The sequence below is a fragment of the Sedimenticola hydrogenitrophicus genome (genome assembly GCF_029017505.1).
In the GTDB taxonomy this organism is placed as follows: domain Bacteria; phylum Pseudomonadota; class Gammaproteobacteria; order Chromatiales; family Chromatiaceae; genus Sedimenticola; species Sedimenticola hydrogenitrophicus_A.
This window is the reverse complement of record NZ_JAQGEI010000023.1, coordinates 1-57,348: the sequence shown is the minus strand read 5'-3', so window position 1 is coordinate 57,348 and position 57,348 is coordinate 1. Positions and strand designations below refer to the sequence as shown.

The window sequence follows — 57,348 nt, the reverse complement described above, 5'->3', positions numbered from 1 at the left end:
CAGGGCCGCGTTGGGGTTATCCGCGAAGATCAGCGCCCCCAGCATCATGGTGGCGATGGTGGTCACCGCGTAGGTCTCGAACAGGTCGGCCGCCATGCCGGCGCAGTCGCCGACATTGTCGCCCACGTTGTCGGCGATTACCGCCGGATTTCGTGGATCATCCTCGGGGATCCCGGCTTCCACCTTGCCCACCAGGTCGGCGCCCACGTCGGCGCCCTTGGTGAAGATACCGCCGCCGAGCCGGGCGAAGATGGAGATCAGCGAACCACCGAAGGCCAGACCGATCAACGGGGCAAGATTCACCGCCTCACCGGCCGGGGTCATGCCGAGCAGCCAGGCGTAGAATCCGGCCACCGCCAGCAGGCCCAGGCCCACCACCAGCATGCCGGTGATGGCGCCGCCGCGGAAGGCCACGGCCAGGGCCGCATTGAGGCCGGTCTTGGCCGCCTCGGTGGTGCGCGAATTGGCCCGTACCGAGATGTTCATGCCGATATACCCGGCCAACCCGGAGAAGATGGCGCCGAGGGCAAAGCCGAACGCGGTGGTGGCATTGAGTAAGCCGTAGATCACCCCGAACAGGACCACCCCGACGATGCTGATCGCCATGTACTGCCGATTGAGGTAGGCCGACGCCCCCTCCCGGATCGCCAGACTGATATTGCGCATCTCCTCGGATCCCTCCGGTTTGGCCAATAGCCAGCGGATGGAGTAGCCGCCGTAGGCGATTGCCCCCACAGCGCATAACAGTGCAAAAACAAGGCCCGATGTCATTGTATACCTCCAAAAATCATTTTGATTTAAGGCCGGGCCATTTTAGTTATGGTGATGTCGATATAACCCGGCAACTGCTTGCCAGGCAGAGGTTCCTGCAGCGTCTGATTATCGGGCCTGTCAAGAAATAACTGCGTAGCCGTTTTTTCTTTCCAGGCCCTTATGGTCACAGCAAGCAATGGTTCGTTTTTTTGGGAGAGCGGAACCGGACACTGGCAAACGGATTCATCCTAGTCCTGGAAGCGAGCAGGCGATAATCAGAATTCGCTTTGCAACAATCAAAAAAAGCTATGTTGCAATTGCAGCATGTTAGTAGATAAGGATGTGTTAAATTCAGTAACGGCGGCGCCTACAGGGAATATTGCAACGCACCATAACGGGCATTTATCCACTGCCGGAAAGCCCCCCGGAGCCGATAACATTATTATGGATCTAAAAAAATGCTGTACAAATATCCTCGCGAACGGGTGAATACCGGTCTGTTTTGCGACCGTGGGCACATTCTGCATTCCCCTGCCAGGCAGCGGACGTAAAGCTGGTACTCTTTAACCTTGCGACAACAAATCGGGAGTCATTATGAAGCAGCTGCTGGATCAGGTGGTGATGGAAGCCGGTAAAATCATCGTCGGCAAGGAGCATACACTGCGGCTGGCCCTGACCTGTCTGCTGGCCAATGGCCACTTGTTGATCGAGGATCTCCCCGGGGTCGGCAAGACCACCCTGGCCCACACCCTGGCCCGGCTGCTGGGGCTGCAGTACCAGCGTATCCAGTTCACCAGCGACCTGCTGCCGGCGGACATCATCGGCGTCTCGGTCTACCATCGCGGCGAGGAGTCGTTCCAGTTTCATCCCGGCCCGGTGTTCACCCAACTGCTGCTGGCGGATGAGATCAACCGGGCCACCCCCAAGGCACAGAGTGCCTTGCTGGAGGCGATGGAGGAGCGGCAGGTGACCATCGACGGCAGCACCCGCAGCCTGCCACTGCCGTTCTTCGTAATCGCCACCCAGAATCCGGCTCACCAGATCGGTACCTTCCCGCTGCCGGAGTCGCAGCTCGACCGTTTCCTGATGCGACTCCATATCGGCTACCCGGACGCCCGGGCCGAGCGGGTGCTGCTGAACGGCGAGGATCGGCGCAGCCTGCTGGAACAGCTCGATCCCTGCCTCAACCTGGAACAGCTGCGCGCCCTGCAGCAGCAGGTGGCCCGGGTCCATGTATCGGACGCGCTGCTGGATTACATCCAGGCCCTGCTCAAATTCAGCCGCCACAGTCCCCGCTTCAATCACGGCCTCTCGCCCCGCGCCGGACTGGCCCTGATCAACAGCGCCCGCGCCTGGGCCCTGCAGGCTGGTCACTCGCAGGTGCTGCCGGAGGATGTGCAGACGGTGCTGAGTGCCACGGTGGCCCACCGGCTGCACTCCGACAGTGATACCGGGGTGCGCGAGGGGGCGGGGCTGGCGCAGTTCCTGCTCGAATCCGTGCCGCTGCCATGAGGTGGCGGGTCCCTGAGCGTTTTATCCGGCGCTGCCGCGGTGATGCGCGGGACGGGGCCACGGTGGGTCCGCAACAGATCTACATCATCCCCACCCGCTATGGCCTCGGATTCGCCCTGCTGCTGTTGCTGATCTGGATCGGCTCGGTCAACTACGCCAACAATCTCGGTTTTCTGCTCACCTTCCTGCTGGCCGGTCTCGGCCTGGTGGCGATGCTGCATACCTGGCGTAATCTGCTGGGGCTGACGCTGCGCCCAGGACGCAGTGATCCGGTATTCAAGGGTCAGCAGGCCCGGTTCGAGATCCAGGTCGGCAACCCGCGGGGCGGCGAGCGCCCCGGCATCCGGCTCCAGCTGGCCGCCCACGAAGCGGTTGCCGGCGACCTGGCGCCGCGCAGTGAACAGCGTTTCACCCTGAGCACACGCGCCGAACGGCGCGGTCGCTTTCCCATACCGCGCTGTGTCCTCTCCACCCGTTATCCACTGGGCCTGCTCCATGCCTGGTGTTATCTTGAGCTGGACGGGGAGGTGTTGGTCTATCCCGCGCCCGGGCCGCACACCCCGGCGACCAGCCAACCCGCCTACCAGCTGAGCCAGCAGGGCGACAAGGGGGTGGGCGCCGATGATTTCGTCGGTCTGCGCGGCTACCGCCCCGGCGACTCCCCGCGGCAGATCGCCTGGAAGGTCCATGCCCGGGAGCAGGGACTGCAGACCAAGCAGTTCGGCGGCGACCGCGCCGACCAGCTGTGGATCGACTGGGGGCACTATCCCGGACTGGAGACCGAGGCCCGGCTCAGTGCCCTCTGCCGGGCGGTACTGGACGCCGCCCAACGGCAGCAGGCGTTCGGCTTGCGCCTGCCGGAGCTGGAGTTGAAGCCGGCCCGGGGCGACTCGCAACGTCACGCGGCGCTCGCCGCCCTGGCCCTGTACGGCGAACCGCGACCATGAACCCGAACGAGCTCGGTCGCCGCCCCCTGTTGGCCCTCAGCCTGATCACCCTGTTACTGGTGGCGCCCCATTTTGTGCGCCTGGATCTGCGCATCAGCCTGGCCTTCATCGCCGTCATCCTGCTGCGCCTGGCGAGCCTCTATCTACCCCGGTTGCACCCCGGCCGCTGGCTGCTGCTGGGCATCACGCTGGCCGGGGCCGCGCTGATCTTTACCCTCTATCCCCTGCTGATAGGCCTGCCGGCCAAGGTCGCCCTGTTGGCGCTGATGCTGGGCCTGAAACTGATGGAGTGCCGCCGCCGGCGCGATCTCTATGTGGTGGTGTTCCTCGGCTACTTCACCCTGAGCACCCATTTCCTGTTTGAACAGGGGATGCTGCTGGTGGCCTATGCATTCGTCCTGGTGATCGGCCTCAGCGGCCTGCTGATCGAGGCCAGCCGCGCCACAAGCCGCCCGGGCTGGCCGCTGCACTCGCTGCGTCTTGCCGCCGGCCTGACCGCCCAATCCCTGCCCATCATGCTGGTGCTGTTCTTTCTGTTTCCGCGCATCGAAGGCCCCCTGTGGAACCTGGGAGTGGACAACTCCACCGGCAAGACCGGGCTCAGCGACAGTATCACCCTGGGCAGCATCAGCCAGCTGATCCGCTCCCGGGCCGTCGCCTTCCGGGTCGATTTCGATCAGGCGATACCGCCACCGCGACTGCGCTACTGGCGCGGCCCGGTACTCTGGCATACCGACGGCCGGCGCTGGAGCCGTGGCCGCCTGGTGGAAACGGGGCCCGTGACCTTCCGCAGCGATGCCGACCCGGTCGGCTATCAGGTGACCCTGGAACCCTCGCCCAACGACTGGCTGTATGCCCTGGACCTGCCGGAAACCCTGCCGGCCGGGGCGACCCTGTCGGCGGATTACCAGATCAGTGCCAAAAATGTCCGCAACCGGCGCTACCGCTATGCCGCCAGCTCACGCCTGGACTATCACACCGGCGCCTTGAGCGAGCGCCAGCGCCGCCTGGGATTGCAGCTGCCGGATACGGTAACCTCGCGCATGCGCGCCCTGGTGGCCGGCTGGCGCGCCGGGACCGACAGCGACCGGCAGCTGGTGAGCCGGGCACTGCAATTCTTCCGCAGCGAACCCTTCTACTACACCTTGAACCCGCCGTTGCTGGAGACCAATCCGGTCGATCAGTTTCTGTTCGACAGCCGGCGCGGCTTCTGCGAGCACTACGCCACCAGTTTCACCCTGTTGATGCGGCTGGCCGGCATCCCGGCACGGGTGGTCACCGGCTACCAGGGCGGGCAGCGCAACCCCCTGGGCAACTACCTCATCGTGCGCCAGTCGGACGCCCACGCCTGGAGCGAGGTGTGGCTGGCGGGGAGCGGCTGGACCCGGATCGACCCGACCGCGGCCGTCGCCCCCGAGCGCATCGAACGCAGCTTTGAATTCGACCTGGACGAGAACGCCGACCCGGGTGTTCCGGTGATCTTTGCATCGGCCGACAGCGATCTGCTGCGGAGCGTAATGAAACAGCTGCGGCTGGGCCTGGATGCGGCCAACGCCTCCTGGCACCGCTGGATCCTCGGCTACTCCCGGCAACAGCAGCAAAGCCTGCTGCAGCTGCTGGGTTTCGGCTCGCTCTCGGAGTTCAAACTGGCCCTGGCCATGGTGCTGACCACCGCCGCGCTGCTGCCACTGCTGCTCCTGCTGCTGCGCCGCCGCGAGCGGATCCGGCCCGACCCGGTGCAGGGGGACTATGTGAAGTTCTGCCGCCGCCTGGCACGCCGCGGGCTGGTGCGCCAGCCCCACGAGGGACCGCGGGATTTCGCCCGCCGGGTGATCCGCCAGCGCCCGGACCTGCAGCGCCAGGTGAGCGCCATTGTGAATCTCTACATCGCGCTGCGTTATGGCCCATCGGATGACCCGCAACAGCGCCGCCGGCTGCACCGGCTGGTGCGCGGCTTCCGCGCATGAGCCGGGGTCAGCGGGCACCCCGTGGGCGCCAAGGTTGGTTTAGCGATCCGGCGGCCGACACGGCCCGCCTTATAACTCAAGTTCGGAATTCAAAAGGCGATGTTCAGGGCGGGTTACCCCCTTGCCGGGACCGTCGGAGGCAGGAGGAGTGGTACAGGGATGTACCGTTTACGGAGCCGAGGATGCCATGCCGACGCCGAGCGTACAGGGACGTATTCACCGCGTGTCCCGGCAAGGGGGTGGCCCGCCCGGTGTCTGGAACTGAACTCCGAAACTTGAGTTATAAGCTGACCGAAAGTTGGGACAATGCCTACCAGTTCTCGCCCAGCAGTTCGAAATGGGCCTGGGGATGGAGACAGGCCGGACAGACGTTGGGGGCCGCTTCACCCTCGTGCAGATAGCCGCAGTTGCGGCAGCGCCAGACCACCTTGCCGTTACGTTTGAACACCAGTCCCGCCTCCAGGTTGTCCGCCAGGGTCCGGTACTGCTTGTGGTGCTGCTGCTCGGCGATGCTGATCGCCGCGAACGCCGCCGCCACCTGCCGGAAGCCCTCTTCCCGGGCGACCCGGGCAAACTCCGGATACAGCGCGGTCCACTCGTGCTCTTCGCCGGCGGCGGCGTGGCGCAGATTCTCCAGGGTGGTGCCGATCAGGCCGGCGGGGAAGGTCTCGGTGATCCGCACCTCGCCACCCTCAAGGAACTTGAAAAAGCGCTTGGCGTGCTCCTTCTCCTGGTTGGCGGTCTCTTCGAAGATGGCGGCGATCTGCACCAGCCCCTCGTTGCGCGCCGCGCCGGCAAAATAGCTGTAGCGGTTGCGCGCCTGGGACTCGCCGGCAAAGGCGGTGAGCAGGTTTTTCTCGGTTTGCGATCCGCGGATACTCTTGTTCATGATACGACTCCCTGTGAAACCCTGATTTTTATGCGTCCATTCTAACGTGATTGCCTCAGGGAGTACCACTTGGAGACATAGGTGGCGAGCAGGATGGCGAGGAAGATGGTGGTCATGCCGATCACATGGTAGGAGCGGAACGCCTCGCCCAGAAAGATCACCGCCAGCAGGCTGGCGAATACCGAGATCAGGTTGGTGAACAGACCGGCCTGGTTGGCCCCACCGAGCAGTACCGCCTTGTTCCAGAAGTAGTAGGAGAGCAGCGAGGGGAAGATCGCCACGTAGCCGAGGATCAGCGCGGTGTCGGTATTCAGGGTGAAGGTCTCGCGGCCGCTGATGTCCCAGAGGTAGAAGGGCAGGATGCCGATGCTACCGATAAAGATGAGCAACAGCAGCAGCCCCAGCTTGTCCAGTTCGCGCGGCAGTTTGCGCATCAGCACCGAGTAGATGGCGAAGCCGAACACCGCCGTCAGCATCAGCAGGTCGCCCGGATTCAACTGCAGGCCGGTCAACACCTGCAGCTGACCGCGGGCGACCACCCAGCCGACCCCCAGCAGTGCCAGCAGCAGGCCCAGCTTCTGCAGCCAGTTGGCGCGCTCCTGCCCCAGCAGCCAGGTGAGCAGGAACACCTCCAGCGGCATGGTGGCGCTCACTACCCCCACATTGATGGCGCTGGTCCACTGCAGCGCCACGTACTGCAGCGAGTTGTAGAGGGAGACGCTGAGCAGGGCGAGAAACAGCAGCAGCCAGCGGTGCCGGCGATAGTACCCCAGATCGCGCAGACAGGGACGCCAGGCGAAGGGGAGCAGGATCACAAACGCCAGCACCCAGCGCCAAAAAGAGAGCTCGATACCTGACATGTAGTTGAGGGCGAGCTTGCCGACCACGGCGTTGCCGCCCCAGAACAGGGTGGCCAGCACCAGCAGCACCGCCGGCAGTTCAAACCAGCGCCGAGCCCGCGATCGGGGCACCCCGGTCGGTAGCCCGGTCACCGGTGCACCCGGGATCGGCTGGACATCATGCCATCGTCCTTGTCGGAGTCACGGCAGGTGGGACTCGAAATGGCTGATCGTGACCTCGAGCAGGGCCGAGTCGCGGATCCTCTCGGGCAGCGAGGCGACACAGGCGGTAATCACCGCATCCGCCTCCGCGCCAAACGCTCCCCGTTCCGCCATGTAGCGATCCAGCGCCGCACTGCCGCTGCGGATCATCTCGCGCGCCACGGCATGGGTGGCCAGGGTCTGCCCGGGATACCGCTGCAACAGGTAGGAGAAGATAAACGCGGTATTGGTCATGGCCTGGATGGAGATCCGCGGCAGACCCGCCGCCAGCGCCAGGCGGGCGGCGTAGACCGCATCCACTACCGCATGGTGAATGCCGAAACCCTGCTCCCAGTTGTCCGTCGCGATGCCCTTGCTCAGGACCAGGTCCCACTGCCGGGTGCCGCCGGCGCCGCCGTTGAGAAACTCGAGGTAGGCGTACTGGTCATCGCCTCCCAGCTGGCCCTGGTTGAAGCAGTCGGCATGGATGGCGGCGGCGGTGGCGATGCCGTTCAGGCCATTGAACACCATGTGGTGGCCGATCAGCTTGGTGATGGCGCCGGCCGCGGGTGAACCGCCGAAGTAGCGGGGATGGCCCAGGCGCTGCAGCAGGGGCAACAGCCGCTGATACAGCGCCGCATCGCCGCTGGCCAGGATCAGCATCCCCTTGGGATCCGCCCCGCCCAACTGGGCGCCCAGCGGGCCGCCGGTCAGGGGATAGTTGACATAGTCTACCTGCTGATCGCTGCAGAAGGTGGTGGCAGCCTCGGCAAAGTCGGGACTGACGGTGGAGAGGTGCAGGATGAAGGGGCGGGCGGTTGAAACGGCCCGCAACCGCCCGGCCAACTCGCCGACAATCGACACGTCGTCGCCGTTCTTGCCGGCACAGACCACCACGCCATCCAGGTCACCGGCACCCACCAGCTGTTGCAGCGTCGGCACCAGTTCGGCGCCGTGTGCCCGCCAATCCGCCCGGTACCGGTCCCGACCGCCACCCCGGCTGCCACGATCCTGTACCCGCAGCACCCGGGCCGGGCCATCCGCGGCCAGATGGCTGGCGGCCGGTCCGGCCATCATTCCCAGTCCGCCTACATAAGCAAGTTTCAACATGATCTTTGTCCTGCACTGGTACAATGTCGTGCCCCATCTTAGCAGATCACGATTCAGCTTATCCGCTACAGATGCAGGGGTATCCGCCGGTTTGCATCGCCCGGAGTTTCCCAGCTAGAGTAGGGCATCTCACATTCAGACGGAGTTTTGCTTAATCCAATCTGATTACCTAGTTAACGCCGTCGTACTCAGGAAAAACATGCGCCCGAATGAATGCAAATGAACGATATCCGACCAAGCTGAGTAAGATGGATAATTCGGTAATTTCATGAACAGACCACTGAATTGGCTGCTGGCGGGGCTTCTGTTGATCGGCTTGCTGGGCTGCGGCTGGAAGATCTGGGAACAGGCGACCGCCTATGAACGGCAGACCCTGGCGATCATCCAGCAACTGCAGGCCACCAGCCAGCTGGAGAACAGCGGACGACAGCTGCTGGAGGCGTTGAGTTTCGGTCTCTATGACGGCTACAGCCAGCAGCTGGCGGATCTCAACCGCCAGAAGGCGCTGCAGGCCGCCTACAAGGCGTCGGTGAATCAGCTGACGGCACTGTTTCTGCTCAATGCCACTTTACTGCTGCTGGTCTCCTGGCTGCCCCGGCGCCGCTCCGGCGATCTCGGCTATGCCATGCTCACCGTGGGTATCGTCGCCCTGGCGGTCGGCCTGACTACACCGATTCTCTCGGTGGAGGTGAGTAAGACGCTGCCGGTGTTGGGTGAAACCGTGTTGCAGTTTCAGTCCAAGGGGATACTCACCACCATCACCGGGCTCTGGAGCAATGGCAATCTCTGGCTGGCGCTGCTGTTGACGCTGTTCAGTGTGGTGTTGCCGCTGCTGAAAACCGGGGTCGCCTGGTTGACCCTGTTCAGCCGTACCCATCACCTCTCCCTGCGTGGCCTGCACCTGAGCCATCACCTGGGCAGGTGGTCGATGGCGGATGTCTTTGTGGTCGCCGTCCTGGTGGCCTTCTTTTCCAACAATGGCGGCGGACTGACCCAGGCGGAGGTGCAGGCCGGGCTCTGGTTCTTCGCCCTCTATGTGGTGCTTTCGCTGTCCGGCTCGCAGCTGATCAGCCGGCAACTCAGGCAGCTGCAGCTGGCAAATGCCTTGCCTACCTAACCGAAGCTGAGCATCTCGGCCTTCACCAGCAGCAGTTCCCAGGCGGTTTCAAAACGGGGCGGGACCACCTGTTTGCGCCGCTCCCTCGGCAGGTCCTGCAACAGGCAGGCACCGTCCGGTTTATCCTTGGGGAAGGCGCAATTGCCGGCAAACAGCACGATCCCGCTCACCGGGATATTGGGCACCAGGGATCTGACCGTGGCACAGATCAGCTGCAGTTCATGTAGCGGGTTGGTAAAGCGGTGCGAGGCGCCGTGCCATACCTGGGTCCACTGATCGGTATCCTTGCCGCCGAAGATATTACCCTCGTACCAGTTGACCGTGACCAGCAGGATGCCCTTGTGGGTCAGCACCACGTAATCGGCCACCAGCACGCCATCGATGCCGTCCGGCAGCAGCAGATCGTGGTGTACCTTGGGTCCCAGGCGTCGGATGGCCTGGCCGAGCCGACGCTGTTTCAGGAAGGCGGCCAGGCGGCGGCGGAACAGGATGGCGGGCAACAGCAGGGCCATCGCCGACAGGGCCGCGACCAGCCAAGGTATTTGCTCGGGAGTGAGGGAGAACATGGGGTGATTTTAAAAGCCTATCCAGGGTACTTCATCAACTCACGCATCCGCTTGATGCCTGATCCACCAGGCGCAAAGTTTGGCCAACAAGCGCCATCAGGACAACCTTTTTCTGCGCTTTTGTGACCCCATCCAATAAGGACAGGGCGATTATTTACCGATGCAGAAACTGCTGAAGATCTGCCCCAGCAGATCATCGGCACTGAACTCGCCGGTGATTTCACTCAATGCCTGCTGCGCCTGGCGTAGATCCTCCGCCAGCAACTCGCCGGAGCCTTGCCCCTGCAGTGCCGCCTGTCCGGTGAGTAGGTGCTCACTCGCGCGTTGAATGGCATCCAGATGCCGGCGCCGGGCGATAAATTCGCCCTCCTGTCCGCTACTGAACCCCATGCACTGTTTCAGATGCTCCCGCAGCAGGTCGATGCCTTCACCGGTTCTGGCCGACAGGGCGATCTCGATAGCGTCCCCGCTCTCCCGGATTCCCGCCGGGGTGCCGCTCTGATCGATCTTGTTGCGCAGGAAGGTGACCGGTATCTCCGCCGGCAGCAGGCTGCTGTCGAACGCCCGGTGCCGGGGATCCAGCTTGTCATCGAAGATCCAGAGGATACGATCCGCCCGGGCGATCTCCGCCCGGGCGCGGCGGATCCCCTCCAGCTCCACCGCGTCGTTGCTCTCGCGCAGGCCGGCGGTATCGATCAGGTGCAGCGGCATGCCATCGATCTGGATCTGCTCGCGCAGCAGGTCCCGGGTGGTACCGGGGATATCGGTGACAATGGCCGACTCGCGGCCGGCCAGGCAGTTTAGCAGGCTCGATTTGCCGGCATTGGGCAGGCCGGCGATCACCAGGGTCATGCCGTCGCGCATCAGCCGTCCCAGCCGGGCGCTCTGTTGCACGGCGCCGACGGCGGCGATGATCTCCGCCAGGTCCCCGTCCACCTTGCCGTCGGAGAGAAAATCGATCTCCTCTTCCGGAAAATCGATGGCCGCCTCCACATACATGCGCAGCAGGATCAGCTGCTCCACCAGCTGATGAATGCGCCTGGAGAACTCGCCCTCCAGGGAGCGCACCGCCAGCCGGGCGGCCGCGGCCGTGCCACTCTCGATCAGATCGGCGATCGCCTCGGCCTGGGTCAGGTCCAGCTTGCCGTTGAGGAAGGCGCGCTGGCTGAACTCGCCCGGGCGGGCCAGCCGCACCCCGCACTCCAGGACACTCTGCAGCAGCAGATCCAGCACCACCGGACCGCCGTGGCCCTGCAGCTCCAGCACATCTTCACCGGTAAAGGAGTGGGGGCCGGGAAAGAACAGCACCAGGCCTTCATCCAGCACCTCTCCCCCGGCATTACGAAAGCGGGCAAAGCGGGCCAGGCGTGGCTCCGGCAGGGTGCCGGTGAGGGTTCGGGCGACCGTTGCCGCCTGACTTCCGGAGATGCGGATGATGCCGACCCCGCCCATTCCGGGCGGGGTGGCAACCGCGGCTATGGATTCCTGTGCATCCACAGGGCTGGCTGGATCAGGCCCTGGCGGCGGCATTCTCGATCTGGCGGGTGATGTGCCACTGCTGGGCGATCGACAACACGTTGTTGGTCACCCAGTAGAGCACCAGACCCGAGGGGAAGAAGGCGAAGAAGACGGTGAACACCACCGGCAGGGCCATCATGATCTTGGCCTGCATGGGATCCGGGGGCGCCGGATTCAGCTTCTGCTGGATAAACATGGAGATACCCATGATCAGCGGCAGCACGAAGTAGGGATCCTTGGTGGAGAGATCCTGGATCCAGAAAACAAACGGCGCTTGACGCAGTTCCACACTCTCCAGCAGCACCCAGTAGAGGGAGATGAAGACCGGGATCTGCACCACGATCGGCAGACAGCCACCCAGCGGATTGATCTTTTCCTTCTTGTACAGCTCCATCATCGCGGCGTTGAGTCGCGTTTTATCCTCGCCGAAACGATCCTTCAAGGCCTGGATGCGTGGTGTCATCCGGCGCATGTTGGCCATGGATTTGTAGCTGGCCTCGGAGAGTTTGTAGAACAGTACCTTGATCAGCAGGGTCAGCAGGATGATGGCCACACCCCAGTTGACTACCACACCTTGAATCTGCTTGAGCAGCCAGAAGATCGGCTGCGCGATCACCGTCAGCCAGCCGTAGTCGACGGTGAGATCGAGTCCCGTAGAGATCGCCTTCAGCTCATCCTGCAGCTTGGGACTGGCGACAAAGCCGCTGCTGAAGGTATGGCTGGCACCTTTGTCGACCGTCAGCGCCGGGGTGTAGGCGCCCAGAACATAGCGTTCGCCGGGGAGCACATTGGTGTAGAAGGTGCCGGTCTGATCCGCCGGCGGAATCCAGGCACCGACAAAATAGTGCTGCAGCATGGCGATCCAGCCGCCCTTCACCTCGCGGGAGAGTTTGGACTCCTGCATATCATCAAAGTCGATCTTTTCGTACTTCTTCTCTCCACTGTAGATGGCACCACCGGTGTAGGTATAGAGCAGCTTGGAGGCGGCGCTGTCATCCACCGCAGGGGTACGCATCAACTGGCGATACTCGCGGCCGACCCAGGGTTGGCCGGAACCGTTTTCAACAATATGTTGAACCGTCACCAGGTAACTGCCACGCTGGTAATTGAAGCGTTTGGTGACCTTGACCCCCTCCGGGCTGGTCCAGAAAAGATCCACACTCAACTGGTCCGCGCCGTTCTCCAACCGATAGCTGTGACTGTTGACCCGATAGGGGGTCTCATGACTGGGCGCGAAGCTGCCCTCGCCGGCAATCAGGCCGGACTGGGCGACGAACAGGTTGGGTATCTCCGGTTTCATCAACTGGAAGCTGTTCTCCTGGTCTCCCAGCGAGGCGGGATACTCGTTCAGGAACACCTTCAGCACATTGCCGCCTACGGTGCCGATCTCCATGGTGTAGAGATCGGTCCTGACGGTGACGCTGGCGGCGGTGGGTTGGCTTTCCGCTCCTGCCTTGGGCAGCGCAGAATCGGCCGTGATCGAGGGTACGGCGGAGGGTTGCCCGTCGCCGGCGGGCGTCGGTGCCGATGGGATCGCCCCGGGAACGGACGTCGTGGTGCTGGCCTTGTCGCTGCTCATCTCGGAAGGGGCGGCCGTTTGCGGCTTGCCGCCATAGTCTTTATCCCACGCCTGCCAGAGCATCATCAGGATGAAGGCCAGGGCGAAAAACAGTATCAGGCGAAGGTTATCCATGGACTATCTCAAACTCGAATTTGGAAGTTGCGTCGGCCGGTTTGGCAAAGGGCGTATTATGGACTGAAATCACGGTTAAGCGGAGATTTTTTCCGGCCTCAATCCCTAGGAGTCTGTTGGGCTTTCGCTGGAGCCCGACAGACTCCTGGCAGCTGGCTTAGCCTGAACGGCCTTTGTCCAGTGCCTGTCGAGCGAGTCCCGCAGTTGCTGCAGATTGGAAAGGTCTATTCCACGCGCGCACATCACCACCAGATCCAAACCCGCTAAATCATACTGCCTGAGTCTAAAGCTCTCTCTGATCAGCCGCTTGACCCGGTTTCGGTCGACCGCCCGACGCAGAATTTTTTTGGCAACGGCTGTCCCCAGACGGGCATCGGACCTGCCATTAGGCAGGAACAACACCGTAAAGCAGCGGTCCGATGATCTGCGAGAATTCTGAAAAACCCGTTTGAATTCAACGGGCTTTAGTAGCCGCAGCGTCCGACCGAAAGTTGCCCTGCCGGTGTGCAAAGCAGGTCAGAAACTCAGGATGCGAGACAATCACGTCCTTTTGCACGACGGGCATTGATGATCTTGCGGCCGTTGCGTGTTGCCATGCGGGCGCGGAAACCGTGAGTGCGCGCACGCTTCAAATTGCTCGGTTGAAAAGTTCTTTTCATGACTGATACCAGTAAATGATTAAGCAGGGCTTTGACCAAACAAGCGCAGAAAAAGCCCCTGAAAAAGGGCGCGTATAGTACGATGCCGGGCTAGCGGATGTCAACAATAATGCGGCCGCGCAAGCGGCGCTAACCCGCTGATTTATCACGAACTATCGGCGGCCGGCAAAAGCACCCTGGAAAAACCGCCGGGCTCCGCGACGGGTATCGCCGGTAACAAGAAAACATCTTTAATAACAACCATCTAGCTGCATGCTTCGGTCAACCTTGCTGGTGCCGCAATCCATTTACCGATGCGTAAAAGCTGTGGATAAGGCGGCAGAAGCGGAGTAAACTTTTGCCTCCACAGTTTCCGGTCACACATAAGTAATCCTCAAGGCAGACCTACAATCCGTGGTCAAATCCAGGCTTTCAGCCGTGTGGATCAGCAGCAAAAATCGCCGGATCCCTACACCTAACTGTGAAAAAGGGAAATCCTTTCTCGTTTCAGAACAAGAGAGTACATCAAGCGTGAATTTTTGGAGCAAGTGCACTGATCGGCTCGAGCATGATCTGCCTCAGCAGCAATTCAATACCTGGATTCGCCCCCTGCAGTCCGTAGAGGATGCACACAGCATCCGCTTACTGGCACCCAATCAGTTCGTGCTGAACTGGGTGCAGAATCACTACCTTAGCGATATCACCGAATATCTGCAGAGTATCGCTGGCGCCAATGCACCCACCATTTCCCTGGAGATCGGCAGCAAGGCCACAGTCCAGCCCACGGCGGAAGTTCACCAGGAGGCGCCTTCCCATCGGCGCCTTCAGGGCGCCCGGACCAACATGCGTCAGAGTAGTGAGGACGCACCGATGCCGAGCAACCTCAATCCCAACTTTATCTTCGAGACCTTTGTCGAGGGAAAGTCAAATCAGTTGGCCAGGGCCGCCTCGATACAGATCGGCGAGAACCCCGGCACCGCCTACAATCCGCTGTTCATCTATGGCGGGGTGGGGCTGGGCAAGACCCATCTGATGCATGCCGTCGGCAACATGATTGTGAAAACCAACCCCCGCGCCCGCGTCGTCTATGTCCACTCCGAAGGCTTCGTCGCCCAGATGGTGAAGGCGCTTCAGCATAACACCATCGACGAATTCAAGCGCCGCTTCCGCAGCGTCAACGCCCTGCTGATCGACGATGTGCAGTTCTTTGCCGGCAAGGAGCGCTCCCAGGAGGAGTTCTTCCATACCTTCAATGCACTGTTCGAATCCCAGCAGCAGATCATCCTCTCCAGCGACCGCTTTCCCAAGGAGGTCTCCGGCCTCGAGGAGCGGCTCAAGTCCCGCTTCGGCTGGGGCCTGACGGTGGCCATCGAACCGCCCGATCTCGAGACCCGAGTCGCCATCCTGAAGAGCAAGGCCGATCAGTTGTTCGGGGTGGATCTACCCAATGAGGTGGCCTTCTTTATCGGCAAACGGGTACGTTCAAATATCCGCGAACTGGAAGGTGCACTGCGGCGTATCATTGCCAATGCGGAGTTTACCGGGCGTCCCATTACCCAGGAGTTTGCCAAGGATGCCCTGCGTGACATGCTGGCGGCGCAGGATAAGCAGGTCACCATAGAGAATATCCAGAAGACCGTCGCCGAGTACTACAAGATCCGCACCTCCGAGCTGCTCTCTGCCAAGCGCAGCCGCACCATCGCCCGGCCACGCCAGATTGCCATGACCCTGGCAAAGGAGCTGACCAATCACAGCCTGCCGGAAATAGGCGAGGCCTTCGGCGGTCGCGACCATACGACGGTACTCTACGCCACGCGCAAGATCGCCGAGCTGAAAGAGGCGGACCATCGGGTTGAAGAGGACTATGGAAACCTGTTAAGAACTCTCACCAGTTAATGTGGATAAACTGTTGATGTTTTTGCGGCAAAACAGCATGCTTTAGTTATCCACAGATGATCAACATCTCTTTCATAATGCATACCGCTGTTATCAACAGCTAAAAAACGGTATAACTAACTGATAAACAACAAGAAATAACGATTGATCAACAGTAATCGTGCTGTGTAATAATAACAGTAAATCTATATAAATATTTTATATCTATTAAAGAGTACTTCGCCATGAAGATCGTCACTACAAGGGATAATCTGCTTAAACCACTTCAACAGGTAGGTGGAGTTGTTGAGAGAAGACAGACCCTACCGATTCTCGCGAATGTCCTGATCAATGCAGGCAATGGGAAAGTCACCATCACGGCAACAGACCTTGAAGTCGAGATGAAAACCACCAGTGTGGTGGATTGCGACGGCGAAGTGGATTTCACTCTCCCGGCAAGAAAACTGCTCGATATCTGCAAGGCACTGCCGGATGACGCCACCATTGAACTTAATATCGAAAACGAACGGGTCGTCATTAAATCGGGGAGAAGCAGGTTCACCCTGGGGGTCTTGCCCGCCAGCGACTACCCGTCCATCGAACCATCGGCCAGTAGCCACCGGTTCACGGTGACTCAAAAACTATTAAAGCGGCTTATAGAAAAAACCCAGTTCGCCATGGCCATTCAGGATGTCCGCTACTACCTGAACGGATTGCTGATCGAGATGAACGAGGGACTTATCAGAGCGGTAGCAACCGACGGACATCGCCTCGCCCTTAGTGAAGCCGAATGTGCCCTGGGGCAGGAGACGGGCCTGCAGGTCATCTTGCCAAGAAAAGCGGTCCTGGAGCTCGCCCGACTGTTGAGTGATAGCGATGAGCTGATAGAGATCGACGTCAGCAACAATCACATCCGCTTCGCCATGGGGGAGACCAGTTTCACCTCCAAGCTTATCGATGGCAAATTTCCGGATTATCAGCGTGTTATCCCGAGCAACACGGACAAGGAGATCACCGCGGATCGGGATGATCTCAAGCAGGCCCTGATGCGCACCTCCATCCTGTCCAATGAAAAATATCGGGGGATACGCTTCCAGTTTTCCAGTGGCCTGTTGAAATTGCTCGCCCATAACCCTGAACAGGAAGAGGCCGAGGATGAGATGGAGATTGATTACCAGGGTGAACAGTTGGTCATCGGCTTTAATGTAGGTTACCTGATCGAGGTGCTGAATGTTATCGATACCGCTTCAGTGAAGTTGTCGCTCAGTGATTCCAACAGTAGCTGTCTCATCCAGAACATGGATAGTGAACAGAGTCGATATGTCATTATGCCAATGCGCCTGTAGCCCCTAGGAGTCTGTCGGTCAAACCCGGCAGACTCTTGGCAGCGGGACTGGTTAGATCACCAGTCCCATACCCACCCCGTCCGAATAACGGGAACCTCCCGTGACGATCAAGCAGATAAAAATCCAGCATCTCAGAAACATCACTGAGGCCGACATACGTTTTTCAGCTGGGATCAATCTTGTCACCGGAAAAAACGGATCGGGAAAAAGTACCTTACTCGAAGCGATCTACATGCTCGGGAGAGGGCGGTCCTTTCGCACATCAAAATTCGGCCCAGTAGTACAGCATGGAGAGAAATCGCTGACTCTGTTCGCTATATCTTCCCTGGCGAGGGAACATCGGATCGGCGTACATAAAAGCGCCAGCCAGACAATGATCAAGATTGACGGGGAGGGCATCAGCAAGCTTTCGGATATCGCAAAGATGACCCCGTTGCAGATCCTCACCCCCATGTCACATGAAATACTCGAACGGGGTCCCGAATATCGGCGCCGCTTCGTGGAATGGGGTGTGTTCCACGTGGAACCTTCCTATTACCCGATTTATAAGAAATTCACCAAGGCACTGAGGCAGAGAAACAGTCTGTTGAAGACCGATCCGGGTACGGTATCGAGCTGGAATCAGATAGTCGGTGGTTTAGGCGAGGAGATGAACAGGCTACGCGAGGATTATTTCAACCTTTTGCAAAGTACCTTCACCGACGAACTGGAGCAGCTGAATATCGACGGCACGATCGAGATGACCTGGAAGAGGGGGTGGGATGAAGGGCTTTCCCTGGCCGGGGTACTGAAACAGAGAGAGCCTTCAGACATAAAACAGGGTTACACCCAGGTAGGCCCCCACCGGGCGGATATCCGTTTACTGTTTGAGGGGCGTTCGGCCTTCACCTCCATCTCCCGTGGACAGCAAAAGATGATTATCTCCGCACTGCATCTGGCCCAGGCGGCTATTACTCAAAAACTGACGGGTATTATGCCCATCCTCCTGTTTGACGACCTGGTGGCCGAACTCGATGCGGAGAACCGGGACAGATTATTGAGGCGCATAAACCAGATCGGCTGTCAGGCGTTTATCACCGCAACCGATAGACCTGGCGAGGTGGGCGACATAGAGATGAATGAGATCCGCATCGAATCGGGGACGGTCACACCGACTGATCATGTGAGCTGAGAGCGGGTCAATCTATAAATCATGTTTCCGAGCTCAGTTCCAGATGCCGGGTGGGCTACCCCCATTCAGGGACCGTCGGAGGCAAGAGGAGTGGTACAGGGATGTACCGTTTACGGAGCCGAGGATGCCATGCCGACACCGAGCGTACAGGGATGTATTCACAGCTTATCCCTGAATGGGGGTAGCCTGCCCTGAACGACGCCTTTTGAACTCCTAAGTAACTATTCAGCATGTTCAACTTAAGGTTCGGCGCCGTCATGGCTACGGGGAATTTGTTCCAAGAGACGCCTAAATACATCCCTGTAGGCTCCACTATGGCATCCCTGCCATAGAGGCTCTTTCCACAAACACCCCGTATCCACGACTGAAGCTTGGGTGCTGAATAGTTACACTCCGATACTCGCGCTATAACCATCCCGACTTGTTGGTCTTTTCCTGCGCCTTCGGCGTTACGCCAAGGCTTACATAGTGTGACCAGGCGCGTCTTGAAGGCAACCGAATATCAGGCGCAATCTGTAACTGGGTGTGCTTTCCAGACCCCCAGGTGTTCCACGTGGAACATCGGTGATTTATGAATAAATCTGCAGACAGCATGGTGTATAATGGGCCGTTCGTTAACAGGAGTGCTATATGACCTACGACTCGTCAAATATCAAGGTGTTGAAAGGGCTGGATGCGGTACGTAAACGGCCAGGTATGTATATTGGTGATACCGATGATGGCACTGGTCTTCACCATATGGTGTTTGAAGTCGTAGATAACTCGATAGACGAAGCGCTAGCGGGACATTGTAGCGAAATCACGGTTTCGATCATCGACGACGAGACCGTCAAGGTGACGGATAACGGACGGGGGATTCCCGTGGATATCCATCCGGAAGAGGGTCGTTCCGCCGCCGAGGTGATCCTGACGGTGCTGCATGCCGGGGGTAAGTTCGACGATAACTCCTACAAGGTTTCGGGTGGATTGCACGGGGTCGGCGTATCGGTGGTGAATGCCCTGTCAGAGAACCTCAAACTCTTCATTCATCGCAATGGACATACCCATTACCAGGAATATGTCCACGGAGAGCCTCAGGCACCCCTGGCGGTGGTGGGCGACACGGACAAATCGGGCACGGAAATCATCTTCAAGGCCAGCAATCAGACCTTCACGAATATCGAGTATCACTATGATCTGCTCGCCAAACGCCTGCGAGAACTCTCCTTTCTGAATTCTGGTGTGCGGATCAAACTCACCGATGAACGTAACGACAGACAGGATCTGTTCGAGTATGAGGGAGGGATCAGGGCCTTCGTTCAACACCTCAATCGAAAAAAGACCCCACTGCATGAATCTGTTTTTAACTTCTCGGTCGAGAAGGATACCGTGGTGGTGGAACTGGCGATGCAGTGGAATGAGTCCTACCAGGAGAATATCTTCTGCTTTACCAATAATATTCCCCAACGGGATGGGGGCACCCATCTGGCCGGTTTTCGTGCCGGCCTGACCCGGACCCTGAACCAGTATATCGATCAGGCCGGGTTGGATAAAAAGCAGAAGGTCAACACCTCGGGTGACGATGCCCGTGAAGGGCTGACGGCGGTACTCTCGGTGAAAGTGCCCGATCCGAAGTTCTCCTCGCAGACAAAGGACAAGCTGGTCTCCTCGGAAGTGAAGGGGATCGTTGAATCGGTGCTGGCCGATCGACTGAGTGCATTTCTGCTGGAAAATCCTGCCGAGGCCAGGCAGATCGCGGGCAAGATGATCGAGGCGGCGCGCGCGCGCGAGGCGGCTCGCAAGGCCCGGGAGATGACCCGTCGCAAGGGTGTCCTGGATGTGGCCGGCCTGCCGGGGAAACTCGCCGACTGCCAGGAGAAGGATCCCTCGCTGTGCGAGATCTACCTTGTCGAGGGTGATTCCGCCGGGGGTTCCGCCAAGCAGGGGCGGGATCGTCGCACCCAGGCAATACTGCCGCTGAAGGGCAAGATCCTGAATGTCGAGAAGGCGCGGTTCGATAAGATGCTCTCCTCGGCGGAGGTCGGCACCCTGATCACCGCACTCGGCTGTGGTATTGGCCGGGAGGAGTTCGATCCGAATAAATTGCGCTACCACCGAATCATTATCATGACTGATGCCGACGTGGACGGTGCCCATATTCGTACCCTGTTGCTGACCTTCTTTTACCGGCAGATGCACGAGCTGATTGAGCGGGGTCATATCTATATCGCCCAACCGCCACTGTATAAGGTGAAGAAGGGCAAGCAAGAACAATATCTGAAAGACGATAACGACCTGAACGCCTACCTCCTCCAGGCGGCGCTGGATAATGCGGAACTCCATGTGAGCAGGGACGCACCCGCGCTAGGGGGCATCTCACTGGAGGAGCTCTCCAAGCAACATCTCTCAACCATGGCGACGGTGAAGCGGGTTGGTAAACGGTATGACGCCGCCGTGATAGAAAAGCTGATCTACATGCCCCGTCTCAGCGAAGAGCTGATCGCCGACCCACAGGGTTATGCGGCCTGGCTGAGTGAGCTGGAGTCGCGACTGAATGCCGAGCAGAATATCTCCAATCGGTTTGAGATTCGCGCGCAACCGGCCCAGGATGACCAGCCAGCCCAGATCAATGTCACCCAGTATGTGCACGGGATCAACACCGAATCGGCCATCCCCTTTGATTTTTTCAGTAGCAGCGACTATAGAAGAATGGCGGAAATGGGGGAGAAGCTGGATGGCCTGCTCTCCGAGGGCGCCTACATCAAACGTGGCGAACGCCAGAGTGATATCAGCAGCTTCTCCCAGGCCCTCGGTTGGCTGATGGAAGAGGCGAAGCGGGGTCAGCACATCCAGCGCTATAAAGGCCTGGGTGAGATGAATCCGGATCAGCTCTGGGAAACCACCATGAACCAGGAGTCCCGGCGCCTGCTGCAGGTGAGGATTGAAGACGCGGTCGGCGCGGATGAAATATTCACCACCCTGATGGGCGACCAAGTGGAACCACGCAGGGATTTCATCGAGAAGAATGCCCTGACGGTGGAGAATCTGGACGTCTGATCGCCGGTCAGGGGATGGATCAAAAGGGGCCTCACGGCCCCTTTTTATTTACTCGAACGGGAGGCGATCCGCTATCTTGTAAGTGAATACTTACTGTCGCTTTATTGTATCTGGGACATGGTGTTCTCTATCCAGCTCTCCACATCCCTGTTGATGTCGGCGGCCTTTCGCCCGGCCGAGGGAATGGGGTCACCGACCACCACCTTGATGACGCCCGGGTATTTACGGATGTCACGGCGGCGCCAGAAGGAGCCCGCGTTGTGGGCAACGGGGAAAACCGGGACGCCGGTTTTTTCAGCCAGCAGCGCCCCTCCCAGGCCGTAACGCCGCCGTTCTCCGGGGGCAACCCGGGTCCCCTCCGGAAATATCACCACCAGCCGCCCCTGCCGCAGCCGCACGATGCCGGTCTCGATCACCTGGCGCGCCGCCTTGCTGCCGGCCTTGCGATTGATGGCGATCGGCTGCACGGTTGCGGCCGCCCAGCCGAAAAAGGGGACCCACATGAGCTCGCGTTTCAGCACCCAGGCCTGTTCGGGTGGCAACAGCGCCCGCAATGCCATGGTCTCCCAGGCGGATTGATGCTTGGCCAGGACAATCGCGCCAGATTCGGGGACCTTTTCCAGACCCTCAATCTGATAGCCGAGTCCGCAAAAGTACTTGAGACACCAGAGATTGACCGCGCCCCAGGCATTGGCGATCCGGCAGCGCTGCCGGTAGGGCAACACCCAGCCGATGATGGATAACAGGCCCGCGAGTATCAGCGTGGTGAGAACCAGGCTCACCAGATAGAGCAGAGATCGAATCAGGATCATTGTTCGGGTTCTTCTTCACTCAACAATGCATCGACCGCATCGCTCAGATTGTCATGGACCGGGATGCCGGGGTGGAGCCGGGGGTCGGCTTCGGTTTTCCTTCCCTTGCCGGTGCGCACCAGTATCGGGCGTGCGCCGACAGCCAGGGCGGCCTCAAGATCGCGCAGGCTGTCGCCGATGCAGGGGATGCCTTCCAGGCCGGAATAGAAGCGTTCACTGATCTGTAGCAGCAGCCCCGGCCTGGGTTTACGGCACTCACAGTGGTCGTCCGGTCCATGGGGGCAGAAAAAGAGCCCATCGATGTGTCCACCCTCGCAGGCCAGGGCCAGGTGCATCTTGTTATGGATGGCGTTGAGCGCATCGATAGTGAACAGGCCCCGGGCCAGACCGGATTGATTGGTTGCAATCACCACCCGGTAGCCCGCCTGATTCAGCTTCGCCACGGCCTGAAGACTACCCGGTATGGGAAGCCATTCATCGGGTGATTTGATGAAGGCATCCGAGTCTTCATTAATGACGCCATCTCGGTCGAGGATTATCAGCTTCATTTCATCTATGTAAGCAAGTACTTACTATGTTCATATCCTTTGTTACCAGTTCCTGTGGTTTGAGATTAGCCTATGTTTGGAGGATCGAAATGTCGGCCACGCCGAGAAACAGCTTGTTGAGGCGGTTGAGCAGCGCCAGACGGTTGGCGCGGATGGCGGGATCGTCCGCCATCACCATCACCTGATCAAAAAACTGATCCACTGGCGCCTGCAGGGTGGCAAGACTCTGCAGCACCTGCTCATAGGCGGCGGCGGCCATCAGCGGGGCGATCTCAGTGCGTTTCTGTTCGATGACCGAATAGAGCGTCTGCTCCTGCGGTGAGTCGAACAGGCCCGGGTCGACCTCTGTCGGAATGGCCTGCGCACTCTTCTTGAGGATATTGTGAATACGCTTGTTGGCGGCTGCCAGCGCCTCTGCCGCGGTGAGCGTGCGGAAGGCCACCACGGCATGCACCCGGCGATCGAAATCGGCGATCGAGTCGGGCCGGGTCGCTGCCACCGCCTCAAACAGATCCACCGCTATCTGCTGATCGAGATAGATACCCTTCAGGCGCTCCAGCATGAAGCCGTACACCTCTTCGGCACAGTCCGGTTCAGTGATGGCCGGGCGCAGCTGCTCCACCGCATGGGCCAGCAACTGCCTGAGATTAAGCGTGAGTGAGTGCTCACGCATGATGCGCAGTGCGCCCAGCGCGGCGCGGCGCAGGGCAAACGGATCCTTGTCGCCGGTCGGTTTCATGCCGATACCGAAGATCCCCACCAGGGTATCCAGGCGCTCCGCCAGGGACACCGCAATGCCGGTACGGGTGCGGGGCAGATCGTCGCCGGAGAAGCGCGGCATATAAAATTCGTCCAGCGCCTCGGCGATCTCATCGGATTCACCATCCCGCTTCGCCTGGTAGCGTCCCATGATGCCCTGCATCTCGGGAAATTCGTACACCATCTCGGTCATCAGATCACAACGGCTCAACATGCCGGCCTTTTCCGCGGCGGCGCGGTCCCCGCCGATATGCCCGGCAATGACTCCGGCCAGGGCGGCGACGCGTACGCTCTTGTCGTGCATGGAGCCGAGCTTCTGCTGAAACAGGACGCCCTTGAGGGAGTCGATGCGGCTGTCGAGGGTGCGCTTGCCGTCCTGTTGCCAGAAGAACATGGCATCGCTCAGGCGTGGCCGGACCACCCGCTCATTACCCTCCTTGATCAGTTCGGGTTTCGGGCTGTCGATATTGGCAATGGTGATGAAGTGATTCATCAGCCGTCCCTGCGCGTCAACCAGATGGAAATATTTCTGGTTCTTTTTCATGGTGCTGATCAGCGCCTCGTGGGGAACTTCCAGGAAGCGCTCTTCGAAACCGGCCGAGATCGGTACCGGCCACTCCACCAGGCCGGTCACCTCGTCCAGCAGCGCCTCGTCGATCGGTGCCTGGCCGCCGATGGCGTCGGCGGTCTGGGCAACCTGGCGGCGGATCTTCTCCCGGCGCTGGGCAAAGTCGGCAATCACCCGACCCTGCTCCTGCAGCACCTCGGCATACTGCGCCGGGTGTTCGATACGGATGGCCTGGGGATGGTGGAAGCGGTGTCCATGGGTCAGATTGCCGGCCTCGGTATCCAGTAGCCGACAGGGAACCACCTGCTCACCGAGCAGGAACAGCAGCCACTGCACCGGGCGTACAAACTGCGCCTCCGACGCCCCCCAGCGCATCCGCTTGGGTATGGGCAGGCGGTTGAGCGCCTCCTCGGCAATCCCGGGGAGCAATTCGGCGGTCGCTTTACCCAGCTCATGGAATCTGTACACCAGCCACTCGCCCTTGTCGGTGGTGAGCCGTTCCAGCTGGTCGACGCTGGTGTTACAGGAGCGGGCAAAACCCTGCGCCGCCTGGGTCGGGTTACCCTCGGCATCGAAGGCGGCCTGCACGGCCGGGCCCCGGCGTTCGGTTGCGCGGTCCGGCTGGGCCGTGGCACAGGCCTCCACCCACAGCGCGAGCCGTCGGGGGGTGGCATAGGCGTGCACCGGTCCGTGCTGCAGATGGGCCCGCTGCAGGCCTTCCACGAACGCCGCGGTGAGGGCGTCTGAGAGCCTTTGCAGGGCAACCGGAGGCAGCTCTTCGGTGCCGAGTTCAAACAGCAGATCGGCATATTCACTCGCGCCTTCCATGGCGCGATCCCTGCGGGCGGCCTCCGGCCGTCCAATTTCATTCCCGACGAAATTGTTAGCCACGGGCCTGCTCCTTCTGATTCTTAAGCATGGGGAAGCCCAGTTTTTCCCGGGCGTCGTAGTAGGCTTGGGCCACGGCCCGCGCCAGGGTGCGCACGCGCAGGATATAGCGCTGCCGCTCGGTCACCGAGATGGCATGGCGGGCGTCCAGCAGATTGAATGCGTGGGAGGCCTTCAGCACCTGCTCATAGGCGGGCAGCGGCAGGCCGAGCCCGATCAGTTTGCTGCTCTGCTGTTCGCACTGGTCGAAAGTGCCGAACAGGTAATCCACATCCGCGTGCTCGAAGTTGTAGGCGGACTGCTCCACCTCGTTCTGGTGAAACACGTCGCCGTAGGTGACCGGACCCTGGGGCCCGTGGGTCCAGACCAGATCGAACACGCTCTCCACGTTCTGCAAATACATGGCGATGCGCTCGAGGCCATAGGTGATCTCGCCGGTGACCGGGCGGCAATCGATACCCCCCACCTGCTGGAAATAGGTAAACTGGGTCACCTCCATGCCGTTCAGCCACACCTCCCAGCCCAGGCCCCAGGCCCCGAGGGTGGGGGATTCCCAGTTGTCCTCGACAAAGCGGACATCGTGCACCCGGGTGTCGAGCCCGAGCATCTCCAGCGAGCCCAGATAGAGCTCCTGGATATTCAGCGGAGACGGCTTCAGCGCCACCTGGAACTGATAGTAGTGCTGCAGGCGGTTGGGATTGTCGCCGTAGCGGCCATCGGTGGGGCGGCGCGAGGGCTGCACATAGGCGGCATTCCAGGGTTCCGGTCCGATGGAGCGCAGGAAGGTGGCGGTATGGAAGGTGCCGGCACCCACCTCCATGTCGTAGGGCTGCAGGATCACACAACCCTGTTCCGCCCAGTAACGCTCAAGGGCAAAAATCAGGCCCTGGAAGGTTGACGCGTCAGGGCCATTGTTCGAATTCGTCATAGTTCAGGTTAAGGCTCTATATATAAAAGGAAAAACCAATCGGCGCAGTATATCGTTTTGGCGCCGGATTGTTGAGTCTGAACATTTCTTTGAAGTGGAGCGAGTCAAACGCTTACAATATCAGGCCGAGACACCTCCTGACACTTTTACCATCATGACCAGACAACGCAAGGCCGTAGCCCTCATCTCCGGTGGCCTGGACTCACTATTGGCCGCCAAGGTGATCCAGCAGCAGGGTATCCATGTGGAAGGAATTAATTTCTTCACCGGGTTCTGTGTGGAAGGCCACACCCATGCCATCCGCCAGAAGGACCGGAGCCGGGTGAAACGCAACAACGCCCTGTGGGTGGCCGAGCAGCTGGGGATCAAGCTGCACATCGTCGACATCGTCGAGGAGTACAAGGATATCGTGCTCAATCCGAAGCACGGTTACGGGGCCAACCTCAATCCCTGCCTGGATTGCAAGATCTTCATGGTGAAGAAGGCGCATGAGTGGATTGCAGAGCACGGTTTCGATTTCATTATCACCGGCGAAGTGGTCGGTCAGCGTCCCATGTCCCAGCGCAAGGACACCATGCCGGTGGTGGCCCGGGAGTCCGGTGCCGAGGATCGCCTGGTCAGGCCGCTGTCGGGCAGGAACCTGCCGGCGACCCTGCCGGAACGCGAAGGCTGGATCAGCCGTGACCAGCTGTACGGCTTCAATGGCCGCAGCCGCAAGCCGCAGATGGCGCTGGCGGAGCAGTTCGGCCTGGAGGACTATGCCCAGCCGGCCGGTGGCTGCTGTTTCCTGACCGATGCCCAGTACGCGGTGAAGCTGGCCGACCTGTGGCAGGCGCGGGGTGAAAAGCAGTACGAGATGGATGACATCATGCTGCTGAAGGTGGGCCGGCACCTGCGGCCACGGCCCCATTTCAAGGTGATCATCTCCCGTGAAGAGGGGGAGGGGAATTTTCTCCAGGGCTATCGCAAGCAGTATGTCAGCCTGCTCACCACCAGCCATGCCGGACCGCTGGCACTGCTGGACGGCAGCGTGGACGCCGATGATATCGCGCTGGCGGCCCGGCTGGTGGCGCGTTTCAGCCAGGGCAAACAGGCCGAGCGGGTGGAACTGACCGTGACCGCGCTGGATGGCAGTCAGCAGCAGTTGTCGGTCAAGCCGCTGACCGCGGAAGAGATCCCCCAGGAGTGGTACATATGAGCCCTGTGATCGTGGACGCGCGCCGCTTGCTCTGTCCGATGCCGGTGATCCGGGTACAGAACCGGGTCAAGGAGCTGCCGCCGGGTACCCGGGTCGAGGCGATCTGCACCGATCCGGGGGCGCTCAGCGACATCCCCGCCTGGTGCCGCATCAACGGCCACAAACTGATCGAGACCCGGACCGAGGGCAACGAATACATCATCGTGGTCGAGGTGGGCGAGGAGAGCTGAGCGGAATGGACCAGATCACCGAGCAAAAGCGCCTCCGCTACCAGGCGATCCAGCGCATCACCGTAGTGGGGGTGCTGGTCAACCTGGTGCTGGCGGCGAGCAAGACCATCATCGGCGTGCTGGCGCAGTCCCAGGCCCTGGTGGCCGACGGTATCCATTCGCTGTCCGATCTGCTGTCGGATGGCCTGGTCTACTTTGCCGCCAGGCACGCCCACCATGGTCCCGACAGAGCCCACCCCTACGGCCACGGCCGCTTTGAAACGGCCGGGACGCTCGGGCTGGGTGTCCTGCTGGGATTGGTGGCGATCGGGATCACCTGGGATGCGGTGGAGCGGCTGTTCGTCCCCGAAGCCCTGCTGCATCCGAAACCGCTGGCCCTGTATGCCGCCCTGTTCTCGATTGTGGCCAACGAGGCGCTCTACCACTACACCGCGCGGGTGGCGCGCCAGATCAAATCGGATCTGCTGCAGGCCAATGCCTGGCATCATCGCTCGGATGCCCTCTCTTCGGTGGTGGTGCTGGTCGGGGTGGCCGGCACCATGGCCGGCCTGCCTTATCTGGATGCCATCGCCGCCGTCGGGGTCGGGCTGATGATTGCCAAGATCGGTTGGGACCTGAGCTGGCCGGCGTTCCAGGAACTGGTCGACGAGGGGCTGGACGAGGAGCGCCTGGAGCGCATCCGCGAGATCATTCATCAGATCGGCGGGGTCATGGATATCCACATGCTGCGGACCCGCCGGATCGGTGGCGAGGCGAGCGTGGATGTGCATATCCTGGTGGAGCCCTGGCTGAGTGTTTCCGAGGGGCACATGATCGGCCAGACCGTGATCGACCGCCTGCTGGATGAAATCAGCGAGGTGATGGACGTCACCGTGCATATCGATCCGGAGGACGATGAGATGGGGGTACCCTGCGAGGGCCTGCCTCTCCGGTCGGTGGCGGAGAAGCTGCTGGCGCAACAGTGGCGCGACATTCCCGGCGCGGAGAAGCGGCGCCGGGTGGTGCTCCATTATCTGGCAGGAAAGATCAATGTGGATGTCTACTTCTCTCTGGCGGACCTGTCCGGAGCGACGGCTCGGCAGGCATTTAAGCGAGCCCTCCAGGAGAAGGCGGCGGAAAAGCCGGAGTTTGGCGTGGTCAAGGTCTATTACGGTTAATGCACAATTATGGTGCATTAACGCTTTATTTTGGTGCGTGTTGTTGCCGGAGCGAGACCGGGAGCGCTGCGTCGATGACCCGGACCCCAGGCCGTCGGCCGCCGGCAAGGGGCGCTAATCCCCTGTAATTATTTCCGTTTCCCGCCTCCGCTGGAATCGTAGTAAAATCGTCCGTCCGGTCGGGGATGGGGAGTAAAACGGTGCCCTGACCGTGGCACAGTACTTGCTAAAACCCAGGACATGCTTTGGTTGCCCCGGGCAGGGGCGTCCCAAAACGCAAGAATTTTTCATTTATGGCCACAGTGTGGTCCAAATAATTTCAAAACTAACTCTGGAGAACCTCATGGCCTCAAAAGTCCTGAAGATGATCAAAGACAATGAAGTGAAGTTTGTCGATTTCCGCTTCACCGATACCCGCGGCAAGGAGCAGCACGTCTCCGTGCCCGCCCATGTCATCGACGAGGACCTCTTCACCGACGGCAAGATGTTCGACGGTTCCTCCATTGCCGGCTGGAAGGGCATCAACGAATCCGACATGGTGCTGATGCCGGATGAAGAGACCGCGGTCCTCGACCTGTTCGCCGACGAGGTGACCCTGAACATCACCTGCGACATCCTCGAGCCCACCACCATGGAAGGTTACGAGCGTGATCCCCGCTCCGTCGCCCGGCGCGCCGAGGCTTACCTGGCCTCCACCGGTATTGCCGATAGCGCCTTCTTTGGTCCGGAGCCCGAGTTCTTCGTTCTGGACGATGTCCGCTGGGGAGCCGAGATGAGCGGCGCCTTCTACAAGATCGACTCGGAAGAGGCCGGCTGGAACTCCGAGCGGGTCTATCAGGATGGCAACATCGGCCACCGTCCCGGGACCAAGGGCGGCTACTTCCCGGTACCCCCGGTCGACTCCCTGAACGACATCCGTGCCGCCATGTGTCTGGCCATGGAAGAGATGGGTGTGCCGGTCGAGGTACATCACCACGAAGTGGCCACCGCCGGCCAGTGTGAGATCGGCACCATGTTCAGCACCCTGGTGAAGCGTGCCGACTGGGTCCAGGTGCAGAAATACGTCACCTGGAACGTCGCCCACGCCTATGGCAAGACCGCCACCTTCATGCCGAAACCGCTGGTGGGTGATAATGGATCCGGTATGCACGTGCACCAGTCCCTGGCCAAAGATGGCGAGAACATCTTTGCCGGCAATCTGTACGGCGGCCTGTCCGAGACCGCGCTGTTCTACATCGGCGGCATCATCAAGCATGCCCGGGCCCTGAACGCCTTCACCAACCCATCCACCAACTCCTACAAGCGTCTGGTCCCCGGTTTCGAGGCCCCCGTGATGCTGGCCTACTCGGCCCGCAACCGTTCCGCCTCCATCCGTATCCCGTTCGTCAACAGCCCGAAGGGCCGGCGCATCGAGGTGCGTTTCCCGGATCCCACCGCCAACCCCTACCTGGCCTTCGCCGCCATGCTGATGGCCGGCCTGGACGGTATCCAGAACAAGATCCACCCGGGCGAGGCGATGGACAAGGACCTGTACGACCTGCCGGCCGAAGAGGCCGCGGCCATCCCCACCGTCTGCCACAGCCTGGATCAGGCATTGGAAGCCCTGGATGCGGACCGAGAGTTCCTCACCGCCGGCGGTGTGTTCACCGATGACCTGATCGACGGCTTCATCGCCCTGAAGATGGATGACGTGACCCGTCTGCGCATGACCACCCACCCGGTGGAGTTCGACATGTACTACAGCCTGTAAACCGCTCCGGTTACAGGAAGCGGTACGCAGTAGCAAGCGCCCCCGATCCGGGGGCGCTTTTTTTTCGGGGGTGGACTTGTACCGCGGAGCTTGTAGGTTGGGTGAGCCTGCGAACCCCAACAAAAATTCTTTCAGCCACGCTGTTGGGCATTTTCCTTACCCAAATATCCGTGGTGACTCCTCAACCATGGGCTGCGTCATGGGGCGCCGTCGATTTTGTCTGGTGCGACACACATCGCCTTTTTGCTACGCCTGGTCCCAAGAGCGGTTGAGGCGGCCCCGGCTGTGAGCTATTCTCATCTCATGAGAAGTCTCTTCTTCATCTGTTTGATGTCACTCGCACTCTGCAGCCAGGCGGCCATCTATAAATGGGTCGACAGCAAAGGCGAGGTACACTATTCGGATACCCCGACCCGGGACGCCGAGGAGGTCCGGCTCTCCGACCCCACCATCTATACCCCCACCGGGAGCACCACCCCGAACGGCGGCGATGCGGCCACCGCAAGGCCGCCGGAGGGCGTTAACTACAGCAGCTTCGTAATTATCTCGCCAAGCAACAACGAAACGGTCCAGGCGAATGGCGGACGGGTGAGTATTCACTTCCAGTCACAGCCGGGACTGCAGGCGGGTCACTATATTCAGCCGGTACTGGATGGGCGTATTCTCGATCAGCGGGTCACCGGGACGACCCTGCAGCTGAGCAACATCGCGCGTGGCGGGCACATGCTGCATGCCAGTATCCACGATGCGGCCGGCCGCCTCCTGGCCCGCTCCAATATCGTGCAGTTTTATGTCCACCAGACGACGGTGATCGAAGACGGCAAGCCCCCGGAACCGCCGGAATCAGGCAGCGGTCAGAGCGGTGGCGATGCGCCCCAGTTCCAGCCGGGCGGCACCCCGGATTTCTCCGGCCAGGCGCCTGCCGCGCCGGGCTCCGATGCCGACGCCTACCGGCCCAACAACCCGCCCGTACCCTCCACACCCGGGCAGTCCAACCCCGCCTTCACGCCCAATTTCTAGTGGTGCGCGACCGCTTGCGGGCGTGCCAATGATGCACGCCGCATTGCCATGTCCCACCTATGCACTAAAATAGTGCATAGGTGGGACGAAACGGCGGCCCACCGCGACGCAAAACATCCCGCTGCTCCTCACTTCAGGGCGAAAACAGCGCTAATCCTGATCTTGGTTCGGTTTTTGCAGTAGGCATTGCAATGAAGGATACGATTCACATCGCCGAGGCCTCCCGGCAGCGGATACTGGAGAACCTGAGCAGTGCCGTGCTGCTGTTCGACCGGTCTCTGCGTCTGCAGTATATGAACCCGGCGGCGGAGATGCTTTTTGAAGTGAGTTTTCGCCACATGCTGGGTCATACGGCGGAGGCCCTGATCCAGTGTCCGGAGGGGGTCACCCGGGAAAGCCTGGAGCAGGCGTTGACCACCGGCCACCATTTCACCGAACGCGAACTGAGCCTGCCCCTGCCGGATGGCAAGCGGGCCACCGTGGATTGCACGGTCATACCCCTCACCGACATTGACTGCGATAAGGGGTTGCTGATCGAGATCCAGCAGATCGACCGGCAGCTGCGCATCTCTCGCGAAGAGCAGTTGCTGTCCCAACACCAGGCGGCCCAGGAGCTGATCCGCGGACTGGCCCATGAGATCAAGAATCCACTGGGGGGGCTGCGTGGTGCGGCCCAGCTGTTGGAGCAGGAGCTGGGCGATCCGGCGCTTTGCGAGTATACCCAGATCATCATCAACGAGGCCGATCGCCTGAAAAACCTGGTCAACCAGATGCTCGGGCCGGATCGTCTGCCAAACCTGCGGGAAGTGAATATCCACACCCTGCTGGAGCGGGTGCGCAACCTGGTTCTGGCGGAGTCCGGGGAGCGGATCCGGATTATCCGCGATTACGACCCCAGCATTCCCGATCTGTATGTGGACAGCGACCGGATTATCCAGGCGCTGCTCAATATCCTGCGCAACGCCGCCCGCGAGATCGGCGACGAGCCCAATGGCCAGATCGTGCTGCAGACGCGGATCCTGCGCCAGTTTACCATCGGCAACCGACGCCACCGGCTGGTAGCCCAGATAGGTATCGAAGACAACGGCCGGGGTATTCCGGAGGCGATCCGGGAGAAGCTGTTTTATCCCATGGTGACTGCCAGCGAGGATGGCGTGGGCCTGGGCCTCACCATCGCCCAGTCACTGATCAATCAACACGGTGGGCTTGTGGAGTGCACGAGCGAACCGGGAAAGACACTATTCAGTGTGCTGTTGCCAGTGGAGAATCCAAATGCCACCAACTAACCGTGTCTGGGTCATCGATGATGACCGGTCAATTCGCTGGGTACTGGAGAAGGCGTTCGAGAAAGCGGGGATGGCGGTGCGCAGCTTTCCCAGTGCCGATGGGGTGATGGAGACACTGGCCCATGAACAGCCGGACGTGATCGTCTCCGATATCCGCATGCCCGGCATGGATGGACTCTCGCTGTTGGACCGGATCACCACCGCCCATCCCCATCTGCCGGTGATCATCATGACCGCCCACTCCGATCTGGACAGTGCGGTAGCCGCCTTTCACGGGGGCGCCTTCGAGTATCTGCCGAAACCCTTCGACGTGGATGAAGCGGTGGAGCAGGTGTCGCGGGCCTGCCGCAAGAGCCGCAGCAGCGCCCCGACCCCGACGGAGGAGATCCAGTCCAGCCCGGAGATCATCGGCGAGGCGGCGGCCATGCAGGAGGTGTTCCGCGCCATCGGCCGGTTGGCCCGCTCCAACATCACCGTACTGATCAATGGCGAATCCGGCACCGGCAAGGAGCTGGTCGCCCAGGCGCTGCACCGCCACAGTCCGCGTGCCAAACAGCCGTTCATTGCCCTGAACATGGCGGCCATCCCCAGGGATCTGATGGAGTCGGAGCTGTTCGGTCATGAACGGGGCGCCTTCACCGGCGCCCAGGGGCGCCGGGTCGGGCGTTTTGAGCAGGCCGACGGCGGTACCCTGTTCCTCGACGAGATCGGCGACATGCCGCCGGAACTGCAGACCCGCCTGCTGCGGGTGCTGGCGGACGGGGAATTTTACCGGGTCGGCGGCCATGAGCCGGTGAATGTGGATGTGCGCATCATTGCCGCCACCCACCAGAATCTGGAGCAGCTGGTGAAGGAGGGGCGCTTCCGCGAGGATCTGTTTCACCGGCTCAATGTGATCCGCATCCATATCCCCTCGCTGCGCGAGCGGCGCGAGGATATCGGACTGCTGATGCGGCATTTTCTCTCCCTGGCCGCGGAAGAGTTGGGGGTGGAGAGCAAGACCCTGTTGCCGGAGACCCTGACCACCCTGGAACAGCTGAACTGGCCGGGCAATGTCCGGCAGCTGGAGAACACCGCCCGCTGGCTGACCGTGATGGCCTCCAGTCAGGAGGTGCACATCAAGGATCTGCCGCCGGAACTGCTGGAGTCCGAAGAGCCCAAGGCGCCGGGCGATGACTGGCGCGCGTCACTGCGCAGCTGGGCGCGCAAGCGCCTGCAACAGGGTCACGAGGCCCTGCTGGATGAGGCCACGCCAGTATTCGAGACCATCATGATCGAATCCGCCCTGGAGCAGACTGGCGGCCGAAAGCAGGACGCTGCTAAACTACTGGGCTGGGGCCGCAACACCCTGACCCGCAAGATCAAAGAGCTGGGTCTCGAGGGGAGTGATGCCGGATAGTAATTATTATTAATAGGTAACTACTCACGGGGAGATTGGCCTGCCTTGCCGGCCTCACACGATGGCTTGTCTCCTCGAATCCGGCCCCATTTTCAGCGCCTGCCAAACTCGCTTCGCTCAAACAAAGGCAGGCTTGCATCTGAAAATGGGGCCGGATTCAAGGCACCATCAAGATCGGCCAACAAGTCAGGCCAATCACCTACAGATTGATCCGGTGAGTAGTTACATTAGGGGAATCAAATGGACAGCAGCAGTATTGAATTATCCGGCTCGACCATCGAGAGCATCCGGGTGGACGACGGCACCGTCACGGTACGCTTCTCCCCCGCCTTCATCATCAAGACCATCTCCGGTTCCGTGGAGCGCACCCGCTGGCGTCAGTTAGGGGATCTGGTGTTTAGCGCGGCCGAGCTGGAGGAGAGCCCGCCCGAGCTGCCCGCCGTCTGTGAGGGTGGCGACGTTGGCCAGAGTGTCTATACCTACCGGGATATGATTCCGCTCCCCTTCGAAGGCCGGGGACGGGTCTACTGCGACCTGCGGTTTGCCGGCACCGACCGGCATCTCAAGGTGGTCGCGGAGGCGGTGCGGCTGAACATGGAGGATCGGCCCTATTACATCGAGCATATCCGCCCGACCTGAATCCGCCGGCCCGACAAACTCCTAGCGCGGTAGTCCGAGCGCGCGGATGGGCACCAGCAGCTCCGGGGCATCCCACTCCCGGCTACCCAGGGCCCGATAGACGATGCGGCCCTGTGGATCCACCACGTAGGTGACCGGCAGCCGCATGGCGTCCCAGCGGCTGGAGACCTCGGTATCCGGGTCGAGCAGGACGGGAAAATCCAGCGGCAGCTCCTGCAGGAACTTTTCGACCTTGTCGGCCCGCTCCCCCACATTGATGGCGATCAGCTCCACCCCGTATTTGTTCAGCCAGGCGGCCGCCCGGTTGAGCGAAGGCATCTCCTTGCGGCAGGGAGGGCACCAGGTGGCCCAGAAATTGACCACCAGCACCTTGCCGCGATAGTCGGCAAGGGAGATCCGATTGCCCCGGGTATCCTGCAGCGTGAAGGCGGGGGCCTCGATGGGTTCATCGATCGGGGTCAGCAGACGACCGGCGGATGCGGAACCGGCCGCAGCCAGCAGCATCAGCCAGAACAGGAGGGTGGTGAGGAGCTTCAGCGAGTGCATTCGGTTCATCCGGCAGGGTTAAGGGTTGCTAGGCAGCTTCAGAGATTGAGCAGGGATTCGGCATGGGCGATCCGGTCCTTGGCCTGTTCCAGGATCTTCAGGCTCATGTGGGGGGTCAGTTCACCCAGCGCAAGGCGGCTTTGGGCCGGTACTTCATCTATGGAGGGCAGATGCTGATAGCGGTTGTCGCCAATATAGCTGTGCAGCTGGGCGATAATCACCAGGTCGCAGTAATCGGGCACATCGCCCTGATCACGCATCCACGCTTCCGCCTCCACGGCGGCAATGACGAAATCCGCGGGGAAGCCCCATTGGTTGAGGATCATGCCGCCGATCTCCGCCCGCAGGCTCTGCACCGCCTGGTCGATGACCTGCGCATGCATCGCCTCGTCGGGAAAATTCCGCGCATAGTTGAGGATCGCGACAATCCCGATATCGTGCAGCAGGCCCGCCAGCATGGCTTGTTCCGCTTTGAACCGGGTATCCTTTTTCGCCAGAACATAACAGATGGCGGCCACCTGGGTGCTGTGCTTCCAGAGCTCCCGCATGCGTTTTTGCAGCTGCTTCGAATCGGACTGGAACAGCTCGCGCAGGGCGAAGGAGAGTACCAGCTTGTGGGTCACGTCTCCCCCCAGCCTGACCACCGCGGCGGCACAGCTCTCCACCGGATTGCGGCCACCATAGAAGGCGCTGTTCGCGGCCTTGATCAGCTTGGCGGTGATCACCGGATCGCACTGGATGATCCGGGCGATCTTGTGCGCGTCACTGATCCCGTCCTCCAGCGCCCGGCCGATGCGGAGGGCGACCTCCGGCAGACTGGGCAGCTGCAGCCGGTCCTGCTTCAGGTCGGCCAGCATCAGGCTCGATAGCTGATCCTCGAAGGCCGTCGACTCGTTGGCCAGATCACCGCTGACCTCGTAACCTTCAACCCCGCTGGTGGCGCCATGGCTGCGGGCGATATCCTCCAGGTAGGCGTTGTCGATCAGCACATAGCGGACCGGGGTATGGGCCACCACCCGGTACTTGCGCGGCCGCAACAGGGCGATGGGCGAGCGGGCCGAGGCGTCGTCGTCGTGGATCTCCAGGCGCTGCCGGTCGGCCGAGTCCAGCACCAGGCTCCCCTGCAGCAGAAAGAAGGTGTGGTTGTCGTCGCTGCCCAGCTCCATCAGCACCTCGCCCGGGCGGGCCGACCTGATCACGGCAACGCCGGCCAGCAGATCCAGCTGCTGGGCGTTGAGGGCCTGCAGCGGGATGAAGCGTTTCAGCTCATCGGAGGTGGGACGAATTGATTTGCGATCCATGACTAACCCTGTAACCCTCGTGCCGTACCGCTCCAGGTACGGTCTGTGTTTGATCCGATCCGCCGACCCACAACCTGCCCGGACACTGCGCGGGCCGACCCGTTCAGCAACCGTCCTTCGCCGGCCTGGGGCTGTTCAGGGTCAGGGTACCGGTCAGTTGCCGGACGGACTGCAGGTCGTGACGCGCCAGGTAGGCTTTTATACCATGGTTTATCTTGCCGCAGATCAGGGGGTCATAAAAGAGTGCCGTGCCGATGCCGACGGCGGAAGCGCCGGCGATCAGGAACTCGATGGCGTCCTCGGCGGTGGTGACGCCACCCTGGCCGATGATGGGAATGCCGTGGTCGCGGCACACCTGGTAGACCTGGTGGACCTTGAGCAGGGCCACCGGCTTGATCGCCGGGCCGGAGAGACCGCCCTGGTTGTTGCCGATAATCGGGGTGCGGCTCTCGATGTCGATGGCCATGCCCATCAGCGTGTTGATCACCGCAAAGGCATCGCTGCCGGCCTCGATACAGCCGCGGGCGTTGGCGGCGATGTCGGTCTGGTTGGGGGAGAGCTTGGTGATCAGCGGTTTATTGGTCACCCGCCGGCACGCCTCCACCACGCGCGCCGACATGGCCGGATCATTGCCGAAGGCGACGCCTCCCTCCTTGACATTGGGACAGGAGATGTTGATCTCGATGGCATCGACGGGCGAGTCGTCAAAGCGCCGGGTCACCTCCTCGTACTCCTCGATGCTGGAGCCGGAGACATTGGCGATGAAGCGGGTCTCGGCGAAGTCCAGGGTCGGCAGGATCTCCCGCACCACCCAGTCCACCCCGGGATTCTGCAGGCCGATCGCATTGAGCATGCCCTCGGGCGTCTCATAGATACGGTGTGGCGCATTGCCCAGGCGGGCCTCGCCGGTGGTCCCCTTGAGACAGATCGCCCCGGCATCGCGGTTGCTAAAGCCGGCCACCCGTGTGTACTCTTCGCCAAAGCCGACACAGCCGGAGAGCAGGACCAGGGGGGTGTTGAACCTGAGTCCACAGAAATCAACGGCGAGGGGCGAGTCACTGAGTGTTGTCATCGAATGGTTCCAAAGTCATGTTTAACATAGCGCTGTATGAGCCCGAGATCCCGCCCAATACAGGTAATATCATACGCCTCTGCGCCAACAGTGGCAGCCGGCTGCATCTCATCCATCCCCTCGGGTTCAGCCTGGAGGACCGGCAGCTGCGGCGGGCGGGGCTGGATTATCACGACCTGGCCTGTCTGCAGGAGCACGCGGACCTGGCCGCCTTTTTGTCGCGGCCCGACCCGACCCGGCTGTTCGCCTGTTCCACCCGCGGGCGGCGCTGTTACAGCGAGGCCGCCTATCGGCCGGGAGATACCCTGTTGTTCGGACCGGAAACCCGCGGGCTCCCCCAGTCTCTGCTCGAACAGCTGCCGCCGGAGCAGCTGATCCGCATACCGATGCAGGCCGGCAACCGCAGCCTCAACCTCTCCAATGCGGTGGCCGTCATCCTCTACGAGGCGTGGCGTCAGCAGGGGTTTGCCGGTGCCGCTGGAGTGGCTGTTCAGCCAGCCTCCGGCCGCTGATCCCGTTCCAGCAGCGCCTGCACCGCGGTGCGGGGATCGAGCCCCTGGTAGAGCACGCGCTGGATCTGCTCGGTGATGGGCATCTCCACGCCCAGGGCGCAGGCCTTGTGGTAGATCTCCTGGGTGGCCATCACCCCCTCCACCTCCTGGCCGATCTCCTGTTTCGCCTGGTCGATGGTCAGGCCGCGCGCCAGCGCCAGCCCCATGCGCCGGTTGCGCGACTGGTCGTCGGTGCAGGTCAGCACCAGGTCGCCCATGCCGCCGAGGCCGATGAAGGTCTCTATCTTGCCGCCCAGGGCCAGCCCCAGGCGCATGATCTCGGTCAGCCCGCGGGTTATCAGCGCGGCGCGGGCATTGGCGCCGAAGGCGAGGCCATCGGAGATTCCGGCGCCGATCGCCATCACGTTCTTGGCCGCGCCGCCGATCTCCAGGCCGATCACGTCGTTGCTGGTATAGGCGCGGAAACAGTCGGAATGGAGATGGCCGGCGATGCGCTCGGCGAACGCCTCATCCGCCGAGGCCACGGTGACGGCGGTGGGCAGACCGGCCGCCACCTCGCGGGCAAAACTGGGACCGGAAATGATCGCTGTGGCACGCTCCGGGCCGAGGATCTCCTCCGCCACCTCGTGCAACAGGCGTCCGGAGGCGGGTTCCAGCCCCTTGGTGGCCCAGCAGACGCCGGTGTCGGCCGCCAGGTGCGGGGCGACCAATCGCAACACCGTGGCGAAGGCGTGGCTCGGCACCGCGATCAGCACCTCATCCGCCCCGGCCAGGGCATCTCCCAGCTCGCGGGTCGGCGTCAACCCCTCGGGAAACGGGACGCCGGGCAGGAAGGTGCGATTCTCGCGCTCCCGGGCCAGCTGGTCGATCTCCTCCGGCACATGCCCCCAGAGCCGTATCCGGGCTCCGTTGCGCGCCAGCAGGATGGCCAGCGCGGTGCCCCAGGAGCCGGCACCGATCACGGCGATGACGGGTGACTGAGCGGCCATCGGTGCTTAGTGGGTCGCCGGCTCGGCGGCCTGCTGTTGCTTGGCCTGCTCGTGCATGTGCTGGGCGTAGAGCTGATCGAAGCTGACCGGGGTCAGCAGCAGCTGCGGGAAGCTCCCCTTGCTCACCAGGTCGGAGACCACTTCGCGGGCGTAGGGAAAGAGAATATTGGGGCAGTAGGCGCCCAGCATGTGGCCCATCTCCTCATCCGGGAAGTGGCGCACGGTGAAGATCCCCGCCTGCTGCACCTCCACCAGGTAGGCGGTCTTGTCGCCCAGCTTGGTGGTGACGGTGACCGTCAGCACGATCTCGTACAGGTCATTGTCCAGCTTGCTGACATTGCTGTTCAGATTCAGGCTCGACTCCGGTTTCCACTCCTGGGTGAAGATGGCGGGGGAGTTGGGGGTCTCGAAGGAGATATCCTTGACGTAGATCCGCTGCAGGGAGAACTCGCGGCTCGGTTCGCTGGATTGGGCATTTTCTGTCATGACTTGAATTCCGGTTGTCGGTCGATTGAATGGAAACGGGGGTTACTTCTTGCTGACGGGCAGGCCGTCGCTCTGCCAGGCCAGCATGCCGCCGCGCAGATTGTAGACCGGCTCGATGCCACCCTCCTGCAGCACCTTGCAGGCGGCGGAGGACTGGGCGCCGGACCGGCACACGACGATGATCGGCCGGCCCTTGTACTTGGCCACCTGTTTGATCTGGTTCTTCAAGGCGGTGGTGGGGATGTTGATGGCGCCGACGATATGGCCGTTGTTGAAATCGGCTATGGGGCGCACATCCACCACCACGGCCTCCTCGCGATTGATCATCTGGGTTGCCCGCGACGGCGGGACCGAGGACTTGCCGCCGCTGCTGGCCAGCAGATTCTGTACGATCAAAACCAGCACCACCACCAGGGCGGAGAACAGGATAATGTGGTTTGTGATGAATTCGATAAGCTGTTGCATGGATCTCCGCTGCCAGGTGTGGTTGTTAATGGGGTCCCAAGAGGAGGCACATTCTAACCCGAATTCCGCACAAATTTGCACTGATCGCGTGTGCCTCTTGCTTGCGCGGTAAATATTCCCTCAACGTAACTACTCACGGGGTAAGGATGTAGGGTGGATAAGCCGGTAGGCGCATGCCATCCTCAGGTCCGTAAACGGTACATGGCATCCTCAGCTCCGTAAACGGTACATCCCTGTACCACTACTCATGTACCACTCCTCACCAATGCTCACGGGGTGATGGGCCTACCTTGCCGGCCTCACGCGATGGCTTGTTTCCTCGAATCCGGCCCCTTTTTCAGCGCCTGCCCAAACTCGCTTCGCTCAAACAAGGGCAGGCTGAATCTGAAAAAGGGGCCGGATTCGAGGCGCCATCAAGATCGGCCAACAAGGCAGGCCCATCACTTACAGACCGGGTGAGTAGTGACCCCTGGATAAAGCCGCTCCCGGCCATCCCTGGCCTCCGCGGCATAAATCCGTCCCTGGATAAAACAAAACGGGAAATCACCTTTCCCGTTTTGTTGTGGATGACGTGCTGGCGGCTGGAGTCAGTGTGCGTGTGAGCAGAACACCTCGCGCATCATACCGATCAGCTTGAGGGTGCGTGAATCGCTGACCCGGTAATAGACCCGGTTGGCATCCTTACGGGAGGCGAGGATGCCCTTGTCCCGTAGAATGGCGAGATGTTGCGAGATATTGCTCTGCGAGGTGCCGACATGCTCGACAATCTCCTGCACGCTCACCTCTTCCTCACCCAGGGTGCAGAGGATCTTGAGTCGCAGTGGGTGTGACATGGCCTTGAGTGAGCGGGATGCACGTTCGATATCGTCGTCATCGGCCATCAGACCGATGTCGTCATCGAAATCGTGCCCGGACTCAAGCACAGGGACCTTGGGGCTTCCAAATTTATGTTCCATACACCGGGCCTTGGTTAATACAACGGTAATGACTTAATCTACAATACGTTGAATATCAGCGATTGGGCTCCGGACCTGACTCAGCGACCTGGCCCGGTAGTGGGGCGTGACCACCGGGGAAGACCCCGCCGCGGCCGCGTTGTGGTACGACCGACAACCCACTGAAACGCAACGACTCTTTATAAAGATACAATAATAAACTGTTGTACGTAAATTTATCCTGTTTTTCAATCGTTATAAATAGTTTACCCACGATTATTGGCTGGGTTTATTCTCAGGCAGTTAATGTTGCAGTAGTGAAAATGGTGTAATATTGCGGTTTTTTCAATGAGTTAGCCCATAAGTACTCTGACAAGGTGATATTGACGTATTCAGTTGGCCTGTCCGCGTTCCTGGCAAGGCGCGGCTCGCGGCGAAACACCACCGGGGCGCTGAACCAGTCAATATCACCTTGTCAGAGTACCAAGGCGAACCGTTCGCACGGAGTCGGTAACCGAGATGTCTTTCAAAGTAAAACCCGCGGTGCTGCTGATCATGGATGGCTGGGGATACAGCGAGGATCCCCGGTCCAACGCCATCATGGCCGCCCGGACGCCGGTCTGGGACCGGCTCTGGGAGAGTTGCGCCCATACCCTGATCAGCACGTCCGGCGCCGAGGTAGGGCTGCCGGATGGCCAAATGGGCAATTCCGAGGTGGGGCATCTCAATCTGGGGGCCGGGCGGGTGGTCTACCAGGAGTTCACCCGGGTCAGCCGCTCGGTACGCACCGGCTCCTTCTTCACCAATCGCACCCTGGTGGATGCGGTTGACCGGGTGATAGCGGCGGAGAAGGCGGTGCATATCTTCGGCCTGCTCTCGCCCGGCGGGGTGCACAGCCATGAGGAGCACATCCACGCCATGGCCAGACTGGCGGTGCAACGCGGCGCCTCGCGGGTCTATGTGCACGCCTTCCTGGATGGACGGGACATGCCGCCGAAGAGCGCGGCCGCCTCCATTGAGGCGATGAACCGGGTCTTTGCCGAGTTGGGGCAGGGGCGTATCGCCTCCATCGTCGGGCGCTTCTATGCCATGGACCGGGACAACCGCTGGGAGCGGGTGGAGCAGGCCTACAACATGCTGGTACTGGGCCGTGCCGAGTTCAGCGCAATCGATGCGGGCCAGGCCCTGCAGCAGGCCTATGCGCGGGGCGAGAATGACGAGTTCGTCAAACCGACCTGCGTGGTGCCGCCCGGGGAGGTGCCGGTCACCATCGAAGACGGGGACGCCGTGCTGTTCATGAATTACCGCTCCGACCGGGCCCGGCAGCTGACCCGGTCGTTCATCGACCCGGCGTTTGACGGTTTCGTGCGCGCCCGTGTCCCCCGGCTCAACAGCTACGTCAGTCTCACCGAGTACAGCAAGGAGTTCGATATCCCGGTGGCCTTTCCGCCGGAACGGCTGGAAAACGTCTTCGGGGAATATATTTCCCGACTGGGCCTGCGTCAGCTGCGCCTGGCCGAGACCGAGAAATACGCCCATGTCACCTTCTTCTTCAATGGCGGGCGGGAACGGGTATTTGAAGGCGAGGAGCGGATCCTCATCCCCTCACCCAAGGTGCGCACCTACGACCTGAAGCCGGAGATGAGCGCTCCGGAGGTGACCGACGCCCTGGTCGCCGCCATCAAGAGCGGCAAATATGACGCCATCGTCTGCAACTACGCCAACGCGGACATGGTGGGGCATACCGGCATGTTCGCCGCGGCGGTGGCGGCCGTCGAGGCGCTGGATCACTCTCTGGGACGGGTGGTCGAGGCGCTTCGGCAGGTGGGCGGCGAGATGCTGATCACCGCCGATCACGGCAACGCCGAGCAGATGGAGGATGTGGAGAATGATCAACCTCACACCGCCCATACCCAGAATCCGGTACCCTTGCTCTACGTGGGCCGGCCGGCCCGGCTGCATGAAAATGGTGCCCTGTGCGACATCGCCCCGACCCTGCTGACCCTGATGGGACTGGCCGTGCCCTCCGAAATGCGCGGGCATACCCTGCTGGATATGACCGACGCGGATGATCCGACGGTCTGATGGCGGCTGACTGCTGCCGGCTGCGGGCTGCTATCCTGGTGTTGCTGATGGCGCTGCCGGGCCTGTCGTCGGCCGCCTCCGGGGAGGAGTCGATCGGCAGCCGGGAGGATGAGCTGCGCCAGCTGCGGGGGGAGATCTCGACGCTGCAGAATCAACTCAGTGACCGCGAGCGCGAGCGTCAGGCGCTGCAGGAGCAGCTGCGCAGCGCCGAAAAACGGATCGGCAAGACCACGCGCCAGCTGCGCACGCTGGCCACCAGCCTGGAGCGGCAACAGCGGCGTCTCGAGCAACTGGAGGCGGAGCGCGATGTCCAGCGTGCGGCGCTCGCGGCCAACCGCGCGGCGCTGAAACAGCAGATGCGATCGGCCTATGCCATGGGGCGCCAGGAGCGCCTGAAGATCCTGCTCAATCAGCAGGACCCCGCCGTGATCAGCCGCCTGCTGGTCTACTACGACTACTTCAACCGCTCCCGCGCCGAGCAGATCGGCCGGCTGGGCAAGAGCCTGGAGGCGTTGCAGGAGACGGAAGCGGCCATGCGGCTGGAGAACGAACGGATGCGCGAGACCCAGGCGCGGGCGCTGGAGCAGCAGCGCGCCCTGGATCGGGAACAGGACAAACGGCATCAGGTGCTGGCGCTGCTGGAGAAGGATATCGAGAACAAGGGCCAGCGGCTGCAGGGATACAAGCGGGATGAGCAGCAGCTGCAAGAGCTGCTCAAAAAACTGCAGACGGAACTGGCCGCCCTGCCGATCGAGACCGAAAAACACAAACCTTTCAAACAGCTGAAGGGGCGGCTCAAGTGGCCGGCAACGGGCCGGCTGGCCACCCGCTTTGGCGATTCCAGGGCCGGCAATTTGAACTGGGACGGGGTGGTGATCGCCGCCGGCGAGGGGGTGGAAGTGCGGGCGGTGCACCATGGCCGGGTCGCCTTCGCGGACTGGCTGCGCGGCTTCGGCCTGCTGCTGATCATCGATCACGGCGACGGCTACATGAGTCTCTACGGCAATAACCAGAGCCTGTTCAAGGAGGCCGGGGACTGGGTGGAGCCAGGTGAACCGGTCGCCCTGATGGGTAACAGTGGTGGACAGACCCGTCCGGGGGTATATTTTGGCATACGCTACAACGGCCGTCCGGTGAATCCCCAGCGGTGGTGTGAAGCGGTACGTGGTAACAGGGTGGGTGAGCGGGTACACCGGACACTAACCGAACCGGTGCAACTGACCACCCTGCACCCCTCCGGTCCCGGGATCGCACCGCCGGACCGACAATCGCAGCAGAGAAGCAAGGTATGAAGAGAAGATTTGGCTTGACGCGTGTACTGAACCTGGGGCTGCTTTCGGGCGCTCTGCTTATCCCGGCCCCCGCCACGTTTGCCGAGGAGCCGAAACAGCCACTGCCGATGCAGGAGCTGCGCGCGTTCGCGGAGATATTCGGGCGTATCAAGGAGCACTATGTCAAGCCGGTGGATGACAAGGCGCTGCTGGAGTATGCCATCCGCGGCATGCTCGCCGGGCTGGATCCCCACTCCTCCTATCTGAACAAGGAGGAGTATGCCGATCTTCAGGCCGGCACCAGCGGGGAGTTCGGCGGCCTGGGTATCGAAGTGGGACTGGAAGACGGCTTCGTCAAGGTGATTTCGCCCATCGACGACACGCCGGCGCAGCGGGCGGGAGTCAAGGCCGGTGACCTGATCGTCCGGCTGGATGAAAAACCGGTCAAGGGCATGAGCCTGGAAGAGGCGATCAGCCTGATGCGCGGCAAGCCCGGTACCGAAGTGGTCCTGACCATTGCCCGGGAGGGTGAGGAGAATCCACTGCGGATCACCGTGGTGCGGGACATTATCAAGGTGGCCAGCGTCAAGGGGCGCCTGCTGGAGGAGGGTTTCGCCTATATCCGGCTGTCCCATTTTCAGGCCCGCACCACCGACGACATGCTGAAGAAGCTCAGCCAGCTGAAGGCGGAGTCGAAGGAGGGGATCAAGGGGCTGGTGCTGGATCTGCGCAATAACCCCGGCGGCATCCTCAACGGGGCCGTGGCCATCAGCGATGCCTTCCTGACCGAGGGGATCGTGGTCTACACCCAGGGGCGCGACGAGGCGTCACGGCTCGATTTCAACGCCGCGCCCGATGATGTGCTGGACGGTGCGCCGATCGTGGTGCTGGTCAACGGCGGTTCCGCCTCCGCCTCGGAGATCGTGGCCGGCGCCCTGCAGGATCACCGGCGGGCCATCATCCTGGGCAGCCAGACCTTCGGCAAGGGCTCGGTGCAGACCATCATCCCGGTGAGCAAGACCGCGGCGGTGAAACTGACCACGGCGCTCTACTTTACCCCCTCCGGCCGCTCCATCCAGGGCGAAGGGATCAAGCCGGACATCGCCCTGTCCGAAGTCAAGGTGACCCGCAACGAGCCGGACGACGCCACCCGGCTCAGGGAGGCCGATCTGGCCGGGCACCTGGATAATGGCAACGGCCGGAAGGCCCCCGAGCCTGAGCAGCCTAAACCGGCGCAGCCGGTGCACAAGCCGACACTGGATATTGAGGAGGATTATCAGCTGAGCGAGGCGCTCAACCTGTTGAAGGGCATCAACCTCTATAACAGCTGGAATTGAGGCCATTGCAGGGGAAAATTGTACCTAATGTGTGGATGCAGACGGGATACGATGCGAGGCGCGACGGGCGCGGTGTGGCTGGCGGGCCCACAGGTACGATTGTTACAGGAAATGGCCTGAGATGCACCTGGGAAAGGTCCATCGACTGATGCTGGTGTTGCTGGTGTTGGGCCTCTCCTGGCCGGTGTGGCCGGTGTGGTCAGCCGGGCAGCCGCCGCAGCCGGTCATCACCATCATTATCGATGACATGGGCAACAATGGCGGCTGGGGCGATGCCGCCCTGGCCATTCCCGGGCCGGTCACCTACGCCATCCTGCCCCATACCCCCCATTCCCGGCGCCTGGCACTGCAGGCGCATGCCGCGGGCAAGCAGGTGATGCTGCATCTGCCGATGCAATCCCACGAGGGTAATCCGCTGGGGCCGGGCGCCCTCACCCTGCACATGACCGAGACGGGCTTCAAACGCAGCCTGGACGACAGCCTGAATGCCATCCCCCATGCCCGGGGACTAAACAACCACATGGGCAGCCTGCTGACCCGCCATCCCGGCGCCATGGCCTGGGTGATGCAGGGGTTACGTGACCGCGGCGATCTGTTTTTCATCGACAGCCGCACCACCCTGCAGACGGTGGGCCAGCAGCTGGCCGAGGAGTACGGGGTGCCCAACGCCCGCCGCGACGTATTTCTGGACAACGACCGCAACCCCGAGGCGATCGCCCGGCAATTCGAGCAACTGCTGAAACGCGCCCGCCGCCAGGGCTATGCTATAGCTATCGGCCACCCCTATCCCGAGACCACCCGGGTGCTGGTGGAGCGGCTGGCGGGGCTGCAGTCATCGGGTATCCGGCTGATCCCCGCCTCGGAAATGATTGACTACCAAAGGAGCAGAACGCTATGGCACGCATCCTCGTCCCCCTTGCCCCAGGTTGCGAAGAGCTCGAAGCCGTAACCATTATCGACCTGCTGCGGCGGGCCGGCCAGGAGGTGGTCAGCGCCGGGCTGGAGCCGGGACCGGTCAAGGCCAGCCGCGGCGTGGTGCTGCAGCCGGACGTGCTGCTGGACGAGGTGCTGGAGCAGCCCTTCGACATGGTGGCGCTGCCGGGCGGACTGCCCGGGGCGGACCATCTGGACCGGGATCCGCGCATCCGTACCTTGCTGGAGCGGGTGAGCGCCGAGCAGGGCTACACCGCCGCCATCTGCGCGGCGCCCAAGGTGCTGGCCAATGCCGGCCTGCTCAAGGGCCGCCAGGCGACCGGCTATCCGGGGGTGCTGGAGGGCATGAAGCTGGGCGATGTGACGCTGGGCTCCGCCGCGGTGGTGCGGGATGGCCGGGTGATCACCTCGCGCGGGCCGGGTACCGCCATGGATTTCGCCCTGGCCCTGATCGAGGCGCTGGCGGGGCGCGCGAAACGCGATGAGGTGGAGGCGGGCCTGGCCCGCTAATCCCCCAGGCTGGTCCCCACCCGCTTGGCGCTGATGATCCAGGGGTGATCCGGCGGCACCAGCTTCCGGCGCCCGGCCACCTCCTCCAGGGGCACCGGAACGGCCTGCTCCCCGGCGGCCGCTACCATCACCCCGTACTGCTCCCTGGCCACCAGGTCGGCGCAGGCGCTGCCCAGGCGCGTGGCCAGCAGCCGGTCGGCCGCCGAGGGTGCGCCGCCGCGCTGTACATGTCCGAGAATGGTGACCCGGCTCTCCAGCCCGGTGAGCCGTTCCAGCTGCTCGGAGAGCTGTACCGTGTGATTGCCCAGGTGGTCCGCCTCCAGTTCGGCGAGGCGCTGCTTGGCGCGCCGCTTCTGCTTCTTGTTCCGGGCATGCAGCTTCTGTTCTTCCAGATCCCGGATCTGCGCCGCCTGCTCCAGTGAACGGGCGCCTTCGGCGACGGCGACGATACTGAAGCTCTTGCCGTGCCGCACCCGCTGGCGGATGGCTTCCGCAACCCGCTGGATATCGTAGGGGATCTCCGGCAGCAGGATCACATCGGCCCCGCCGGCGATCCCGGCGCCCAGCGCCAGCCAGCCGGCCCGATGCCCCATGATCTCCACCACGATGATGCGGTGATGGCTGTGCGCGGTGCTGTGCAGCCGGTCGATCGCCTCGGTGGCGATCCCCAGGGCGGTATCGAAACCGAAGCTGGTGTCGGTACAGGCCACGTCGTTGTCGATGGTCTTCGGCAGGGTGATGATATTCAACCCCTGCTGTTTCAGGTGCAGGGCGTTCTTCTGGGTGCCCCCGCCGCCCAGACAGATCAGCACATCCAGCCGGTGCTCCCGGTAATGGCGCACGATGGTTTCGGTCATGTCGGCGGGTTTGCCGTCCACCAGCATGCGCTGTGGTTTGTCGCGGCTGGTGCCGAGGATGGTGCCGCCCAGGGTGAGGATGCCGGAGAGCCGCTCCCCATCCAGGCGCATGGAGCGGTTCTCCATCAGGCCGCGAAACCCGTCGCGAAAGCCGATCAGCTGCATGCGGTAATGGCCCTGCACACTCTTGCCGACGCCGCGAATGGCGGCATTGAGTCCCGGACTGTCACCCCCGGCGGTCAGAATACCCACTCGTTTATCCACTGCTATTATCTCTGTTACGGGGAATTCGATGGGGAACACGATAACAAACAAAGGCCGATGACTGCACGCCCCGAAGGCAGTGGGCCAACGCATAAGAAAAGTTCAGGAGGTATCCATGACCTGCGGTCGACGACGTTACGGGTGTCTGCTGCTGTTCCTTTTCGCCCTCCCTCCGCTGTACGCCGCCGCTGGCAATGGCTATGACGTGGTCACCCTCAACAACGGCGACATCTACAACGGCACCGTGGCCCAGGCGCACTTTACCCTGGTGACCCGCTATGGTGAGGTGCCGGTCCCCTACGCCCAGATGGCCCTGCTGATCATGGGCGGTGGCGAACAGCCGGACCGCATCCTGACCCGCCGTGGCGACCGCTTCAGCGGACGGCTCAAAGAGCGAGAACTGACCATGCTGCGGGTGCTTGATCCGACCTTGCCGGTGGCCGTGGAGGATGTGGCGGAGATCCTGTTTGCCGATCGCAAGCTGCGGCCGCGGCTATTCAAAACCCCGGATGCGGTAATCACCCAGGACGGTGACCACTTCGCCGCGCGGGTCATTAGCGAGGCATTGCCGATGACCGGACACGCTGGAGCGAGGCTAACCAATCCCTCCGGCATCCACCTGCTGGATGTGATCTCGCTGGACGAGGGTGAGGATTATCTGGCCCAGATCACCGCCAATGACGGCCAGGTGATACAGGGCAAGTTCGCCCTGGAGCAGGTCGCCGTGACGACCGGCTTCGGTGCCGCCCTGAACATCCCCTTCGCCCAGCTGAGTCAACTGGCCCTGCGGGTCAACCACTCCGGAAAGCCGCCGGCCTTCCGTTTCCTGCAGCGACTCAATCCGGTGGATCTGCTCCAGGACCGGATGCGTGACGGCAGCCTCGGCCCGCAGCTGCTGGCGCTGCGCGGCGGCACCTACACCCGTGGCGATCTGCAGGGGGATGGTGACGCGGATGAACGGCCGCCGCAACAGGTGCAGTTGCAACCCTTCGCCATCGGCGTCCATGAGGTCACCTTCGATGAGTACGACCGCTTCTGCGCGGATACCGGTCACCGTAAGCCGGATGATCAGGGCTGGGGGCGCGGCAGCCGGCCGGTGGTCAATGTTTCCTGGGAGGATGCCAACGCCTACGCCGCGTGGCTGAGCCGCCGCACCGAACAGCGCTACCGGCTGCCCAGCGATGCCGAGTGGGAGTACGCCGCCCGGGCGGGCAGCGGCAGCCGCTTCTGGTGGGGCGATGACCCGCAGCCGCACCGCGCCAACTGCGCCGACTGCGGTAGCCTCTGGGATGGCGAGAAGAGTGCCCCGGTGGGGCGCTTTCCGCCCAACCCGTTCGGTCTGCACGACACCGCGGGCAATGTCTTCGAGTGGGTGGCGGATTGCTGGCAGGAGAGTTTTGTCGCCGTCTCCTCCGCGGCCGGGGAAGGCGCGTGCGGCAAGCGGGTGATCCGCGGCGGCGCCTGGAGTTTCCCGGCCAGGGAGATACGCTCGGCCAACCGCTGGCGGGATTTCCCCACCCGCCGCAGTGATGACACCGGGTTTCGCCTGGTGCGGGAACTGGTGACCGACTGAGGGTCGGCAGCAAGTACCCGCTGCTGCACGTTCTTCCCGCCGGGACCCCGTTCCCGTAGGGTGCCGGTGAGCTTGCGAACCGCACCGCTAACCCATGCGGTTCGTTTCACTCACCGCATCCTTCAAGGCACCGCGAATGGTGGATGCGCCCTTCAGTGCGGCAGTCAGGGCGGATGGGTGGAGGAGGGACGACGTAACCCATCAATCGGTCCGGCGACATCCTCCCACCATGCCGCCCATCGCCCGGCCACATCCGAAGATGGGTTACGGCGCGTCCTGGCAGCGGAACGTCTCCAACAACGGAGGTTGGGCGCCTCCACCCATCCTACAGGCGGCAGGTAGCCCACGTTGCGCAGGGAATGGGGTTCAACCCCGCAGCCAGCTGCGGAGCAGGGCATATCCGCCCAGGAAGGAGAAGCCCAGACCGGTGGAGGTGACGGCGCCGGCCGGCAGCAGCTGGCCGGGACCGAGCAGCAGCAGCAGGGTACCGGCCAGCAGCAGGCTGCCGCCACTGATGGCGGTCAGCAGATGGCGCTGGTGGCGCCGGGCATCCTGGCGCAGCTGTTCCAGCTCGGCCGATTTCCAGTTCAGCTCCAGGCGGCCCTCGGCGGCGTCGCGCAGCACCTTGTGCAGCAGGATCGGCATGTCGGCCGCGAACTCGGTCATCTGCGGCAGGTTCTTCTTCAGCTTGCGGGCGAACGCCTTGGGGCCCACCTGCTCCTTCATCCAGCGCTCCAGGAACGGCTTGGCGGTGGCCCAGAGGTCCAGCTCCGGATAGAGCTGGCGGCCCAGCCCCTCGATATAGAGCAGGGTCTTCTGCAGCAGCACCAGCTGCGGCTGCACCTCCATGTCAAAGCGGCGCGCGGTCTGGAACAGGTTGAGCAGGAAGTGGCCGAAGGAGATCTCGCTCAGGGGCTTGTTGAAGATCGGCTCGCAGACCGAGCGGATGGCCGACTCGAACTCCTCGATGCGGGTCCCCTTGGGCACCCAGCCCGACTCCACGTGCAGCTCCGCCACCCGGTAGTAGTCGCGGTTGAAGAAGGCCAGCAGGTTCTCCGCCAGATAGCGTTGGTCCTCGGTGGTGAGGGAGCCGACGATACCGAAATCCACCGCGATGTAGCGCCCGCCCGGTTCCACGAAGATGTTGCCCGGGTGCATGTCGGCATGGAAGAAGTTGTCGCGGAACACCTGGGTGAAGAAGATCTCCACCCCCTGGGTGCCGAGCTGCTCCATGCTGATGCCGGCGGCCTTGAGGGCGGGGATGTTGCCCACCGGGATGCCGTGGATGCGCTCCATCACCAGCACGTTGCCACGGGTGTACTCCCAGTAGATCTCCGGGACGAAGAGGATGTCGCTGCCCTCCCAGTTGCGCCGCAGCTGGGCGGCGTTGGCGGCCTCGCGCTGCATGTCCAGCTCGTCCAGGATGGTCTTCTCGTAATCCCGCACCACCTCCACCGGGCGCAGGCGCCGGCCATCCTTCCAGTAGCGGTCGGCCAGCCCGGCGATGATGTAGAGCAGCCCGACGTCACGCCGGATCACCCGCTCGATGCCCGGGCGCAGCACCTTCACCACCACCTGCCTGCCGTCTTTCAGGGTGGCGGTATGCACCTGGGCGATGGAGGCGGAGGCGAGGGGTTTCTCGTCGAACGCGTCCAGCACGTCCTCGATGGGGTGGCCGAACGCCTGCTCGATAATGCGCCGCGCCTGCTGGCCGGAAAAGGGCGGTACCGCATCCTGCAGCTTGGCCAGCTCGTCGGCGATATCAGCCGGTATCAGGTCGCGGCGGGTGGAGAGGATCTGGCCGAACTTGATGAAGATCGGCCCCAGGTCTTCCAGCGCCTGGCGCATGCGCACAGGATAGGGCGGCAGCTTGTGCCGCCGCAGCCAGTAGAAGGGTGACAGGTAGAGCAGAAAGCGCACCGGACGGAACAGGTGGGTGGCCAGGATCACCTCATCCAGGCCGTGGCGCAGCAGGACCCAGTTGATATGCAGCAGGCGCAGCGCCTCGGCGGGACGGATCACTGGGACTCCTCGTGCGGTTTGTGTGGTTTGGTTTTATGCGATTTCAGCAGGGTGAGGCGCGCCTCCAGGCGTTCGATGCCATCCCGCAGTTCATCCACATCGGACAGGAACTGCTCGACTTCCGTCCGTTCCGGGAGGATGCGCAGCTCCTTCTGCAGCAGTTCCCTCAGGTCCAGCTCCAGGGTACCCAGGGCGCGCCGGCCCCAGCCGGACAGGTCGCGCATCACGCCGGCCACGTCCTCGGCCACCAGGCTGCCGGTGTAGCGGGCCAGCTGCGCTTCCCAGTCGATGGCCATGCCGCCGAGGATCTTGCCGAAGCGGTGGGCCAGCTCGGTGTCGCCGCTGATCCTGACCTCGCCGGAGAACAGCTGGTCGGAGCTGGTCTGCGGGTTGCCCATGCGGGCCAGGGCGAGGGGAGCGCCGCGCAGGGTGCAGTCCGGCTCGTCCTCATAGCGGGCGAGCACCTGCACACCGGATGGCGTGGGGATCAGGTAGAGGATCTGGCCCAAGCCGGCCAACTCGAAGGCGAGCACCTTGCCGTGCAGCCGGGCCATCTCGGCCGCGGCGGCCGGATCCAGCTTCAGGTACTGGTTGAGGGCCTGTTCAAGGCCGGCGGTGGCAACTCCCGGGAGGCTCATGAGTGGGCGATCCGGATTACAGCTTGAAGCCGCGGTGCACGGCGACGATGCCGCCGGTCAGGTTGTGGTAGTCGCAGCGCTCCAGGCCGGCCTGCTCCATCATCCCCTTGAGGGTCTCCTGGTCGGGATGCATGCGGATCGATTCGGCCAGGTAACGGTAGCTGGCCTCGTCATTGGCGACCATCTTGCCGATCTTCGGCAGCAGCTTGAAGGAGTAGATATCGTAAATGCTCTGCAGCGGCTTGCCCTGGGGGTGGGAGAACTCCAGCACCAGGACCCGGCCGCCCGGCCGCAGCACCCGGGCCATCTCATTGAGGGCCTGCTGTTTGTCGGTGACGTTGCGCAGGCCGAAGGCGATGGTGATGCAGTCGAAGCTGTGGTCGGGGAAGGGGATCCGTTCGGCGTTCACCTGGGTGTAGGCGACGTTGCCCACCAGGCCCGCATCGGCCATGCGTACCCGCCCCTGGTTGAGCATGGCGGCGTTGATGTCGGTCATCACCACCAGGCCCTCGGGGCCCACCAGCCCGGCAAAGCGGGCCGCCAGATCGCCGGTGCCGGAGGCCAGGTCGAGGATCTTCTGGCCGCGGCGGATGCCGGCCAGCTCCACGGCGAAGCGTTTCCACAGCCGGTGGATGCCGAACGACATCAGGTCGTTCATCAGGTCATAGCGGGTCGCCACGGAGTCGAAAACGGCCCGCACGCGTTGCGCCTTTTCCCGGGCATTGATGGTCTCAAAGCCAAAATGGGTGGAATCATTCTCCGTCATGTTGCTGCCTTGAACAGATTGGGTGGTGGGTGCAGTGACTGCTGAATGGTGCAGAGTGTATCGGTTTTTCACCGCTTCAGGAACAAACGGGCGGTTTCGGCAGCCATTTTACCTGAAAATATGAGCCGGGAATGAGCGCGAAAGAAGTTACTGACGTAGGATGCCGGTGAGCTTGCGAACCGCATCATTGCTTCCTCGGCTCCGTTATCGGTACATCCCTGTGCCACTCCTCCTGCACCACGCCTCGCGGTAAGGCTTGATGCGGTTCGTGTTACTCACCACATCCTACCCATCCGGGTATTCAGCTCCCACAGGCGCGGCTGTTGCCTCAGTTGGTCGCCTTGTGCGTGTGGCCGGCCGCCTCCAGGCGATTCAGGTAACTCTGCCAGTTCTGCTCGTAGTTGATCCCCAGGCTGTAGAGATACTCCCAGGAGTAGATGCCGGTATTGTGTTCGTCGTCGAAGTGCAGGACCACCGCGTAGTTGCCCACCGGGGTGATCTGGGCGATATTCACATCCTCCTTGCCGAGCTGCAGCACCTCCTGGCCGGGACCGTGCCCCATCACCTCGGCGGAGGGGGAGAAGACCCGCAGGTATTCGCACGGCAGTTCGAACCTGGCGCCGTCATCAAAGGTGAGCTCCAGCACCCGGGAGTGCTGGTGGAGATTCAGTTCGGTGGGTACGTGTTTGGGCATCTTATCTACTCCTACAGAATGAACCGGCTCAGATCCTCATTCGAGGCCAGCTCGGAGAGGTTGTTGTCAACATAGGCGGCATCGATGGTCACGCTGCTGCCGGGTACCTCGGTGGCGGTGAAGGAGATCCCCTCCAGCAGCCGTTCCATGACCGTGTGCAGCCGGCGCGCGCCGATATTCTCGGTACCTTCGTTTACCTGCCAGGCGATCTCGGCAATGCGCCGGATGCCCTCTTCGGTGAAGCTGAGCTTGACCCCTTCCGTGGCCATCAGGGCGGCGTATTGCTCGGTCAGGGAGGCGTCCGGTTCGGTGAGGATGCGGATGAAGTCCCCGGTGGTCAGGGCATCCAGTTCCACCCGTATCGGCAGCCGCCCCTGCAGCTCCGGTATCAGGTCCGACGGCTTGGCCAGGTGGAAGGCGCCGGAGGCGATGAACAGGATGTGGTCGGTGCGCACCATGCCCTGCTTGGTGGAGACGGTACAACCCTCCACCAGGGGCAGCAGATCCCGCTGAACGCCCGCCCGTGAGACGTCGGGTCCGCCGTGATCCGAGCGGGTGGCCACCTTGTCCAGCTCGTCCAGGAACACGATGCCCTGCTGCTCCACCTTCTCCAGGGCCTTCAGCTTCAGGTCCTCGTCGTTGACCAGCTTGGCCGCCTCCTCGTCCTGCAGGATACGCAGGGCATCCTTGAGGCGTAGCTTGCGCTTGCGGGTGCGCCCGCCGCCGATGTTCTGGAACAGCCCCTGAAGCTGGCTGGTCATCTCCTCCATGCCCGGCGGCGCCATGATCTCCACCCCCAGGGCGGCGCCGGAGACCTCGATCTCGATCTCCTTCTCATCCAGCTCGCCGTTGCGGATCTTGACCCGGAACTTGTCCCGGGTGGAGGCGCCCGCGGCGCTGCCGCTGTCGGCTTCCCAGTTGGTGGGGCGCGGCAGCAGCACGTCCAGCACCCGCTCTTCGGCCGCATCCGCGGCCTGGTCCCTGACCTTCTCCAGCGCCTGCTCGCGCACCATCTTCATGGCGGAATCGGCCAGATCGCGGATGATCGAGTCCACATCCCGTCCGACATAGCCCACCTCGGTGAACTTGGTCGCCTCGATCTTGATGAACGGGGCGTTGGCCAGTTTGGCCAGACGCCGGGCGATCTCGGTCTTGCCGACCCCCGTCGGGCCGATCATCAGGATGTTCTTCGGGGTGATCTCGTTGCGCAGCTCGGGATCGACCTGGCTGCGCCGCCAGCGGTTGCGCAGGGCGATGGCGACGGCCCGCTTGGCGGCCGCCTGGCCGATAATGTGCTTGTCCAGCTCGTGGACGATCTGTTGGGGTGTCAATTCAGGCATGATGTTCAGGAATCACTCTTCCGCATCGAGTTCTTCGATGACCAGGTTGTGGTTGGTGAATACGCAGATATCGGCGGCGATGCCGAGACCCTTCTCGACAATCTCCCGGGCACTGAGATCGGTATTGTGCAGCAGCGCCTTGGCGGCCGCCTGGGCAAAGGGGCCGCCGGAACCGATGGCCATCAGGTCATCCTCCGGCTCGATCACATCACCCAGTCCGGTGATCATCAGCGAGGCGGTCTTGTCGGCCACCAGCAGCAGCGCCTCCAGGCGGCGCAGGGTGCGGTCGGTACGCCAGTCCTTGGCCAGCTCGACGGCGGCGCGCATCAGCTGCCCGTGATGCGTCTCCAGCTTCGCCTCGAAGCGCTCGAACAGGGTGAAGGCGTCGGCGGTGGCACCGGCAAAACCGGCCAGCACCTGGTTCTTGTAGAGCCGCCGCACCTTGCGGGCATTGCCCTTCATCACCGTGTTGCCCATGGAGACCTGGCCATCACCGCCGATCACCACCTTGCCGTTGCGGCGAATTGAAAGAATTGTCGTGCCCCTGATCGGCTCCACTACGCTGCCTCCTGGTATATTAGTCGTTGGCTATTCTAACTGATCCAACATGGGGAGAATAACCGCCAATTTCAAGGGAAGTCCGGGCACGGGGCAGGACGACGTTATCTAATGCTGAACGGGGCGAGGATCCGACTGCTTGATTGCCGGGACGCCGTAAACCCATCCCTGGGGGCTTGCCGCGGCCGTTCCGGCCTCGCAGCACAGCTGCTTCAGCGTTCGGCTGCGCGCGAAGCTGCGCTTCGCAAGCGCTTGCCTCACCCATGGCCGCGGACACCCGTCAACCAAGCAGTCAGATCCTCTCTTTCAGCATTTGCGCGTTTAGATGACGTGGCCCTGGGTCACGGGGGAAATACGGGTATAATCCGCTCCGGACCGGGGAACCGGTCGATTTTCCTGTTCGCGGAGTAGAAATGACCATCACCCACTGCATCACCCACCAGATCCACCCGGACGAGAGCGGCGCCCCGGCGCTGCGCCTGCGGGCGTCGGAGCTGGCCGTGGACGAACCCCTGGAGAGCCTGGTGGCGGAGCTGAAGCGGGCCTACCTGAGCCGCATCAACCGCGAGTATGGCCGTTTCTCGGCGGAGTCCCTGGAGAGCGGCCTGGCCCACGGGCTGGCGCAACTGGTCGACGGCCAGCAGGGATTTGTCGAATTCAGCGAACAGCTGGCGCGCCAGTTGCTGCAGCGGCTCCAGGAGCAGGGGGGCGAGTTGCGCGGCCACCTGATCCTGTTTCTGGAGCGGCAGCATGAACAGCAGACGCTGTACCTGTTTATTGTCGGCCAGCGTATCGCCAACCGGATCAACGAGCGCCAGGAGGTGGAACCGCTGCTAACCCTGGATTTCGGTGCCTCGATGATGGCGCTGAAGGTGGACCTGGAGCTGTGGCGCGGCGACGCGGGCGGTGCCTACCTCTCCCTGAGCCCCTCCCGGGCCAAGGGCATGGCCGAACTGCTGCAGCAGTTGGCCGGCTTCTGCGCCGGGGTGGACAAGGCGGCGGCCACCCGGGATTTTCTCGAGCGCATCGAGACCTTTTCCCGCAAGCTCCCTGAGGAGCAGGTGAGCGATTTCCGCAACCAGGTGGTGGGCTACTGTGTCGGGCAGGACCTGCAGGATGCCCCGGTAGAGATCAACGGCCTCTCCCAGGCCCTGGACGGAGTGGATTCGGCCGACTTTTCCAGCTACCTGGCGGACCACCTGCCGGTGGGCGACGGCCGGCTGTTGCTGGACCGCAAGAGCCTGCAGCGCTATGTGAAATTCGCCGGTCGGGAGCGGGACCTGGCGATCAGCTTCTCCTCCCACCAGCTGAACCGGCGGGTACACTACCAGGCGGAGACCGATACCCTGAGCATCACCGGCCTGCCGAAGATGCTGCGCAGCCAGCTGTTGGGGCATGTTGAGGAGTAACCAACTCAAGGTTCGGAATTCAGTTCCAGACTCCGGGCAGTCCACCCCCTTTTCGGGACACGCTGTGAATACATATCTGCATGCCCTCGGCGTCGGCATCCCTGCCCCCGACGGTCCCGGACAGGGGTAGTCTGCCCTGGACGACGCCTTTTGAACTCCGAAACTGGAATAACCAAACATGGCGCGACAAAAAAGACTTTACTTCACCGCCATTATGAATATAATTCACCGCAACATAGAGTGTTGATGGATCGATACTGTATCTTGAGATACCCATCTTAACCCAAACCCCGTTCACTCTTACCCAATAAGGCTATGCCGCCCAAGCTGCGGCGGACGCTCTGCTGTGTCCGGTTTTTGGTCGGAATCAAGGAGGATTCTGTTGTCTGGTTATTGTTCGGGTTGGTTCGTGCGGCTGCCGGTTC

At 62.1% G+C, this 57,348-nt stretch carries 51 protein-coding genes (1 of these 51 only partly in view); 24 read left to right on the top strand and 27 right to left on the bottom strand.

Going from position 1 to position 57,348, the window contains the following annotated elements; genetic code table 11:
* Positions 1–771, bottom strand: the beginning of a protein-coding gene (locus O9K64_RS14800) for a sodium-translocating pyrophosphatase (RefSeq protein ID WP_275098858.1). It extends 1,251 nt beyond the left edge of the window; only the first 771 of its 2,022 coding nucleotides appear in the window; its start codon is at positions 769–771; the stop codon falls past the left edge of the window.
* A 576-nt stretch (positions 772–1,347) separates the two neighbouring features.
* On the opposite strand from O9K64_RS14800, the gene O9K64_RS14795 reads away from it, so the two are divergent.
* The 3 genes from O9K64_RS14795 to O9K64_RS14785 are packed head-to-tail and all read left to right on the top strand — an operon-like array spanning position 1,348 to position 5,179.
* The gene (locus O9K64_RS14795) at positions 1,348–2,265 is read left to right on the top strand and encodes an AAA family ATPase (RefSeq protein ID WP_275098857.1); all 918 of its coding nucleotides are present in this window, start codon (positions 1,348–1,350) and stop codon (positions 2,263–2,265) included.
* The gene (locus O9K64_RS14790) at positions 2,262–3,212 is read left to right on the top strand and encodes a DUF58 domain-containing protein (protein WP_275098856.1); all 951 of its coding nucleotides are present in this window, start codon (positions 2,262–2,264) and stop codon (positions 3,210–3,212) included. Before O9K64_RS14795 ends, O9K64_RS14790 begins: the two co-directional genes overlap by 4 nt.
* Positions 3,209–5,179, top strand: coding sequence for a transglutaminase TgpA family protein (locus tag O9K64_RS14785; protein ID WP_275098855.1), 1,971 nt, complete (start codon positions 3,209–3,211; stop codon positions 5,177–5,179). The genes O9K64_RS14790 and O9K64_RS14785 overlap by 4 nt, the downstream gene beginning before the upstream one ends.
* Positions 5,180–5,489: 310 nt before the next feature.
* Here O9K64_RS14785 and rbr read toward each other — a convergent pair whose 3' ends face one another.
* Genes rbr through O9K64_RS14770 form a run of 3 tightly spaced genes read right to left on the bottom strand, consistent with a single transcriptional unit; the run spans position 5,490 to position 8,218 of the window.
* A complete protein-coding gene (gene rbr, locus O9K64_RS14780) occupies positions 5,490–6,068 on the bottom strand; it encodes a rubrerythrin (protein WP_275098854.1) in 579 nt (192 codons plus the stop codon).
* A 41-nt stretch (positions 6,069–6,109) separates the two neighbouring features.
* Positions 6,110–7,060, bottom strand: coding sequence for a DMT family transporter (locus O9K64_RS14775; RefSeq protein WP_275098853.1), 951 nt, complete (start codon positions 7,058–7,060; stop codon positions 6,110–6,112).
* A 48-nt stretch (positions 7,061–7,108) separates the two neighbouring features.
* Positions 7,109–8,218: an NAD(P)-binding domain-containing protein gene (locus tag O9K64_RS14770; protein WP_275098852.1), complete on the bottom strand. Its 1,110-nt coding sequence runs from the start codon at positions 8,216–8,218 to the stop codon at positions 7,109–7,111.
* Positions 8,219–8,486: 268 nt separating this feature from the next.
* Here O9K64_RS14770 and O9K64_RS14765 point away from each other — a divergent pair, with 268 nt between their 5' ends.
* On the top strand, positions 8,487–9,335 hold the full coding sequence (locus O9K64_RS14765) for a paraquat-inducible protein A (protein ID WP_275098851.1): 849 nt from the start codon (positions 8,487–8,489) through the stop codon (positions 9,333–9,335).
* Here the strand turns inward: O9K64_RS14765 and O9K64_RS14760 are convergent.
* The 5 genes from O9K64_RS14760 to rpmH all read right to left on the bottom strand — a co-directional run bounded on the left by O9K64_RS14760 (position 9,332) and on the right by rpmH (position 13,771).
* Positions 9,332–9,901: a nuclease-related domain-containing protein gene (locus O9K64_RS14760; RefSeq protein ID WP_275098850.1), complete on the bottom strand. Its 570-nt coding sequence runs from the start codon at positions 9,899–9,901 to the stop codon at positions 9,332–9,334. The two genes, O9K64_RS14765 and O9K64_RS14760, sit on opposite strands and share 4 nt — an antisense overlap.
* A 150-nt stretch (positions 9,902–10,051) precedes the next feature.
* Positions 10,052–11,431: a tRNA uridine-5-carboxymethylaminomethyl(34) synthesis GTPase MnmE gene (gene mnmE / locus O9K64_RS14755; RefSeq protein ID WP_305793155.1), complete on the bottom strand. Its 1,380-nt coding sequence runs from the start codon at positions 11,429–11,431 to the stop codon at positions 10,052–10,054.
* On the bottom strand, positions 11,412–13,112 hold the full coding sequence (gene yidC / locus O9K64_RS14750) for a membrane protein insertase YidC (RefSeq protein ID WP_275098848.1): 1,701 nt from the start codon (positions 13,110–13,112) through the stop codon (positions 11,412–11,414). The genes mnmE and yidC overlap by 20 nt, the downstream gene beginning before the upstream one ends.
* 105 nt (positions 13,113–13,217) lie before the next feature.
* Positions 13,218–13,622: a ribonuclease P protein component gene (gene rnpA / locus O9K64_RS14745; RefSeq protein ID WP_275098847.1), complete on the bottom strand. Its 405-nt coding sequence runs from the start codon at positions 13,620–13,622 to the stop codon at positions 13,218–13,220.
* 14 nt (positions 13,623–13,636) lie between these two features.
* The gene (gene rpmH / locus O9K64_RS14740; RefSeq protein ID WP_260293414.1) at positions 13,637–13,771 is read right to left on the bottom strand and encodes a 50S ribosomal protein L34; all 135 of its coding nucleotides are present in this window, start codon (positions 13,769–13,771) and stop codon (positions 13,637–13,639) included.
* Positions 13,772–14,281: 510 nt separating this feature from the next.
* Here rpmH and dnaA point away from each other — a divergent pair.
* From dnaA to gyrB, 4 genes are all read left to right on the top strand, one after another.
* Positions 14,282–15,646, top strand: coding sequence for a chromosomal replication initiator protein DnaA (dnaA, locus tag O9K64_RS14735; protein ID WP_275098846.1), 1,365 nt, complete (start codon positions 14,282–14,284; stop codon positions 15,644–15,646).
* A 224-nt stretch (positions 15,647–15,870) separates the two neighbouring features.
* The gene (gene dnaN / locus O9K64_RS14730; protein ID WP_275098845.1) at positions 15,871–16,971 is read left to right on the top strand and encodes a DNA polymerase III subunit beta; all 1,101 of its coding nucleotides are present in this window, start codon (positions 15,871–15,873) and stop codon (positions 16,969–16,971) included.
* A gap of 100 nt (positions 16,972–17,071) precedes the next feature.
* A complete protein-coding gene (gene recF, locus O9K64_RS14725; RefSeq protein WP_275098844.1) occupies positions 17,072–18,142 on the top strand; it encodes a DNA replication/repair protein RecF in 1,071 nt (356 codons plus the stop codon).
* Positions 18,143–18,772: 630 nt separating this feature from the next.
* Complete coding sequence (gene gyrB / locus O9K64_RS14720) at positions 18,773–21,178, top strand: DNA topoisomerase (ATP-hydrolyzing) subunit B (protein WP_275098843.1); 2,406 nt, start codon at positions 18,773–18,775, stop codon at positions 21,176–21,178.
* 101 nt (positions 21,179–21,279) lie between these two features.
* Here the strand turns inward: gyrB and O9K64_RS14715 are convergent, their stop codons facing one another.
* The 4 genes from O9K64_RS14715 to glyQ form a co-directional block, all read right to left on the bottom strand.
* Positions 21,280–21,990, bottom strand: coding sequence for a lysophospholipid acyltransferase family protein (locus tag O9K64_RS14715; RefSeq protein ID WP_275098842.1), 711 nt, complete (start codon positions 21,988–21,990; stop codon positions 21,280–21,282).
* Positions 21,987–22,538 (bottom strand): D-glycero-beta-D-manno-heptose 1,7-bisphosphate 7-phosphatase, encoded by a 552-nt coding sequence (gmhB, locus tag O9K64_RS14710; RefSeq protein ID WP_275098841.1) that lies wholly within the window; start codon positions 22,536–22,538, stop codon positions 21,987–21,989. The genes O9K64_RS14715 and gmhB overlap by 4 nt, the downstream gene beginning before the upstream one ends.
* 70 nt (positions 22,539–22,608) lie before the next feature.
* The gene (gene glyS / locus O9K64_RS14705) at positions 22,609–24,756 is read right to left on the bottom strand and encodes a glycine--tRNA ligase subunit beta (protein WP_335342301.1); all 2,148 of its coding nucleotides are present in this window, start codon (positions 24,754–24,756) and stop codon (positions 22,609–22,611) included.
* A complete protein-coding gene (glyQ, locus tag O9K64_RS14700) occupies positions 24,749–25,681 on the bottom strand; it encodes a glycine--tRNA ligase subunit alpha (protein ID WP_275098840.1) in 933 nt (310 codons plus the stop codon). Before glyQ ends, glyS begins: the two co-directional genes overlap by 8 nt.
* Positions 25,682–25,835: 154 nt before the next feature.
* Here glyQ and O9K64_RS14695 point away from each other — a divergent pair, with 154 nt between their 5' ends.
* From O9K64_RS14695 to O9K64_RS14660, 8 genes are all read left to right on the top strand, one after another.
* On the top strand, positions 25,836–26,879 hold the full coding sequence (locus O9K64_RS14695; protein WP_275098839.1) for a tRNA (5-methylaminomethyl-2-thiouridylate)-methyltransferase: 1,044 nt from the start codon (positions 25,836–25,838) through the stop codon (positions 26,877–26,879).
* Positions 26,876–27,109, top strand: coding sequence for a sulfurtransferase TusA family protein (locus O9K64_RS14690; protein ID WP_260293425.1), 234 nt, complete (start codon positions 26,876–26,878; stop codon positions 27,107–27,109). The genes O9K64_RS14695 and O9K64_RS14690 overlap by 4 nt, the downstream gene beginning before the upstream one ends.
* 5 nt (positions 27,110–27,114) lie before the next feature.
* The gene (locus O9K64_RS14685) at positions 27,115–28,266 is read left to right on the top strand and encodes a cation diffusion facilitator family transporter (protein WP_275098838.1); all 1,152 of its coding nucleotides are present in this window, start codon (positions 27,115–27,117) and stop codon (positions 28,264–28,266) included.
* A 343-nt stretch (positions 28,267–28,609) separates the two neighbouring features.
* Positions 28,610–30,016 (top strand): glutamate--ammonia ligase, encoded by a 1,407-nt coding sequence (glnA, locus tag O9K64_RS14680; RefSeq protein WP_275098837.1) that lies wholly within the window; start codon positions 28,610–28,612, stop codon positions 30,014–30,016.
* Positions 30,017–30,346: 330 nt separating this feature from the next.
* Positions 30,347–31,036: a DUF4124 domain-containing protein gene (locus O9K64_RS14675; RefSeq protein WP_275098836.1), complete on the top strand. Its 690-nt coding sequence runs from the start codon at positions 30,347–30,349 to the stop codon at positions 31,034–31,036.
* Between the two features lie 191 nt (positions 31,037–31,227).
* Positions 31,228–32,322, top strand: a complete 1,095-nt coding sequence (glnL, locus tag O9K64_RS14670) for a nitrogen regulation protein NR(II) (protein WP_275098835.1) — start codon at positions 31,228–31,230, stop codon at positions 32,320–32,322.
* Positions 32,309–33,721 (top strand): nitrogen regulation protein NR(I), encoded by a 1,413-nt coding sequence (gene ntrC / locus O9K64_RS14665; protein WP_275098834.1) that lies wholly within the window; start codon positions 32,309–32,311, stop codon positions 33,719–33,721. The genes glnL and ntrC overlap by 14 nt, the downstream gene beginning before the upstream one ends.
* Before the next feature lie 240 nt (positions 33,722–33,961).
* Complete coding sequence (locus O9K64_RS14660; protein ID WP_275098833.1) at positions 33,962–34,360, top strand: hypothetical protein; 399 nt, start codon at positions 33,962–33,964, stop codon at positions 34,358–34,360.
* 21 nt (positions 34,361–34,381) lie between these two features.
* On the opposite strand, the gene O9K64_RS14655 is transcribed toward O9K64_RS14660, so the two are convergent.
* The 3 genes from O9K64_RS14655 to O9K64_RS14645 all read right to left on the bottom strand — a co-directional run bounded on the left by O9K64_RS14655 (position 34,382) and on the right by O9K64_RS14645 (position 37,279).
* Entirely contained in the window at positions 34,382–34,906 is a 525-nt protein-coding gene (locus O9K64_RS14655) for a peroxiredoxin family protein (RefSeq protein ID WP_275098832.1), read from the bottom strand.
* Positions 34,907–34,944: 38 nt separating this feature from the next.
* A complete protein-coding gene (locus O9K64_RS14650; protein WP_275098831.1) occupies positions 34,945–36,207 on the bottom strand; it encodes an HDOD domain-containing protein in 1,263 nt (420 codons plus the stop codon).
* A gap of 103 nt (positions 36,208–36,310) precedes the next feature.
* On the bottom strand, positions 36,311–37,279 hold the full coding sequence (locus tag O9K64_RS14645; RefSeq protein ID WP_275098830.1) for a dihydroorotate dehydrogenase: 969 nt from the start codon (positions 37,277–37,279) through the stop codon (positions 36,311–36,313).
* Between the two features lie 17 nt (positions 37,280–37,296).
* Between O9K64_RS14645 and trmL the strand changes: the two genes are divergently transcribed.
* Positions 37,297–37,791, top strand: coding sequence for a tRNA (uridine(34)/cytosine(34)/5-carboxymethylaminomethyluridine(34)-2'-O)-methyltransferase TrmL (gene trmL, locus O9K64_RS14640; RefSeq protein ID WP_275098829.1), 495 nt, complete (start codon positions 37,297–37,299; stop codon positions 37,789–37,791).
* On the opposite strand, the gene O9K64_RS14635 is transcribed toward trmL, so the two are convergent.
* The 4 genes from O9K64_RS14635 to O9K64_RS14620 all read right to left on the bottom strand — a co-directional run bounded on the left by O9K64_RS14635 (position 37,770) and on the right by O9K64_RS14620 (position 40,612).
* The gene (locus tag O9K64_RS14635) at positions 37,770–38,780 is read right to left on the bottom strand and encodes an NAD(P)H-dependent glycerol-3-phosphate dehydrogenase (protein ID WP_275098828.1); all 1,011 of its coding nucleotides are present in this window, start codon (positions 38,778–38,780) and stop codon (positions 37,770–37,772) included. The two genes, trmL and O9K64_RS14635, sit on opposite strands and share 22 nt — an antisense overlap.
* A 6-nt stretch (positions 38,781–38,786) precedes the next feature.
* Positions 38,787–39,266, bottom strand: a complete 480-nt coding sequence (secB, locus tag O9K64_RS14630; RefSeq protein WP_275098826.1) for a protein-export chaperone SecB — start codon at positions 39,264–39,266, stop codon at positions 38,787–38,789.
* A 42-nt stretch (positions 39,267–39,308) separates the two neighbouring features.
* Positions 39,309–39,731, bottom strand: coding sequence for a rhodanese-like domain-containing protein (locus tag O9K64_RS14625; RefSeq protein WP_275098825.1), 423 nt, complete (start codon positions 39,729–39,731; stop codon positions 39,309–39,311).
* Between the two features lie 587 nt (positions 39,732–40,318).
* A complete protein-coding gene (locus tag O9K64_RS14620; RefSeq protein WP_420493175.1) occupies positions 40,319–40,612 on the bottom strand; it encodes an ArsR/SmtB family transcription factor in 294 nt (97 codons plus the stop codon).
* A 573-nt stretch (positions 40,613–41,185) separates the two neighbouring features.
* Between O9K64_RS14620 and gpmI the strand changes: the two genes are divergently transcribed.
* The 5 genes from gpmI to O9K64_RS14595 all read left to right on the top strand — a co-directional run bounded on the left by gpmI (position 41,186) and on the right by O9K64_RS14595 (position 46,802).
* Positions 41,186–42,751, top strand: coding sequence for a 2,3-bisphosphoglycerate-independent phosphoglycerate mutase (gene gpmI, locus O9K64_RS14615; RefSeq protein WP_275098823.1), 1,566 nt, complete (start codon positions 41,186–41,188; stop codon positions 42,749–42,751).
* A complete protein-coding gene (locus O9K64_RS14610) occupies positions 42,751–44,043 on the top strand; it encodes a murein hydrolase activator EnvC family protein (protein WP_275098822.1) in 1,293 nt (430 codons plus the stop codon). The genes gpmI and O9K64_RS14610 overlap by 1 nt, the downstream gene beginning before the upstream one ends.
* Positions 44,040–45,359, top strand: coding sequence for a S41 family peptidase (locus O9K64_RS14605; RefSeq protein WP_275098821.1), 1,320 nt, complete (start codon positions 44,040–44,042; stop codon positions 45,357–45,359). Before O9K64_RS14610 ends, O9K64_RS14605 begins: the two co-directional genes overlap by 4 nt.
* A gap of 121 nt (positions 45,360–45,480) precedes the next feature.
* Positions 45,481–46,308, top strand: a complete 828-nt coding sequence (locus O9K64_RS14600; protein WP_275098820.1) for a divergent polysaccharide deacetylase family protein — start codon at positions 45,481–45,483, stop codon at positions 46,306–46,308.
* Positions 46,254–46,802 carry a DJ-1 family glyoxalase III gene (locus O9K64_RS14595; protein ID WP_275098819.1) on the top strand — a complete coding sequence of 183 codons (549 nt, stop codon included), beginning with the start codon at positions 46,254–46,256 and terminating at the stop codon, positions 46,800–46,802. The genes O9K64_RS14600 and O9K64_RS14595 overlap by 55 nt, the downstream gene beginning before the upstream one ends.
* On the opposite strand, the gene O9K64_RS14590 is transcribed toward O9K64_RS14595, so the two are convergent.
* Positions 46,799–47,911, bottom strand: a complete 1,113-nt coding sequence (locus O9K64_RS14590; RefSeq protein WP_275098818.1) for a 6-phosphofructokinase — start codon at positions 47,909–47,911, stop codon at positions 46,799–46,801. The two genes, O9K64_RS14595 and O9K64_RS14590, sit on opposite strands and share 4 nt — an antisense overlap.
* A 127-nt stretch (positions 47,912–48,038) precedes the next feature.
* Here O9K64_RS14590 and O9K64_RS14585 point away from each other — a divergent pair, with 127 nt between their 5' ends.
* Complete coding sequence (locus O9K64_RS14585; RefSeq protein ID WP_275098817.1) at positions 48,039–49,496, top strand: SUMF1/EgtB/PvdO family nonheme iron enzyme; 1,458 nt, start codon at positions 48,039–48,041, stop codon at positions 49,494–49,496.
* Between the two features lie 366 nt (positions 49,497–49,862).
* On the opposite strand, the gene ubiB is transcribed toward O9K64_RS14585, so the two are convergent.
* From ubiB to hslV, 6 genes are all read right to left on the bottom strand, one after another.
* Positions 49,863–51,518, bottom strand: a complete 1,656-nt coding sequence (gene ubiB, locus O9K64_RS14580) for a ubiquinone biosynthesis regulatory protein kinase UbiB (RefSeq protein ID WP_275098816.1) — start codon at positions 51,516–51,518, stop codon at positions 49,863–49,865.
* Entirely contained in the window at positions 51,515–52,156 is a 642-nt protein-coding gene (locus O9K64_RS14575; RefSeq protein WP_275098815.1) for a ubiquinone biosynthesis accessory factor UbiJ, read from the bottom strand. Before O9K64_RS14575 ends, ubiB begins: the two co-directional genes overlap by 4 nt.
* 16 nt (positions 52,157–52,172) lie before the next feature.
* Entirely contained in the window at positions 52,173–52,922 is a 750-nt protein-coding gene (gene ubiE / locus O9K64_RS14570; RefSeq protein ID WP_260293449.1) for a bifunctional demethylmenaquinone methyltransferase/2-methoxy-6-polyprenyl-1,4-benzoquinol methylase UbiE, read from the bottom strand.
* 328 nt (positions 52,923–53,250) lie between these two features.
* Positions 53,251–53,616, bottom strand: coding sequence for a DUF971 domain-containing protein (locus O9K64_RS14565; protein WP_275098814.1), 366 nt, complete (start codon positions 53,614–53,616; stop codon positions 53,251–53,253).
* A gap of 11 nt (positions 53,617–53,627) precedes the next feature.
* The gene (hslU, locus tag O9K64_RS14560; RefSeq protein ID WP_275098813.1) at positions 53,628–54,956 is read right to left on the bottom strand and encodes an ATP-dependent protease ATPase subunit HslU; all 1,329 of its coding nucleotides are present in this window, start codon (positions 54,954–54,956) and stop codon (positions 53,628–53,630) included.
* Positions 54,957–54,968: 12 nt separating this feature from the next.
* The gene (gene hslV / locus O9K64_RS14555) at positions 54,969–55,514 is read right to left on the bottom strand and encodes an ATP-dependent protease subunit HslV (RefSeq protein WP_260293452.1); all 546 of its coding nucleotides are present in this window, start codon (positions 55,512–55,514) and stop codon (positions 54,969–54,971) included.
* Positions 55,515–55,927: 413 nt separating this feature from the next.
* Here hslV and O9K64_RS14550 point away from each other — a divergent pair, with 413 nt between their 5' ends.
* On the top strand, positions 55,928–56,923 hold the full coding sequence (locus O9K64_RS14550; protein ID WP_275098811.1) for a nucleoid-associated protein: 996 nt from the start codon (positions 55,928–55,930) through the stop codon (positions 56,921–56,923).
* Positions 56,924–57,348: the final 425 nt, after the last annotated feature.

Bases quoted from the DNA above. Each gene is read 5' to 3' on its own strand.
- O9K64_RS14795 (WP_275098857.1), top strand. From the start codon at position 1,348: ATGAAGCAGCTGCTGGATCAGGTGGTGATGGAAGCCGGTAAAATCATC.
- O9K64_RS14790 (WP_275098856.1), top strand. From the start codon at position 2,262: ATGAGGTGGCGGGTCCCTGAGCGTTTTATCCGGCGCTGCCGCGGTGAT.
- O9K64_RS14785 (WP_275098855.1), top strand. From the start codon at position 3,209: ATGAACCCGAACGAGCTCGGTCGCCGCCCCCTGTTGGCCCTCAGCCTG.
- rbr (WP_275098854.1), bottom strand. From the start codon at position 6,068: ATGAACAAGAGTATCCGCGGATCGCAAACCGAGAAAAACCTGCTCACC.
- O9K64_RS14770 (WP_275098852.1), bottom strand. From the start codon at position 8,218: ATGTTGAAACTTGCTTATGTAGGCGGACTGGGAATGATGGCCGGACCG.
- O9K64_RS14765 (WP_275098851.1), top strand. From the start codon at position 8,487: ATGAACAGACCACTGAATTGGCTGCTGGCGGGGCTTCTGTTGATCGGC.
- O9K64_RS14760 (WP_275098850.1), bottom strand. From the start codon at position 9,901: ATGTTCTCCCTCACTCCCGAGCAAATACCTTGGCTGGTCGCGGCCCTG.
- mnmE (WP_305793155.1), bottom strand. From the start codon at position 11,431: ATGCCGCCGCCAGGGCCTGATCCAGCCAGCCCTGTGGATGCACAGGAA.
- yidC (WP_275098848.1), bottom strand. From the start codon at position 13,112: ATGGATAACCTTCGCCTGATACTGTTTTTCGCCCTGGCCTTCATCCTG.
- rpmH (WP_260293414.1), bottom strand. From the start codon at position 13,771: ATGAAAAGAACTTTTCAACCGAGCAATTTGAAGCGTGCGCGCACTCAC.
- dnaN (WP_275098845.1), top strand. From the start codon at position 15,871: ATGAAGATCGTCACTACAAGGGATAATCTGCTTAAACCACTTCAACAG.
- gyrB (WP_275098843.1), top strand. From the start codon at position 18,773: ATGACCTACGACTCGTCAAATATCAAGGTGTTGAAAGGGCTGGATGCG.
- O9K64_RS14715 (WP_275098842.1), bottom strand. From the start codon at position 21,990: ATGATCCTGATTCGATCTCTGCTCTATCTGGTGAGCCTGGTTCTCACC.
- gmhB (WP_275098841.1), bottom strand. From the start codon at position 22,538: ATGAAGCTGATAATCCTCGACCGAGATGGCGTCATTAATGAAGACTCG.
- glyQ (WP_275098840.1), bottom strand. From the start codon at position 25,681: ATGACGAATTCGAACAATGGCCCTGACGCGTCAACCTTCCAGGGCCTG.
- O9K64_RS14695 (WP_275098839.1), top strand. From the start codon at position 25,836: ATGACCAGACAACGCAAGGCCGTAGCCCTCATCTCCGGTGGCCTGGAC.
- O9K64_RS14690 (WP_260293425.1), top strand. From the start codon at position 26,876: ATGAGCCCTGTGATCGTGGACGCGCGCCGCTTGCTCTGTCCGATGCCG.
- O9K64_RS14685 (WP_275098838.1), top strand. From the start codon at position 27,115: ATGGACCAGATCACCGAGCAAAAGCGCCTCCGCTACCAGGCGATCCAG.
- glnA (WP_275098837.1), top strand. From the start codon at position 28,610: ATGGCCTCAAAAGTCCTGAAGATGATCAAAGACAATGAAGTGAAGTTT.
- O9K64_RS14675 (WP_275098836.1), top strand. From the start codon at position 30,347: ATGTCACTCGCACTCTGCAGCCAGGCGGCCATCTATAAATGGGTCGAC.
- glnL (WP_275098835.1), top strand. From the start codon at position 31,228: ATGAAGGATACGATTCACATCGCCGAGGCCTCCCGGCAGCGGATACTG.
- ntrC (WP_275098834.1), top strand. From the start codon at position 32,309: ATGCCACCAACTAACCGTGTCTGGGTCATCGATGATGACCGGTCAATT.
- O9K64_RS14660 (WP_275098833.1), top strand. From the start codon at position 33,962: ATGGACAGCAGCAGTATTGAATTATCCGGCTCGACCATCGAGAGCATC.
- O9K64_RS14655 (WP_275098832.1), bottom strand. From the start codon at position 34,906: ATGCACTCGCTGAAGCTCCTCACCACCCTCCTGTTCTGGCTGATGCTG.
- O9K64_RS14650 (WP_275098831.1), bottom strand. From the start codon at position 36,207: ATGGATCGCAAATCAATTCGTCCCACCTCCGATGAGCTGAAACGCTTC.
- O9K64_RS14645 (WP_275098830.1), bottom strand. From the start codon at position 37,279: ATGACAACACTCAGTGACTCGCCCCTCGCCGTTGATTTCTGTGGACTC.
- trmL (WP_275098829.1), top strand. From the start codon at position 37,297: ATGTTTAACATAGCGCTGTATGAGCCCGAGATCCCGCCCAATACAGGT.
- O9K64_RS14635 (WP_275098828.1), bottom strand. From the start codon at position 38,780: ATGGCCGCTCAGTCACCCGTCATCGCCGTGATCGGTGCCGGCTCCTGG.
- secB (WP_275098826.1), bottom strand. From the start codon at position 39,266: ATGACAGAAAATGCCCAATCCAGCGAACCGAGCCGCGAGTTCTCCCTG.
- O9K64_RS14625 (WP_275098825.1), bottom strand. From the start codon at position 39,731: ATGCAACAGCTTATCGAATTCATCACAAACCACATTATCCTGTTCTCC.
- O9K64_RS14620 (WP_420493175.1), bottom strand. From the start codon at position 40,612: ATGGCCGATGACGACGATATCGAACGTGCATCCCGCTCACTCAAGGCC.
- gpmI (WP_275098823.1), top strand. From the start codon at position 41,186: ATGTCTTTCAAAGTAAAACCCGCGGTGCTGCTGATCATGGATGGCTGG.
- O9K64_RS14610 (WP_275098822.1), top strand. From the start codon at position 42,751: ATGGCGGCTGACTGCTGCCGGCTGCGGGCTGCTATCCTGGTGTTGCTG.
- O9K64_RS14605 (WP_275098821.1), top strand. From the start codon at position 44,040: ATGAAGAGAAGATTTGGCTTGACGCGTGTACTGAACCTGGGGCTGCTT.
- O9K64_RS14600 (WP_275098820.1), top strand. From the start codon at position 45,481: ATGCACCTGGGAAAGGTCCATCGACTGATGCTGGTGTTGCTGGTGTTG.
- O9K64_RS14595 (WP_275098819.1), top strand. From the start codon at position 46,254: ATGGCACGCATCCTCGTCCCCCTTGCCCCAGGTTGCGAAGAGCTCGAA.
- O9K64_RS14585 (WP_275098817.1), top strand. From the start codon at position 48,039: ATGACCTGCGGTCGACGACGTTACGGGTGTCTGCTGCTGTTCCTTTTC.
- O9K64_RS14575 (WP_275098815.1), bottom strand. From the start codon at position 52,156: ATGAGCCTCCCGGGAGTTGCCACCGCCGGCCTTGAACAGGCCCTCAAC.
- ubiE (WP_260293449.1), bottom strand. From the start codon at position 52,922: ATGACGGAGAATGATTCCACCCATTTTGGCTTTGAGACCATCAATGCC.
- O9K64_RS14565 (WP_275098814.1), bottom strand. From the start codon at position 53,616: ATGCCCAAACACGTACCCACCGAACTGAATCTCCACCAGCACTCCCGG.
- hslU (WP_275098813.1), bottom strand. From the start codon at position 54,956: ATGCCTGAATTGACACCCCAACAGATCGTCCACGAGCTGGACAAGCAC.
- O9K64_RS14550 (WP_275098811.1), top strand. From the start codon at position 55,928: ATGACCATCACCCACTGCATCACCCACCAGATCCACCCGGACGAGAGC.